The sequence below is a fragment of the Streptomyces sp. HUAS CB01 genome (assembly GCF_030406905.1).
GTDB lineage: Bacteria > Actinomycetota > Actinomycetes > Streptomycetales > Streptomycetaceae > Streptomyces > Streptomyces chengbuensis.
On the sequence record NZ_CP129137.1, the window covers coordinates 1,225,344 to 1,282,464 of the forward strand.

The window sequence follows — 57,121 nt, forward strand, 5'->3', positions numbered from 1 at the left end:
TCGGGGCGCTCCTTGGCGATGATCTTCTCGACGAACTCCGGCGTGATCGGCTCCACGTACGTGGCGTCGGCGATCTCCGGGTCGGTCATGATCGTCGCCGGGTTGGAGTTCACCAGGACGACGCGCAGGCCCTCGGACTTGAGGACCCGGCAGGCCTGGGTGCCGGAGTAGTCGAACTCGGCTGCCTGACCGATGACGATCGGGCCGGAGCCGATGACCAGGACGGACTGGATATCGGTGCGCTTAGGCACGCTGGCCCTCCATCAGGGAGACGAAGCGGTCGAACAGGTACGCGGCATCGTGCGGGCCCGCGGCCGCTTCGGGGTGGTACTGGACGCTGAAGGCCGGCCGGTCGAGCAGCTGGAGGCCCTCCACCACGTCGTCGTTGAGGCAGACGTGGGAGACCTCGGCGCGGCCGTAGGGGGTCTCGGAGACCTTGTCGAGAGGGGCGTCCACGGCGAAGCCGTGGTTGTGCGCGGTGACCTCGACCTTGCCGGTCGTGCGGTCCTGCACGGGCTGGTTGATGCCGCGGTGGCCGTACTTGAGCTTGTACGTGCCGAAGCCGAGCGCGCGGCCCAGGATCTGGTTGCCGAAGCAGATGCCGAAGAGCGGGGTCCTGCGCTCCAGCACGCCCCGCATGACGGAGACGGCGTGGTCGGCGGTGGCCGGGTCACCGGGGCCGTTGGAGAAGAACACGCCGTCGGGGGCGACCGCGTACACGTCCTCGACCGTGGCGGTGGCGGGCAGTACGTGCACCTCGATGCCGCGTTCGGCCATGCGGTGCGGGGTCATGCCCTTGATGCCGAGGTCGACGGCGGCGACGGTGAACCTCGCCGTGCCGACCGGTACGGCTTCGCCGTCGGGTCCGAGCGCGGGGACGACGTACGCCTCCTTCGTGGCGACCTCCGCCGAGAGGTCGGCGCCCTTCATCTCCGGCGCCTGGCGGACCTCGGCGAGCATCGTGCCCTCGTCGGGCAGCGCGTTGCCGGAGAAGATGCCGACGCGCATCGCGCCGCGCTCCCGCAGATGGCGGGTGAGGGCGCGGGTGTCGACGCCGCTGATGCCGACCACGCCCTGGGCCGCGAGCTCCTCGTCGAGGGAGCGGCGGGAGCGCCAGTTGGAGGGGACGCGGGCGGGGTCGCGGACGACGTAGCCGGACACCCAGATGCGCGCCGACTCGGGGTCCTCGTCGTTGACGCCGGTGTTGCCGACGTGCGGGGCGGTCATCACGACGACCTGGCGGTGGTACGACGGGTCGGTGAGGGTCTCCTGGTAGCCGGTCATGCCGGTGGAGAACACCGCCTCGCCGAAGGTCACCCCCATGGCCCCGTAGGCGCGGCCGCGGAACGTGCGGCCGTCCTCCAGGACGAGTACGGCGGGAACTCGGGTTCCCCTGGTGGAGGTCGTCATCGTGCGGCGCCTTCCGTCGTGTCGTTCTTGGTCATGGAGTTGAGGGCCTCGACCCAGGCCGAGTGCCCGGCGGCACGGTCCGAGCGGAAGCCGGAGTCGATCAGCCGGTCGCCGTGCTCCCAGGTGACGACCAGCAGACCGCCCTCGGTGAGGACCTTCCCGGCGATGCCCTTGTCGAGGCGGGCCCCGCGCAGGGCCGCGGCCGGGATGAAGAAGTCGGCGGCGCCCGGGCGCACGACGTCGATCCCGGCGTCGCCGAGCGTCAGCTCGACGCGGCTGCGGTTGCCCAGACCGCGGGCCACGATCCGGTCGAGCCACTGCCCGGCGGTCGTGGAGCCGTGGTAGCGGCCGCTGAGCCGGAGCTTCGCCTCACCGGCGTCCTCGGGGGCGGTCGGGAGCTCGGGCAGGCCCGACTGGAGTTCGCCCCGCCACTTCCAGCCCTGGCGCATCAGCCAGTAGACGAGGGCGATGAAGAGCAGCAGTCCGGCGACCCAGCCGAGCCGTGCGGCCCAGTCGGTCACCTCCGCCGACTTCCGCTCGACCTCTTCGGCCGCCTGAATGATGAGTGGTGTCGTCACGCCAGCTTCCCGTCCATGAGCGTCGCGCGGCCCCGCAGAAACGTGTGGGTGACGCGCCCCGGCAGCTCACGGCCCTCGTAGGGGGTGTTGCGGCTGCGGGAGGCGAAGCCCGCGGGGTCCACGGTTCCACGGTATGCCGGATCGAGCAGGGTGAGGTTGGCGGGCTCACCTGCCGAGACGGGCCGGCCGTGGCCCTCCGCGCGGCCGATCCGGGCGGGCTTGAACGACATCCGGTCGGCGACGCCCTCCCAGGTCAGCAGCCCGGTGTCGACCATCGTGTGCTGGACGACGGAGAGCGCGGTCTCGAGGCCGACCATGCCCATCGCGGCCGCGGCCCACTCGCAGTCCTTGTCCTCGTGCGGGTGCGGGGCGTGGTCCGTGGCGACGATGTCGATCGTGCCGTCGGCCAGGGCCTCGCGCAGCGCCATCACGTCCCGCTCGGTGCGCAGGGGCGGGTTGACCTTGTAGACCGGGTTGTACGTGCGGACCAGCTCGTCGGTGAGGAGCAGGTGGTGCGGGGTGACCTCGGCGGTGACGTCGATGCCGCGGGACTTGGCCCAGCGGACGATCGCGACGGAACCGGCGGTCGACAGATGGCAGATGTGGACGCGGGAGCCGACGTGCTCGGCCAGCAGCACGTCCCGGGCGATGATCGACTCCTCGGCGACGGCCGGCCAGCCGCCCAGGCCCAGCTCGGCGGAGACGACGCCCTCGTTCATCTGGGCGCCCTCGGTGAGCCGCGGCTCCTGGGCGTGCTGGGCGACGACGCCGCCGAAGGCCTTCACGTACTCCAGGGCCCGGCGCATGATCACGGCGTCGTCGACGCACTTGCCGTCGTCGGAGAAGACGGTGACGGCGGCGGCGGAGTCGTGCATGGCGCCGAGTTCGGCGAGCTTCTTGCCCTCCAGGCCGACGGTGACGGCGCCGATGGGCTGGACGTCGCAGTAGCCGTGCTCCTTGCCGAGCCGCCACACCTGCTCGACGACGCCCGCGGTGTCGGCGACGGGGAAGGTGTTGGCCATGGCGAACACGGCCGTGAAGCCGCCGCTCGCGGCCGCGCGGGTGCCGGTGAGGACGGTCTCGGAGTCCTCACGGCCGGGCTCGCGCAGATGGGTGTGGAGATCGACCAGGCCTGGCAGCAGGATCCTGCCCTCGGCCTCGACGACGGTGGCGTCGCCGGCCGCGATCCCGGTGCCGACCTCGGCGATGGTCTCGCCGTCGATCAGGACGTCCTGCGCCTCGCCGCCGAGCACCTTCGCGCCACGGATAAGGATCTTGCTCATGGGTTACTTCGTCTCCTCGGTACGGGCGTGGGTGACGGCGGGCTCGTTGCCGCCGAGAAGCAGGTAGAGGACCGCCATACGGGTGTGCACACCGTTGGCCACCTGCTCGATGGCGGTGCAGCGGTCGGAGTCGGCGACCTCGGCGGTGATCTCCATGCCGCGCACCATGGGGCCGGGGTGCATCACGATGGCGTGCTCGGGCATCTTGGCCATGCGGTCGCCGTCGAGGCCGTAGCGCCGCGAGTACTCGCGCTCGGTCGGGAAGAAGGCCGCGTTCATGCGCTCGCGCTGCACCCGCAGCATCATCACCGCGTCGCTCTTCGGCAGCGTGCTGTCCAGGTCGTACGAGACCTCGCAGGGCCAGTGGCCGACGCCGACGGGCAGCAGGGTGGGCGGGGCGACCAGGGTGACCTCGGCGCCGAGCGTGTGCAGCAGGTCCACGTTGGAGCGGGCGACGCGGCTGTGCAGGATGTCGCCGACGATCGTGATCCGCTTGCCCGCGAGGTCCTGCCCGAGGCCGGCGTCCCGGCCCACGAGGCGGCGGCGCATGGTGAAGGCGTCGAGCAGCGACTGGGTGGGGTGCTGGTGGGTGCCGTCACCGGCGTTGATGACCGCGGCGTCGATCCAGCCGGAGGTCGCGAGCCGGTAGGGGGCGCCGGAGGCACCGTGCCGGATGACGACGGCGTCGACGCCCATCGCCTCCAGCGTCTGTGCGGTGTCCTTGAGCGACTCGCCCTTGGAGACGGACGAGCCCTTGGCGGCGAAGTTGATGACGTCCGCGGACAGCCGCTTCTCGGCCGCCTCGAAGGAGATCCGGGTCCGGGTCGAGTCCTCGAAGAAGAGGTTGACGACGGTCCGGCCGCGCAGGGTGGGCAGCTTCTTGATCGGCCGGTCGGCGACCCGGGCCATCTCCTCGGCGGTGTCGAGGATCAGGACGGCGTCGTCACGGGTGAGGTCGGCGGCCGAGATGAGGTGACGCTTCATCTTGGTGTGCTCCAGGGTGTGGAGATGTGCGGGCATGCGGGCGCGCGAGCGCTGCCCGTAGGGCGGAACGGGGGCCGTACGGGGGTGCTACTGCTCGCCGGACGGGGCGGTCTCCCGCACGCCCAGGAGCACGGTGTCGCGACCGTCCTCCTCGGAGAGCTGGACCTTGACCGTCTCCCGCAGCGACGTCGGGAGGTTCTTGCCGACGTAGTCGGCGCGGATGGGCAGCTCGCGGTGGCCCCGGTCCACCAGGACCGCGAGCTGGACGGCGCGCGGACGGCCGATGTCGTTCAGCGCGTCGAGGGCGGCGCGGATGGTGCGCCCGGAGAAGAGCACGTCGTCGACGAGGACGACCAGGCGGCCGTCGATCCCGTCGGCCGGGATGTCCGTGCGGGCGAGGGCACGGGCGGGACGGAGCCGCAGGTCGTCGCGGTACATGGTGATGTCGAGCGAGCCGACGGGGATGGTGCGGCCGGTGATCCCGGCGAGCTTGGCGGCGAGCCGGTCGGCCAGGAAGACGCCGCGCGTCGGGATGCCGAGGAGCACCACGTCGTCGGCGCCCTTGGCGCGCTCGACGATCTCGTGGGCGATGCGGGTCAGTACCCGCGCGATGTCGGGGCCCTCGAGGACGGGGCGCGCGGCATCGGAAGTGTGTGCGTCCATACGAAACGGACCTCCTTCTCCGCCTCACGGGACGGACCTTAAAGGACGTCGGATTTGCGCCGTCCACGGTACCAGGGCCCGCGGGAGGCTCCCGACCACCCCCTCGGGAGGAGCGTACGGACCATTCGGCTTGACGTGGCCAAGTAACGCTGCGTAACCTTCACAGTGAGTGACCAGCCGCGCGGCCGAGCCGCACGTGATACAGCGTCCGGGGAGCTATATGTCCAGCGAATACGCAAAACAGCTCGGGGCCAAGCTCCGCGCCATCCGTACCCAGCAGGGGCTCTCGCTCCACGGGGTGGAGGAGAAGTCCCAGGGCCGCTGGAAGGCCGTCGTCGTCGGGTCGTACGAGCGCGGGGACCGCGCCGTGACCGTTCAGCGCCTGGCCGAGCTGGCGGACTTCTACGGTGTACCGGTGCAGGAGCTCCTTCCAGGCACCACGCCGGGTGGCGCCGCCGAGCCGCCGCCGAAGCTCGTGCTCGACCTCGAGCGTCTTGCCCACGTCCCCGCCGAGAAGGCCGGACCGCTGCAGCGTTACGCGGCGACCATCCAGAGCCAGCGCGGTGACTACAACGGCAAGGTGCTCTCGATCCGGCAGGACGACCTGCGCACGCTTGCCGTCATCTACGACCAGTCGCCGTCGGTGCTCACCGAGCAGCTGATCAGCTGGGGCGTGCTGGACGCCGACGCGCGTCGCGCGGTCGCCCACGAAGAGGGCTGACGCCACAACAGCAGAAACGTTGCCGCCGGGCCGTGGGAGGGGCTGCCTCCCACGGCCCGGCGGCGTTCTGCGGGGACCCGGGTCGCCGGGCGGTCCGCCGGCGCCTCTCCCGGGAAGCACCCGTGGAACGGGCTGCGGCTTCGCCGGGGGCGTGCGTGCCGTTCGCCCACGCCCCGGCCCGCCGCGGCGGGCCGGGCGGCGCGGTGAGCGCCTCCGGCGACGGTCATGGGCGGCACGTCCCGGCACGCCCGGCCCGCGGGCTCCTCCGGCTACGCCGAAGGCCCGCAGCACACCGTGCTGCGGGCCTTCGTGGCTCCGCCTGGCCCCAGCCGTGGCCTACGCGTCGCGGAGGGTCGGCTTCAGGTCCTTGAAACGCCCCAGCAGGCCGTTCACGAAGGACGGCGAGTCGTCGGTCGAGAACTCCTTGGCGAGCTGTACCGCCTCGTCGATCACCACGGCGTCCGGGGTGCCGTCCACCCACACCAGCTCGTACGCACCGAGGCGCAGGATGTTGCGGTCCACGACGGGCATCCGGTCGAGCGTCCAGCCGACCGCGTGCGTGGCGATCAGCTCGTCGATCCGGTCCGCGTGCTCCGCGTACCCCTCGACCAGCTCCATCGTGTACTCGCCGACCGGCGGCTGGCGGTCGTCGGACCGCGAGTGCCGGATCCAGTCCGCGAGGACCTCCTGCACGGAGGCACCGCGCTGGTCGGCCTCGAAGAGGATCTGGAAAGCGCGCTTGCGGGCCTTGTTGCGGGCAGCCACGGTTAGCTGTTCACCCGGCCGAGGTAGTCGCCGGAACGGGTGTCGACCTTGATCTTCTCACCGGTGGTGATGAAGAGCGGGACCTGGATGGTGTAGCCGGTCTCCAGGGTGGCGGGCTTGGTGCCGCCCGTGGAGCGGTCGCCCTGGACGCCCGGCTCGGTCTCCTGGATGACGAGCTCGACGGCGGCCGGCAGCTCGACGTAGAGCACCTCGCCCTCGTGCGTCGCGACGGTGGCGGTGAAGCCCTCGATGAGGAAGTTGGCGGCGTCGCCGACGGCGTTGCGGGCGACGTGCAGCTGGTCGTACGTCTGCATGTCCATGAACACGAAGTACTCGCCGTCCATGTACGAGAACTGCATGTCGCGGCGGTCGACGGTGGCCGTCTCGACCTTCACGCCGGCGTTGAAGGTCTTGTCGACGATCTTGCCGGAGAGCACGTTCTTGAGCTTGGTGCGCACGAAGGCCGGGCCCTTGCCGGGCTTGACGTGCTGGAACTCGACGACGGACCAGAGCTGGTCGTTGTCGAGCTTGAGCACCATGCCGTTCTTGAGGTCGTTCGTGGTGGCCACGGTTGCGGAATCTCCTGGACTGACGCTGGTGGACGACCGGGGAGAAGCGAAGGTGCACGCTGCCAGCGAAGCTAGAGCGCGAGCAGCTCCTTGGTCGTGATGGTGAGTAGCTCGGGTCCGCCGTCCGCCTCCTGGCGCACGACGAGCGTGTCATCGATCCGGACTCCGCCCCGGCCCGGGAGGTGGACCCCCGGTTCGACGGTGACCGGCACACAAGCGTCCAGTTTACCCATGGCCGCAGGTGCCAGCTGCGGGTCCTCGTCGATTTCCAGTCCCACACCGTGGCCGGTGAGGGGCGCGAGACCCTCGCCGTACCCCGCCGAGTCGAGGAGGTGACGGGCCGCGCGGTCCACGTCCCGGTACCCGGCGCCGGGCACCAGCGCCTCGCGACCGGCCCTCTGAGCGGCGAAGACGACGTCGTACAGGTCGATCTGCCAGTCCGCGGGAGTGGTGCCGATGACGAACGTGCGGCCGATCTCGCAGCGGTAGCCGCGATAGTTGGCGCCGAGGCAGACGGAGAGGAAATCGCCCTCCTCGACGCGCCGGTCCGAGGGCCGGTGGCGGCGGCGTCCGGCGTTCGGCCCCGTGGCGACCGACGTGGGGAAGGCCGGACCGTCGGCGCCGTGGTCGACGAGCCGGCGTTCGAGCTCGAGGGCGAGATGGCGCTCGGTGCGGCCGACGAGGATGGACTCCAGCAGTTCGCCGAGGGCCTGGTCGGTGATCTCGGCGGCGATCCGCAGACAGGCGATCTCGTCCTCGTCCTTCACCATCCGCTGCTGCTCGACGGCGCCGTCCAGGTCGGTCAGCCGCAGGCCCGGCGCCACGGTGCCGAGGGCACGGTGGCGGGCGACGGTGAGGTGGTTCTCCTCGACGGCGAGCGCCTCGGCCCCGGACGCCGCGGCGTTCTCCGCGGCGGCCACGGCGGGGTCGTGTCCGTGCGCCGGGAGGACGGTCAGCCGGAGCTGCTCGTCCAGACGCCCGTCGACGGGGTCGCCGGTGGGCGCGGTGGGGCACAGCAGTTCGTCGGCCGACTCCCCCGCGGGGCCCAGGAGCAGTACGGCGCCGGGCGGGGCGCCGCCTGCGAGGTAACGGACGTTGGCGGGCCGGGAGATCAGCGCCGCGGCGCTCCCGGCCGCGACACACCGGTCGCGCAGCCGGCTGCGGCGGACAGCGAACACCTCGGACATGTGACGAGCCTAAGAGCGCGGAGCGGATCCGGCTGGTTGAAAGCGTCCGTGCGGGGCTCGGCGGGGTCGCGCCAGGCATGCGGGGCCGGTGACGGGTACGCGTCGATGCGGCCGGTGCGCTTGTCGGAGCGCGGCCATGCGCTGCGGCGTGCGCGTCGCGCTTCGGCCCGGGACCGTGGCGCCGTGACTCGGCGTCGTACCACAGCGCGGGACGCGGGTGCCGGCGTGCCACCGACCCCCGTGCGGGGCGGGCGCTCCGTACGGGCGGCGGCGCGCTCGTCGAGGACGAGCACCCGTGGGTCGGACGACGCGGGTGGTGGAGCGGTCCGCTCGCCGGCCGACGGAGCGGCCCGCGTGCGGCCGCGGTCAGGGACGCCGCGGCGCGCGCCTACCAGGCGGGCGGGCTCTTCAGCGCGCGGGCCAGCACGTCGTCCAGGATGCGCGCGGTGGTCTCGACGTCGCACTGGGAGTTGTCGATGATCGGCAGGCCCGAGCCGTACCAGCCGGCCATGCGGCCGTGGATGCCGGCGACCTCCTCGTCCGAGAGGCGGCGGTTGCCGCTGCGCTCGGCGTTGCGCTCCAGGACGATCTCCAGGCCGGGCAGCAGCACCACGGGCAGCAGCCCGGGTCCGACATGGCGCTTCCATCCGCCGAGCCCGACGACGGGGCGGTCGGGGAAGACGGCGTCGTCGAGGATGCAGGAGATGCCGTTGGCCAGGAAGTTGCGGGCGGCGAAGCCGCAGGTGCGGCGGGCCAGGCGGTACTGGGCCTCGGACTGGTCGTTCCAGCCGGTCTGGGGGTCGGCGAAGCCGGAGCAGACCCATTCGCGGACGTCGTCGAGGCTGATGTGCGCGGTGGGGACGCGGCGGTGCTGCGCCCAGTGCCGCGCGACGGTCGTCTTGCCCGCGCCCGCGGGGCCGATGAGCAGGACCGCGAGCGTGGCGGTGCCGGTGCCGCAGTCGGCGGGCGGTGAGGGTATCGGAACCGGTCCGCCCGGTGGGAGGGAGACGTGTCCCGTGGTCTCCGGGGAGGGCGGCACCGGCGCCTGCTGCGCCGCCGGGCCGCTCCAGCCCTGGGCGGGCGGCATCCGCGGCGGGGGGCTCTGCGGTGGCGGGGGGCCGGGGTGCTGGGCCTGGTGCTCCCATCCGGCCGCCGGGGCGTGCCCGGGCACGGGTCCCGGGACGTGTCCCGGCCCGTGGGGAGGCAGCGGAGCTCCCACTGCGTGCTGCATCCGGTGCCACTCCGTCTCGTACGACTTCACGCTGGTCGGACGGGAGTTGGCCCGTCCGTACGGAACGGTACCCTCCCCGGTCGCTCCTGTGGGAACGGCCGGGGCCGGTACGAAGTGCCCGTGACGGACGGGTTCAGCCGTCGAGTTCCTCGGCCAGCGCGTGCAGGGCCAGCCGGTACGAGCCGATCCCGAAGCCGGCGACGGTTCCGGAGGCGACCGCCGCGATCACCGAAGTGTGGCGGAATTCCTCGCGTGCGTACGGGTTCGAGATGTGCACCTCGATGAGCGGGGCGGTCCGCTGGGCGGCCGCGTCGCGCATGCCGTACGAGTAGTGCGTGAAGGCACCGGGGTTGATGACGACCGGGATCGAGCCGTCGGCGGCCTCGTGCAGCCAGCGGATCATCTCGCCCTCGTCGTTGGTCTCCCGGACGTCGACGTCGAAGCCGAGCTCCTTGCCCAGGGTCCGGCAGGCGTCGACCAGGCCCGCGTACGAGGTGGAGCCGTACACGTCCGGTTCCCGGGAGCCGAGGCGTCCGAGGTTCGGGCCGTTCAGCACGAGGACGCGGCGGCTCACGCGGACACCTCACCGAACGCGGCGAGCAGCACGGCCGGGTCCGGGCCCTCCAGCACCGTGGGCTTGGCGAGACCGTCGAGCACGATGAAGCGCAGCAGATCGCCGCGGGACTTCTTGTCGACCTTCATGGTCTCCAGCAGCCTGGGCCACTGGTCGCCCCGGTAGGTGAGCGGCAGGCCGACCGATTCCAGCACGGTCCGGTGCCGGTCGGCGGTCGCGTCGTCGAGCCGGCCGGCGAGCCGGCCGAGCTCGGCGGCGAAGACCATGCCGACGGAGACGGCGGCGCCGTGCCGCCACTTGTACCGCTCGTTCTTCTCGATGGCGTGCGCCAGCGTGTGGCCGTAGTTGAGGATCTCCCGGAGGCCGGACTCCTTGAGGTCGCTGGAGACGACGTCCGCCTTGACCCGGATCGAGCGCTCGATCAGCTCCGCGGTGTGCGGTCCGGCGGGGGTGCGGGCGCTCTCCGGGTCCCCCTCGATCAGGTCGAGGATGGCGGGGTCCGCGATGAAGCCGGCCTTGATGATCTCGGCCAGGCCGCTGACGTAGTCGTGGACGGGCAGGGAGTCCAGCGCACCGAGGTCGCAGATCACTCCGGCGGGCGGGTGGAAGGCGCCCACGAGGTTCTTGCCCTCTGCGGTGTTGATGCCGGTCTTGCCGCCGACGGCCGCGTCCACCATGGCGAGGACGGTGGTGGGCACGGCGATCCAGCGCACCCCTCGGAGCCAGCTCGCGGCGACGAACCCGGCGAGGTCGGTCGTGGCGCCGCCGCCGACGCCGACGATGACGTCGGTACGGGTGAAGCCCGTCTGGCCGAGGGCCTTCCAGCAGTACGCCGCGACCTCGACGGTCTTCGCCTCCTCGGCGTTGGGCACCTGGATGGCGACGGCCTCGTAGCCCTGGTCGGCGAGGTCCTGGCGGATCGCCTCACCGGTCTCGGCGAGGGCCTCGGGGTGGACGACGGCGACGCGCTTGGCCCGGGGCCCGATCAGTCCCGGGAGCTCGCCCAGCAGCCGCCGGCCGACGAGCACCTCGTACGGTTCGGAGCCCGCGGTGCCGCCGACCTGGATGCGGGTGACTGCCTGCTCGGTCATGCGTCCTTCCATTCGAGTGCGTCGAGGACCGCCTGGGCGACCTCTTCGGGCGTGCGGTCGTCGGTGGCGACGACGACCCGGGCGACTTCGGTGTAGAGGTGCCGGCGGGCCTCCATCAGCTCACGCCACTGGCGGCGCGGGTTGACGGCGAGCAGCGGGCGGGCGGCGTTCAGCCCGACGCGGCGCACGGCTTCCTCGACGTCCATCGAGAGATACGCGACGGGCAGCCCGGACAACAGTTCACGGGTGCCCCGGTCGAGGATCGCGCCGCCTCCGAGGGCGAGTACGCCCGTGTGCTCGGCGACGGCGGTGCGGACCGCCGCGCTCTCCAGCTCGCGGAAGTGCGGTTCGCCGTCCTCGATGAAGATGTCCGAGATCTCGCGGCCCTCGGCCGCCACGATGTCGGCGTCGGTGTCGCGGTAGCCGGTGCCGAGGCGCTCGGCCAGCAGGGCGCCGACCGTGGACTTGCCGACGCCCATCGGCCCGATCAGTACGACCTTCGGGCCGCCCGCGCCGGGCCGCGGGGGCGCGGCCTCGTGCGGGCTCACCGGACGGCCAGGTTCTCGAGGTACGAGCGCACGTTGCGGCGGGTCTCGGGAACGCTGTCACCGCCGAACTTCTCCGCGACGGCGTCCGCCAGCACCAGCGCCACCATCGCCTCGGCCACGATCCCCGCCGCCGGCACAGCACACACATCCGAGCGCTGGTGGTGGGCCGCGGCGGACTCGCCGGTCACCACGTCCACCGTCCTGAGCGCACGCGGCACGGTCGCGATCGGCTTCATCGCCGCACGCACCCGCAGCAGCTCCCCCGTGCTCAGACCACCCTCGGTACCGCCGGAGCGGCCGGAGGAGCGACGGATGCCGTCCTCGGTGGAGACGATCTCGTCATGGGCCCGGGAACCGGGCACCCGGGCCAGCTCGAAACCGTCACCGACCTCCACACCCTTGATCGCCTGGATGCCCATCAGCGCCGCGGCCAGACGCGCATCGAGCCGGCGGTCCCAGTGCACGTGCGAACCCAGACCCACCGGCACCCCGTAGGCAAGCACCTCCACCACACCACCGAGCGTGTCACCGTCCTTGTGCGCCTGATCGATCTCCGCGACCATCGCCTTCGACGCGTCCGCGTCCAGGCAGCGCACCGGGTCGGCGTCGAGCCTCTCCACATCCGCCGGCGTCGGGTACACCCCGCGGGGAGCCCTGGCCGCGGCAAGCTCGACCACATGCGAGACGATCTCGACGCCCGCCGTCTCCCTCAGATAGGAGCGGGCGACGGCGCCCAGAGCGACACGCGCCGCGGTCTCCCGGGCACTCGCACGCTCCAGCACCGGCCGGGCCTCGTCGAAGCCGTACTTCTGCATCCCCGCAAGATCCGCATGACCAGGCCGGGGCCGGGTCAACGGCGCGTTACGAGCCAACTCGGCCAGCTCGGCCGGATCGACCGGATCGGCCGCCATCACCTTCTCCCACTTGGGCCACTCCGTGTTGCCCACCATGACCGCGACCGGAGAACCCAGCGTGAGCCCGTGCCGCACCCCACCGAGGAAGGTCACCTCGTCCCGCTCGAACTTCATCCGCGCACCACGTCCATAACCCAGGCGCCGCCGTGCCAGATGGTCCGCCACCATCCCCGTGGTGACCGGGACGCCGGCGGGAAGACCCTCCAACGTCGCCACCAGCGCGGGTCCGTGCGACTCCCCCGCGGTCAGCCAACGCAACCTGCTCAACGGTGCTCCTCATGCTCGCGCCTGGAACTGCGACGGCGCGGCCTCGGGGCACTCCTCCAGCGGCTGGAGACACCCCCGGCCTGTGGTGGCCGGGAGCGGCGCGGCCCGGGCCCGCCTCCCCCGATCCTCCCACGTCCGGGCCGCGCACCCGGCCGTGGTCCAGCAGACGGACGGGCGGACGGGACACGACCGGCGTGATCCGGAGCCGCTGAGGGCCCTGGTGTCAGCGCCCTGCGAGGGCCTCCTCGCCGGCCGCGCGCATCGCGGCCAGCGGGGCCGGGGAGCGTCCGGTCATCTGCTCGACCTGGAACACGGCCTGGTGCACCAGCAGGTCGAGACCGCCGACGACGGAGCCGCCCTGCTCGGCCCAGACCGCGGCGAGCGGTGTGGGCCACGGGTCGTAGAGCACGTCGAACAGGGTGCCGGGGCCTTCCGGGACGTACGGGACGAGGGTGTCCGTCGCCCCGGCCGGGGTGGTGGCGACGACCAGCGGGGCGTCGAAGGCGTGCGCCGCCTCCGCCCAGTCGGCCGTGTGCACCTCGACGCCGAGTCGCGCGCCCCACCCGCGCATCTCCTCGGCCCGGGCCCGGCTGCGCACATAGGCGGTGACCGGCCCCGTGCAGATCCGGCCGAGCGCGGCGAGCGCGGAGGAGGCGGTCGCCCCGGCGCCCAGGACGGCCGCGTGGTCGACCTTCTCCACGCCGCGCTCGCGCAGGGCGGCGACCATGCCGGGGATGTCGGTGTTGTCGCCGGTGCGCCGGCCGTCCTCGCCGAGGACGACCGTGTTGACCGCCTCGACGGCGGCGGCGGTGGCGCTGATCTCGTCGAGCAGCGGGATGACCGCGCGCTTCAGCGGCATGGTGAGCGACAGCCCGGCCCAGCTCGCGTCCAGTCCGAGGAGGAAGCCCTCCAGGTCCCCCTCGGTCACCTCGAACCGGTCGTAGGACCAGCCGATGAGGCCGAGCGCCTTGTAGGCGGCGCGGTGCAGCACCGGGGAGAGCGAGTGGGCGATCGGCGACCCGAGGACCGCGGCCCGGCGTGTGTCAGTCGCTGCCGCGCGTGTCATTGAACTTTTCCTTGAGCTTCTCGAAGTCCGCGTGGTTCGTGGCGTATTCGGTCTTGTGCTTGCCGTCGGTCGCCACGAAGTACAGCCAGCCGTTCGAGGTCGGGTTGATCGAGGCGTTCAGTGCCGTCAGATCGGGGTTGCCGATGGGCCCGGGCGGCAGCCCCTTCTGGGTGTACGTGTTGTACGGGTCCTGATTGCTGTTGATCTCCCGCTCGCTGATGTCGATCTTGCTCTGGCCCTTGAGGTAGTTGAAGGCCGAGTCGAACTGCAGCAGCTGGTTGGTCTCGGTGTTGGTGGGCTTCAGGCGGTTGTAGATGACCTCGGCCATCTTCCTGTAGTCGTCCTCGTTCTTGCCCTCGGCCTGCACGAGGCTGGCCACGGTGATCAGTTCCCAGGCGTTGTTCAGCTTGAGCTGCTTCGCCTTGGCCTCGAGGTCGACCTTCCCGTACTCCTGGTTGGCCCGGGCGACCATGGCCTTCAGGATCGTCTCCGGCTTGGAGCCCGGCGCGACCGGATACGTGGACGGGTAGAGGAATCCTTCCAGCGGGTCCTTGACCTCCTTGTGGTTCTGGGCCCACACGGGGAGTCCGAGGTTCTTCGCCTCCTTCAGGGCGACGGCCTTCGTCGTGCCGGGGTCGAGCTCGAGGCGTTTGTCGATCAGCTGGTAGATCGCCGCGTTCCGGGCGCCCTCGGCGATGCTGAGGGCGTTGCGGTTGTTCGGGTCGAGCATCGCCTTGACGGCGTCCTCGGCCGACATCCCCTTCTTCAGGGTGTAGACACCGTCCTGGATGCTCGTGCCGCGGGGGTTGTCGTTCTGCGCGGCGACGAAGGCGTCGACGCTCTTGACGACGCCGGCCTTCTTGAGCGCGTTGCCGATGTCCGTGCCGCTGGCGCCCAGGGCGATCTCCACCTGCACGCTTCCGCTGCCGGGGCCGTCGAAGTCGGGTGCTTCACCGAACTGCCCCTGCCAGAACTGGTAACCGACATAGCCGGCACCGCCGGCGCCGCCGACGAGGACCAGGGCGACGAACAGACAGGCGAAGCCGTTGCGGCCCTTCTTCTTTTTCTTGGCCGGGCCGCGACCGTCACCGCCGCGGCGGGTCGTCTCGCCGGGCTCGTCGTCTTCGTCGTCGCGGCCGCGGTCGTCACCCGTGAAGAACGGGTGGTCCTCCTCCTGCCGGTCGGACCCCCAGTCGTCGTCCGCCGGAGGCGGCTGCTGCCCCTGGGGCGGCGGGGCGGTGCGACGCCCGGGAGGCTGCGGCGGCGGGTAGGCGTCGGGCGTGCCGTAGTAGTCGGCGCCACCGGTGTAGGGGACGGCTCCCGCGTTCGGGTCGTACTGCGTCTGCGGGCCGGTGTCCCAACCGCCGCCGTACTGCCCGGTGGCGTACTGACCGGTGTCGTACTGCCCTGTGTCGTGCCGGCCCGTGCTGTACTGGCCGGTGGCGTACTGCCCCGTGTCGTACTGCTGCTGACCGTACTGTCCCGTGTCGTACTGGCCCGTGTCGTACTGCTGCTGACCGTACTGGCCCGTGTCGTACTGCTGCCCGTACTGCTGAGGATGGCCCGTCCGGTACTCCCCGCCCCCGTAGTGGGCGGGGTCCTGCGGCTCCTGCGGGTACTGCTGCTGCGGCTGGCCGCCGTAGGACGCAGGGCCGGCGCCACCCTGCTGTCCTCTCCGCCCCTGGTCCCCGTACAAAGGATCCTCGGGGTGCCACGGTTCGGAGCCGGGGCCCCGGCCATAATCAGTCATCGATCCCCTAGAGCCGCGAGACGAGCGACGAACGCTCCGCCTCTACGTTGTGCGGCGGTTGTTCGAACACCGCCGCATCGCGCGGAACGTTACCGTATCGCGATCAGATGACCACTTCGACGCCCTCGCCCGGGGGACCTCCCGAGGTCCGTTCGGCCTCCAAAGCGTTCTGAAGGATGACAACTGCCGCGACCTGGTCGATGACAGACCGGCCCTTTTTGGACTTCACACCCGAAGCGCGCAGCCCCTGACTGGCCGTCACTGTGGTCATCCTCTCGTCGACCAGTCGCACCGGAACCGGGTGGACACCGTGGGCGAGTTCCTGGGCGAAGGCGCGGACCTTGGCCGCCGCCGGGCCCTCGCCGCCGCTCAGTGAACGGGGCAGGCCCACGACCACCTCGATCGGCTCGTACTCCTCGACCAGCTGCCTCAGCCGCCGGTGGGCGGCCGGGACGTCACGTCCCGGCACGGTCTCCACCGGGGTGGCGAGGACCCCGTCGGGGTCGCACGAGGCGACCCCGATCCGGGCGTCCCCGACATCGATCGAGAGACGACGTCCTCTGCGCATCAGGCCGTCTCGGCGACCAGGCGCTCGACGGCGGCGATGGCGTCGCCGACGGCCTCCGGGTTCTGCCCGCCGCCCTGGGCGACGTCCGGCTTGCCGCCACCGCCGCCGCCGAGGGTCTTGGCGGCGGCACGGACCAGCTCGCCGGCCTTGAGCCCGCGCTCACGGGCGGCCTCGTTGGTGGCGATGACGGTCAGCGGACGCCCGTTGGCCGTGGTGAACAGCGCCACGACGGCCGGACGGTCGCCGGCCCCCGACTGCTGCTGGAGCCGGCCGCGGACGTCGAGGACCAGCTTGCGCAGGTCGTCGGCAGAGGTGCCGTCCGGGACCTGGCCGGTGACCAGCGCCGTGCCGCGGATGTCCCGGGCGTTCTCGGCGAGACCGGCGGCGGCCTGGAGGACCTTCTCCGCCCGGAACTTCTCGATCTCCTTCTCGGCGTCCTTCAGCTTGCCGAGCATGCCGGCGATCTTCTCCGGAAGCTCCTCCGGACGCCCCTTGACCAGCTCCTGGAGCTGGGCGACGACCGTGTGCTCCTTGGCGAGGAAGTGGTAGGCGTCGACGCCGACGAGGGCCTCGATACGGCGCACGCCCGAACCGATCGACGACTCTCCCAGCAGCTTCACCAGACCCAGCTGGGAGGTGTTGTGCACGTGCGTGCCACCGCACAGCTCCTTGGAGAAGTCGCCGATGGTGACGACGCGGACCCGCTCCCCGTACTTCTCGCCGAACTCGGCGATGGCGCCCTGCTTCTTGGCCTCGTCGATGCTCATGACCTCGGCCTGGACGTCGAGCTCACGGGCCAGGACCTCGTTGATCTTCTGCTCGACGTCGGTCAGGACCGTGCCGGGGACGGCGGCCGGGGAACCGAAGTCGAAGCGGAAGCGGCCCGGCGAGTTCTCGGAACCGGCCTGAGCGGCCGTCGGGCCGAGGGCGTCGCGAAGCGCCTGGTGGGTGAGGTGCGTGGCGCTGTGGGCGCGGGCGATGGCGCGCCGGCGCCTGACGTCGATGGCGGCGTAGGCGGAGGCGCCCACGGTCACCTCGCCGACCTGTACGGAACCCTTGTGCACCGAAACGCCCGGGACGGGCTGCTGCACGTCACGGACCTCGATGACGGCACCCGAGTCGAGCTTGATCCGGCCCTGGTCGGCGAGCTGACCGCCGCCCTCGGCGTAGAACGGGGTGCGGTCGAGGACGACCTCGACCTGGTCGCCCTCGGTGGCGGCCGGCGAGGGCACGCCGTCGACCAGCAGGCCGACGATGGTCGACTCGCCCTCGGTCTGCGAGTAGCCGGTGAACTCGGTCGAGCCGGAGGCGTCGGCGACCTCGCGGTAGGAGGACAGATCGGCGTGGCCGGTCTTCTTGGCCTTGGCGTCGGCCTTGGCGCGCTCCCGCTGCTCCTTCATCAGACGGCGGAAGCCGTCCTCGTCCACGGTCAGGCCCTGTTCGGCGGCCATCTCGAGGGTGAGGTCGATCGGGAAGCCCCAGGTGTCGTGGAGCAGGAAGGCCTTGTCGCCGGAGAGGACGGTCGAGCCGGCGTCGCGGGCCTCGGTGACGGCGCCGTCCAGCACGTTCGTACCGGCGTTCAGCGTCTTGAGGAAGCGGGCCTCCTCGGCGAGCGCGACGGTCTCGACGCGCTTGCGGTCGGTCTCCAGCTCCGGGTACTGCTGCCCCATGGTCTTGATCACCACGTCGACCAGCGCGGAGACGACGGGACCGGTGGCGCCGAGGAGGCGCATGTTGCGGATGGCGCGGCGCATGATGCGGCGAAGGACGTAGCCGCGGCCCTCGTTGCCGGGGGTCACACCGTCGCCGATGAGCATCACGGACGTACGGATGTGGTCGGCGACGACGCGGAGGGACACGTCCGACTCGTGGCTGTCGCCGTAGCGGACGCCGGTGAGTTCCGTGGCCTTGTCGATGACGACGCGCAGGGTGTCCGTCTCGTACATGTTCTGCACGCCCTGAAGGATCATGGCGAGACGCTCGAGTCCGAGACCGGTGTCGATGTTCTTGCTCGGCAGGTCCCCGACGATCTCGAAGTCCTCCTTGCCGGAGCCCTCGCCGCGCTCGTACTGCATGAAGACCAGGTTCCAGATCTCCACGTAGCGCTCGTCGTTGACGGCCGGGCCGCCCTCGGGGCCGAACTCGGGGCCGCGGTCGTAGTTGATCTCCGAGCAGGGGCCGCACGGTCCGGGGACGCCCATGGACCAGAAGTTGTCCTTCTTGCCCAGGCGCTGGATGCGCTCGGCGGGGACGCCGACGACCTCGCGCCAGATGCGCTCGGCCTCGTCGTCGTCGAGGTAGACCGTGATCCAGAGCTTCTCGGGCTCGAGGCCGTAACCGCCCTTGTCCTGGGGCGAGGTCAGCAGCTCCCAGGCGTACTTGATGGCCCCTTCCTTGAAGTAGTCGCCGAAGGAGAAGTTGCCGCACATCTGGAAGAACGTGCCGTGGCGGGTGGTTTTGCCGACCTCTTCGATGTCGGGCGTGCGCACGCACTTCTGCACACTGGTGGCGCGCGGGGCGGGCGGCTTGGTCTCGCCCAGGAAGTACGGCTTGAAGGGGACCATGCCTGCGTTGACCAGGAGCAGAGTCGGGTCGTCCGCGATGAGCGACGCCGAAGGCACGACGGTGTGCCCGCGCTCCTCGAAGAAGCTCAGCCAGCGGCGGCGGATTTCAGCCGACTCCATCAGTGGTCCTCATTCCGGTTGTACGAGCGCTTCTCGTCAAGCATCTCGTAGTGCTTCTTGTCGTGCTTGTGGTTTTCCAGGGCGGCCCGTCGGCGCTGTGCGGGCAGTGCCCGGTTGTCCACGGGAGCCTCGATGCCCAGCGCCTCGCCGAGCTCGGCCTCGCGCTGGGCCATCCCGGCCCGGACGTCCAGGGCGAAGTCCTTGAGCCGGTGTCCGGTCTCGACCGCCTTGTTCGCCGCCTGGGCGGCGAGGCTCTCCGGAGTCAGCTGCCTGAGTTTGCGGTTGACCTTGGTGGTGGCCCACACGCCTGCGGCGGCGCCGGCGGTGAACCAGAACGCACGACGGAACATCGGGTCTCAGTCCTTCTGCTTCCGGCGCCTCGCGGCCGGTACGGTGCGGCCGACGACGACCGTGCGCCGCGTCTGCGCGGGCGGTGCGCCGTCCTTGGTGCGGCTCATCGCGCGGCGCACGCCGTAGCCGAACGCGGCGACCTTCACGAGCGGGCCACCGAACGTCGAGGCGACGGTGGTGGAGAGCGCCGACGCGTTCGAGGTGACCTCCTGGACGTCGGAGGCGATGGCGTCGACCCGGTCGAGCTGGGTCTGCGCGGAGCGGACGGTGGCCGAGGCGTCGGCCAGCAACGGCACCGCCTGTTCGGTCACCTCCGCCACCAGCTTGGTGGTCGCCCTGAGCGTCTGGGCCAGCCTCACCAGCACCACGGCGAGGAAGGAGACCAGGATCGCCCAGAAGACGGCCACCAGGATCCCGGCAACCTCTCCACCGGTCACGCTGCACCGCTCTCTGCTCGTCGAGGGCCACTTCGAAAGTCTTTGTCCGACCCTATCGCGCCCGGGGTCGGACCCCGTAACGGATCAGTGACCGCAGCACGGGAGTTGCGGGGATTCCACGGGCCGTTCCCGGCCGCACACGCTCCGTGCCCACGGTCGGCTCAGCCCCCTCCGTCCCGGTCGGGCGGAACGCGAGAGCCCGCCGCTCCCCCGCCGGTGAGGGCGGGGAGGCGGCGGGCCGGGGCGCTGAGGCCGGTGGTACTGCCGCCGGCTCAGCGGGCGTAGTACTCGACGACCAGCTGCTCGTCGCAGATCACCGGGATCTCCTTGCGGTTCGGCTCCCGGTCCAGGCGGAAGGCGAGCGCCTTGAGGTTGACCTGCAGGTAACGCGGGGTCTCACCGTCGGGCGCGTAGCCACCCTCACGGGCGACCTGGAACGGGTGCTTCTCGCGCGAGCGCTCACGGACCGTGATGACGTCGTCCGGGCGGACACGGAAGGACGGCTTGTCGACCTTGCCGCCGTTGACCTCGATGTGGCCGTGGACGACCATCTGACGGGCCTGGTAGATCGTCCGGGCGATGCCGGAGCGGAGCACCAGGGCGTCGAGACGGCGCTCGAGCTCGATGATCAGGGCCTCACCGGTCTTGCCCTGCACCTTGCTGGCGCGCTCGTAGGCGCGGACCAGCTGACGCTCCGAGACGTCGTACTGCGCACGAAGACGCTGCTTCTCGAGCAGACGGACCTTGTAGTCCGAGTTCTGCTTGCGGCCGCGGCCGTGCTCACCCGGCGGGTAGGGGCGAGCCTCGAAGTACTTGACGGCCTTCGGCGTCAGGGCGATGCCGAGAGCACGCGACTTCTTGACCTTGGGTCGCGACTGGTTCACGGGGAACCTACCTCCATGTAAGTTAGGTGAGCCTTACCTTATTCGAGGAGGACGTAATGTCTCGACCGCATGGGATCCCCCTGCCCAGTGCGCATCGCAGTTCGGACGACTCGACAGAATCGATGTCCGCTTGCGACGACGATGAACAAGGTCAGCCGCGTCCCAGGGAAGGCGCCCGGCAGCCCACCGAAGCCGAGCGCGTACGAACCCTCGTTGAGAACAACGCCTCAGTATCCCTCACGCTGCCGGGTGCTCGCGACCACGGTCCCGGATACTGGGAACCCGCCGCACGCACCGTCACTCCCGAGGGGGACGTCGTTCTCCTTGTGCCATGGGATTCTCCCACGGCACGGGCGGCCGCCTACGCCCAGGACGACGACCTCACCTGCGTGATGGAGATCACCGATGTCGCCCCCGTCGCGGTGCGGCAGCGGATCCGGGGCAGGGCCTGGCTGGCGGGCTGGCTCACCGCCGTGCGCAACGAGGACCGCGCCCGCTGCGAACGGCTGCTCGCCGAGCGGCATCCCGAACACGCCCCCTCGTACACCGACGCGGACCATCCGGCCTGGATGCTCGTGCGGCTGGAGACCGGCGAGATCTCGCTCGACGACCTGTGGGGCGCGGGCCGTGTGGATCCCGCGGACCTCGGCGCGACCGAGCCCGATCCCGTCGCACCGCACGAGGCGGACCTGCTGCAGCATCTGCACTCGGCGCACGGCGAGCAGGTGCGGGGGCTGGCCGGTCTGCTCGGTGAGCGTGCCGGCGAAGCGGGCGCCGCGGTACGGGACGTGGTGCCGCTGGCCCTCGACCGCTTCGGCCTGCGGCTGCGCTGCACCACCGCGGAGGGCCGTACGTTCGACGCCCGCTTCGACTTCCCCGAGCCCGTGCAGGACACCGGAGCGCTCCGGCACGCGATGCACACCCTCTTCGCCGCTGCCACGGGGTGACCGGGCGCCGCTGCCGGGCGGGCCCGGTCAGGACCCCGGCGGGGTCTCGCCGCGCAGCCGCTCGCGCACCTTCTCGACCACGTCCGCGTAGCGCGCTTCCGCTCCGTACCGCGTCGGTTCGTAGTAGCGCTTGCCGTGGACGGCGTCCGGCGCGTACTGCTGCGGGGCGATCCCGCCCGGGACGTCGTGCGGATACACGTACCCCTGGGCGTGGCCGAGCTTCGCCGCGCCCTTGTAGTGGCCGTCGCGCAGATGCCGCGGGACGGGTCCCGCCAGCCCGTTGCGCACGTCGGCCAGCGCGGCGCCTATCGCCGTCGTGGCGGCGTTGGACTTGGGCGCCAGGGCCAGCGCGATGGTGGCGTGGCTCAGGGTGAGCGCCGCCTCCGGGAAACCGATCATGGCCACGGCCTGGGCGGCCGCGACGGCGGTCGGCAGGGCCGTCGGATCGGCGAGCCCGATGTCCTCGCTGGCCGAGATCATCAGCCGCCGGGCGATGAAGCGCGGGTCCTCCCCGGCCTCGATCATCCGGGCCAGGTAGTGCAGCGCGGCGTCCACGTCCGAGCCCCGGATGGACTTGATGAGCGCACTCGCCACGTCGTAGTGCTGGTCGCCGTCCCGGTCGTACTTCACCGCCGCACGGTCGACCGTCTCCTCCACGGTCTGGAGGAGGATCTCCGACTCGCCCTTGGCCAGCGCGGCGCCCGCCGCGGCCTCCAGTGCGGTCAGGGCGCGTCTCGCGTCGCCCCCGGCGATCCGCAGCAGATGCGCCTCGGAGTCGTCCGGCAGCGTCACGGCGCCGTCGAGACCGCGCTCGTCGGTCAGCGCCCGGCGCAGCAGACCGCGCACGTCGTCGTCGGTGAGCGGCTCCAGCGTGAGCAGCAGGGAGCGGGACAGCAGCGGGGAGATCACCGAGAAGTACGGGTTCTCCGTGGTCGCGGCGATCAGCGTCACCCAGCGGTTCTCCACGGCGGGGAGCAGGGAGTCCTGCTGGGCCTTGCTGAAGCGGTGGATCTCGTCGAGGAAGAGGACGGTCTCCTTGCCGAAGCCGCCCGCGGCACGGCGGGCCCCGTCGATGACGGCCCGGACCTCCTTGACTCCGGCGGTGATCGCGGAGAGTTCGACGAAGCGCTTGTTGGTCGCCTTGGAGACGACGTACGCCAGGGTCGTCTTGCCCGTGCCGGGCGGGCCCCAGAGGATCACCGAGGAGGCTCCCGCGGGCCCGCCGGAGCCCTCGCCGACGAGCCGGCGCAGCGGGGACCCCGGCTTGAGCAGATGCTGCTGGCCCACGACCTCGTCGAGGGTGCGGGGACGCATGCGGACGGCCAGCGGGCTCGCCGACGGATCCTTCTCCTGGCGTTCCTCGGCGGCGGCGGTGAAAAGATCGGGCTCCACGTGATGAAGCCTAAGTGAGGGGACTGACAGCCCCCGCCGCGGTGCCTCGGGAGCCCTCCGGACCCCTCTCCGGCCACCGGCGGTGCCCCGTCCGGCGCCCGCGGCTCAGCCGAGCCAGAAGTCCCACCAGCGCGTCAGGATCAGCATGCCGATGACACCGGTGTGCAGCACCGGCAGGACCCACGTGAACTCGGCGAGGAAGCCCTTCGCCCAGGCCGGGGCGGGCAGCAGTCCGTTGCGGATGTTGTGCGAGGTGACGTACCAGAACATGAAGATCGTGGCGACCCACGCCAGGCAGCACCAGAGGCACAGTGCGTTGATGCTGTACAGCGACTGGTACTGGAGCCAGGTGCAGAACGCGACGCCGAAGAGGGTGCCCGCGTTGAACGTCAGCCAGTACCAGCGGCGGAAGCGCGCGCCGGCGAGGAGGCTCATGCCGACGCCGATCACGATCGCGTAGGTGACGAGGCCGAGCATGGGGTTCGGGAAGCCGAACGCCGAGGCCTGTTCGCTCTCCATCACGCTGCCGCAGGAGACGATCGGGTTCAGGCTGCAGCCGGGGGTGAACGTCGTCCCGGCGATCTTGGCCTCGAGGATCTTGAACTTGTCGATCGTGATGATCCACGCGGCCAGCAGCCCGGCCGCTCCGGTGATCACCAGCAGCCATGCGAACGCACGGCTGCCGCCGACGGCGCCGCGCGTCCGCTCCGCTTCCCGGCCGGAGGACACGCCGTCAACCGCTGCAGTCGTCATATCGTCGTTTCCATCGCTCGGTCACTGCTCTGGCATGGTCATTCTGCCGCACTCACGCCCCTGTCCACCGTTCGATGGACATAAGGACTCCCGCCCCGCCCCGCCGCGAGGACGGGAACGCGAAGGCCCGGCCCCCACGGGCCGGGCCTTCGGACGCACGTCCCGGTCAGACGAGCTTCGCCCGGATCTCCTCGACCACCGCGTCGAGGGCGATCGGCGCCTGCTCGCCGGTCTCCATGTCCTTGAGCTGGACCACTCCGTCCGCGAGGTCCCGCTCGCCGGCGACGATCGCGTAGCGGGCCCCGCTGCGGTTGGCGTTCTTCATGGCCCCCTTGAGGCCCTTGCCGCCGTAGGAGAAGTCGGCGGCGACCCCCGCCCTGCGCAGCCCGGTGACGACGCCGAAGAGCACGCGGCGCGCCTCCTCGCCCAGCGGCACCGCGAACACACTGGTGGACGCGGGCAGTTCGAGCTCGATGCCCTCGGCCTCCAGCGCGAGGACCGTGCGGTCCACGCCGAGCGCCCAGCCCACCGACGGCAGCGCCGGGCCGCCGATCATCTCGGACAGCCCGTCGTAGCGGCCTCCGCCGCCCACCGCGGACTGCGAGCCGAGTCCGTCGTGGACGAACTCGAACGTGGTGCGCGTGTAGTAGTCCAGCCCGCGCACCAGCTTCTCGTCGTCCTCGTAGGCCACGCCGGCCGCCGTCAGCAGCTCGCGGACCTCCTCGTGGTACGCCTTGCACGCGTCGCACAGGTAGTCGCGCAGCATGGGCGCTCCCACGAGCTGCCTCTGGACCGCGTCGCGCTTGTCGTCCAGCACCCGCAGCGGGTTGATGTCGACGCGGCGGCGGGTGTCCTCGTCCAGGTCCAGCCCGCGCAGGAAGCCCTGGAGCGCGTCCCGGTAGACCGGACGGCACTCCTTGTCGCCGAGCGAGTTCAGCAGGATCCGGAAGTCGCTCAGGCCCAGCGAGCGGTACGCCTGGTCGGCGAGGATGATGAGCTCGGCGTCGAGCGCCGGGTCCTCGGCGCCGATCGCCTCGGCGCCGACCTGGGAGAAGTGCCGGTAACGGCCCTTCTGGGGGCGCTCGTAGCGGTAGTACGAACCCGAGTACCAGAGCTTCACCGGCAGGTTGCCGGACTTGTGGAGGTTGGCCTCCAGCGCCGCGCGCAGCACGGACGCGGTGCCTTCGGGCCGCAGGGCCAGCTTGTCGCCGCCCTTGGTCTCGAAGGCGTACATCTCCTTGGTCACGATGTCGGTGGACTCACCGACCCCGCGCGCGAACAGCTCCACGTTCTCGAAGCCGGGCGTCTCGATGTAGCCGTAGCCCGAGTTCCGCAGCGGCGCGGCGATCGCCTCGCGCACCGCCAGGTACTTCGCGGAGTCCGGCGGGATCAGGTCGTACGTGCCCTTGGGGGCCTGGAAGGTGGTCACGGAAGGTCTCGTCACATTCCTCGTCGGGGAGCGGCGGTGCCGCCGTCTCCCTGGCCGGCGGCCACCTCCCGCAGATACGGGTTGGTGGCGCGCTCGCGGCCGATGGTCGTCTGGGGGCCGTGGCCGGACAGCACCACGGTCGAGTCGTCGAGCGGCAGGCACACGCGGGCCAGCGAGTCGAGCATCTCGGCCATGTCACCGCCGGGCAGGTCGGTGCGTCCGATGGAGCCGGCGAAGAGCAGGTCGCCCGAGAAGAAGACCGGCGGGATGTCCGCGGCCTCGGGCAGTCCGAAGGTCACCGACCCCTTGGTATGGCCGGGCGCGTGCCGCACGGTCATCTCCAGACCCGCCAGCTTCAGCGCGGCACCGTCCGTCAGCTCGTGGACGTCGTCGGGCTCCCCCACGGTCAGCTCGCCCATGAGCGGCATGCCGATGGAGCGGCCGAGGGCCTTCTCCGGGTCGCTCATCATGTACCGGTCGGCGGGGTGGATCCACGCCGGTACGTCATGGGCTCCGCACACCGGGACGACCGAGGCGACGTGGTCGATGTGGCCGTGGGTGAGCACCACGGCGACGGGCTTGAGCCGATGCTTCCTGAGCGTCTCCTCGACTCCCTCGGCGGCCTGGTGGCCCGGGTCGATGATCACGCACTCCTCGCCTGCGGCCGGGGCGACCAGGTAGCAGTTGGTCCCCCAGGCCCCTGCGGGGAACCCGGCAATAAGCACGATCGTCCTCAGTGTGTCGTCCGACGGGGATATTGCTTCACGGATTGCAACAGGTCAGAGCCTACCGGCGCTGCTCATTTCACAGCCAACCCGTATACGGTACGGGCACACCCGTGCCCCACGGATCACATCATCACCAAGGAGAAGACCCGGTGGTCACCAGCGATCAGCGGCGGCGGCAGCTCGCCAGGGAGAAGTACGAGCGGCAGCAGCGGCGCCGCGAGGAGGCCCGCAGGAAGGCCAAGCGCCGCAACGCGGTCATCGCGGCCGGACTCGCCGTCGTGGTGGCGGCCGGCGGTGCCGCGTACCTCTCGGTGGGTCTCGCGAACGGCGACTCGGGGGACGACACGTCGCAGCAGGCCGCCCCGACGCCCACGGAGAGCGAGAGCTCCGCGCCCGAGCCGAAGATGGCCATCGACGCCAAGGGCACCTACACGATGTCGCTGGACACCAGCCAGGGCGCCGTCGCGTTCACGATGGACGCCGCGAAGACGCCGCGCACGGTGAACTCGTTCAAGCACCTCGCGGACAAGGGCTTCTTCGACGGCACCACGTGCCACCGGCTGACGACGGAGGGCATCTTCGTGCTCCAGTGCGGGGACCCGAAGGGCGACGGCACGGGCGGCCCGGGCTACACGATCCCGGACGAGAACCTGACGGCCCTCGGCAAGCCGGCCGCGGACGGCAAGGTCACGTACCCGGCGGGCACGGTGGCCATGGCGAACACGGGCCAGCCGAACAGCGGCGGCAGCCAGTTCTTCCTGGTCTACAAGGACAGCGAACTGCCGCCGTCGTACACGCCGTTCGGCAAGATCGACGAGGCCGGTCTGTCCGTGGTCAAGGCCGTCGGGGCGGGCGGCGTCGTGGGCGGGGCCAAGGACGGTGCCCCCGCGAAGACCGTCACGGTGAAGAAGGCGGCGGTCAGCAAGGGGTGACCCGGCGAATTCGGCGGCGCCGAGTGCGGACAGCCGGGCGGCCGGTCGCCTAGATTGGCGTTGTGCAGCGCGGGCTGGGTCCGTGTTGCGGGAGGCGGGCGATGCCCGTCCAGGAAACTGTGGACGATGCCCGGGGGCCCGAGCCCCTCAGGGGCATCATGTGGAGGAGGCGCTGTGAGCAGCGACCCGTGGGGCCGCGTCGACGAGACGGGCACCGTGTACGTGCGGACTTCCGACGGTGAGAAGGTCGTCGGATCGTGGCAGGCCGGCTCTCCCGAGGAGGCCCTGGCCTACTTCGAGCGCAAGTACGAGGGCTTGGTGGTCGAGATCGGCCTCCTCGAGAAGCGGGTGAAGACCACCGATCTGTCGGCGAAAGACGCGATGACCGCGATCGATCACATTCGCGGGCAGATCGACGAGCACCACGCGGTCGGCGACCTCGAGGCGCTGGGCAAGCGGCTGGACGCGCTCGTGACGTCGGTCGAGGCGCGTCGCGAGGAGCGCAAGGCCCAGAAGGCGAAGCAGACCGACGAGGCCAGGCACGCCAAGGAGGCGCTGGTCGTCGAGGCCGAGGAGCTGGCGCAGAGCGAGCAGTGGCGGGCGGCCGGCGAGCGGCTGCGGGCTCTGGTGGACACCTGGAAGGGCCTGCCGCGGCTCGACCGGAAGTCGGACGACGAGCTGTGGCACCGCTTCTCCCACGCGCGGTCGGCGTTCTCCAAGCGCCGCAAGGCGCACTTCGCGGCGCTGGACGCGCAGCGGGAGGTGGCCCGGCAGACGAAGGAGCGGCTGGTCGCCGAGGCCGAGTCGCTGTCCGGTTCGACCGACTGGGGTCCCACGGCCGCGCGCTACCGGGAGCTCATGGCGGAGTGGAAGGCCGCGGGCCGCGCGCAGCGCGAGCACGAGGAGGACCTGTGGAACCGCTTCCGCGGCGCCCAGGACATCTTCTTCGCCGCCCGCAGCGGGGTGTTCGCGGAGCGGGACGCCGAGCAGACCGAGAACCTGAAGCTCAAGGAGGAGCTGGCGGTCGAGGCCGAGAAGCTGGTGCCGGTGACGGATCTGAAGGCCGCGCGTGGCGCCTTCCGCTCCATCAACGAACGCTGGGAGGCCATCGGCCACGTCCCGCGTGACGCCCGCCCGAAGGTCGAGGGCCGGATGCACGCGGTGGAGCGGGCCATCCAGGAGGCCGAGGAGGCCGAGTGGCGCCGCACCAACCCGGAGGCGCGGGCGCGTGCCGAGGGACTGACGGGTCAGCTGCAGGCCGCGGTCGACAAGCTGCGCACGCAGATCGACGCGGCCCGTGCGGCCGGCAACAACGCGAAGGCCGACAAGCTGTCGCGTGAGCTCGAGGGACGTCAGGCGCTGCTGGACCAGGCGCTGAAGGGCCTGGAGGAGTTCGGCGGCTGACACCGCGGACATGGTGACGGGGAAGGGCCCGGCAGCAGCTGCTGCCGGGCCCTTCCCCGTCCGTGGAGCCGCGTCACTCCGCCCTCCTCCGCGCCGGGAGGCGGAGGGCGGCCGGCCGGACGGTGTCGCCGTACCGCCGGGCCGAAGCCCTCGGGCCGCTACGGGCGCCGTGCCGACGTCACTCGGTAGACGTCGTAGACGCCCTCGACGCCCCGGACCGCCTTCAGGACGTGGCCCAGGTGCTTCGGGTCGCCGCCGGGAGGCGGAGGGCGGCCGGCCGGACGGTGTCGCCGTACCGCCGGGCCGAAGCCCTCGGGCCGCTACGGGCGCCGTGCCGACGTCACTCGGTAGACGTCGTAGACGCCCTCGACGCCCCGGACCGCCTTCAGGACGTGGCCCAGGTGCTTCGGGTCGCCCATCTCGAACGTGAAGCGCGAGGTGGCGACGCGGTCACGGGAGGTCTGGACGGCCGCGGACAGGATGTTGACGTGCTGGTCGGACAGGACGCGCGTGACGTCCGACAGCAGCCGGGAGCGGTCCAGCGCCTCGACCTGGATGGCGACGAGGAAGACCGACGACTGCGTCGGCGCCCACTCGACATCGAGCATGCGTTCGGGTTGTTGCGACAGCGAGTCCACGTTGACGCAGTCCGCCCGGTGCACGGAGACGCCGCTGCCGCGGGTGACGAACCCGATGATCGGGTCTCCGGGCACGGGCGTACAGCAGCGGGCGAGCTTCACCCAGACGTCGTCGACGCCCTTGACGACCACGCCCGGGTCGGCGTTGGCACGGCGCTTGCGGCCGCGGCTCCGGGACGGCGGAGTCGACTCGGCGATGTCCTCGCTGGCCGCCTCCTCCCCGCCGAGCGCCTGCACCAGCTTCTGGACGACGCCCTGGGCGGCGACATGCCCCTCGCCGATCGCCGCGTACAGCGACGAGATGTCGGGGTAGCGCATCTCGTGCGCGAGCGTGACCAGGGAGTCGCCGGTGAGGATGCGCTGGATCGGCAGGTTCTGCTTGCGCATCGCCCGCACGATGGCGTCCTTGCCCTGCTCGATCGCCTCGTCACGGCGCTCCTTCGAGAACCATGCGCGGATCTTGTTCCTGGCCCGGGGCGACTTGACGAAGCCCAGCCAGTCGCGCGAGGGACCCGCCCCGGTCGCCTTGGACGTGAAGACCTCGACCAGGTCGCCGTTGTCCAGCGTCGACTCGAGGGGGACCAGCCGGCCGTTGACGCGCGCGCCTATCGTGCGGTGGCCGACCTCGGTGTGCACGGCGTACGCGAAGTCGACGGGGGTGGCGCCCGCGGGGAGCGCTATGACGTCGCCCTTCGGCGTGAAGACGAAGACCTCGTTGCGGGAGAGGTCGAAGCGCAGCGACTCCAGGAACTCGCCCGGGTCCTCGGTCTCCTTCTGCCAGTCGAGCAGCTGCCGCAGCCACGCCATGTCGTTGATGGCGTCCTTGTCCTTGCCCGAGCCCTTGGGGACGTCGGTGCGGATCTTGGACGCGCCGGCGACGGCCTCCTGCTTGTACTTCCAGTGCGCGGCGATGCCGTACTCGGCCCGGCGGTGCATGTCGAACGTACGGATCTGGAGTTCGACCGGCTTGCCGTTGGGCCCGATGACCGTCGTGTGCAGCGACTGGTACATGTTGAACTTCGGCATCGCGATGTAGTCCTTGAACCGCCCCGGAACGGGGTTCCAGCGGGCGTGGACGGTGCCGAGCGCCGCGTAGCAGTCGCGGACGGTGTCGACGAGGACGCGGATGCCGACCAGGTCGTAGATCTCCGCGAAGTCCCGGCCGCGGACGATCATCTTCTGGTAGACGCTGTAGTAGTGCTTGGGGCGGCCGGTGACGGTGGCCTTGATACGGGCGGCGCGCAGATCGGACTGCACCTCGTCCGTCACTATCGCCAGGTACTCGTCGCGCTTGGGGGCACGCTCGGCGACGAGACGGACGATCTCGTCGTACATCTTCGGGTAGAGGATCGCGAAGGCGAGGTCCTCGAGCTCCCACTTGATGGTGTTCATGCCCAGCCGATGGGCCAGCGGGGCGTAGATCTCCAGCGTCTCGCGGGCCTTCTTCTCCTGCTTCTCCCGCTTGAGGTAGCGCATCGTGCGCATGTTGTGCAGGCGGTCGGCGAGCTTGATGACCAGGACGCGCGGGTCCTTGGCCATGGCGACGACCATCTTGCGCACGGTCTCGGCCTGGGCGGCCTCGCCGAACTTGACCTTGTCCAGCTTGGTGACGCCGTCCACGAGGAGGGCCACCTGGTCGCCGAAGTCACGGCGCAGGGTGTCCAGCCCGTACTCGGTGTCCTCGACCGTGTCGTGCAGCAGCCCGGCCATGAGCGTGGCCGGGTCCATGCCGAGCTCGGCGAGGATGGTCGTGACGGCGAGCGGATGCGTGATGTACGGATCGCCGCTCTTGCGCTTCTGGCCGCGGTGCCACCGCTCGGCGACCTGGTAGGCGCGCTCGATCTGGCGCAGCGTGGCGGTCTCGATCTTCGGGTCGTTGCTGCGGACGATCCGCAGCAGCGGCTCGAGCACCGGGTTGTACGGGCTGGAGCGCTGGACCCCGAGCCGGGCCAACCGGGCGCGCACCCGGTTGGAGGAGCCGCCGGAGCGCGCGGGAGCCGGGGCGGGCGGCGCGGGCTTGGGAGCCGTCACGGGAACGGAGGCCGGACCGCTCGCACTCCCCGGAGCTGCCGCGGCGCGCTCCGCGGGCTTCTTCTCGGGCGTGGCAGGGGCCGCCACAGCCTTCTCGGCCTGCTGGTCGGGCTGCGCGGTGGCGGGACGGGCCTCGTCTGGCAAGAGCGCTCCTCGTGCGGATCCGGGTCCCCCGGTCAGGCCCGGAAAGGCCATGGTATCGACCCCTGGCGTTCGCCTCGCCCCGGGACGGGGACTGTGGACAACGCGGAACGGGCACCCGGTGTTCCCCGGGTGCCCGTTCCGCGTGCCTGAACGGCGGTGCTGCGCAGGTCAGACCGTGAGCAGCGCCTCCAGCGGTGCGCCCTGCAGCGCGGGCTCCAGACGGGCCCGCCCGCCGAGGAAGCCCAGCTCCATGAGGATCGCGACGCCCGCGACCTCGGCGCCGGCCCGGCGGATCAGCTCCAGCGAGGCCTCGGCCGTGCCACCGGTGGCGAGGACGTCGTCGATCACCATGACCCGGTCGTCGCCGCCGAGGTCCTCCGCGTGGATCTCGATCTCGGCCGTGCCGTACTCCAGCTCGTACGCCTGCGACAGCGTCGCTCCGGGGAGCTTGCCCGCCTTGCGCACGGGGATGAAGCCGAGGCCCGCCCGGACCGCGACCGGGGCCGCGAGGATGAAGCCCCGGGCCTCCAGGCCGACGACCTTCGTCGCGCCGTGGCGGGCGCACACGTCGGCGAGGGCGTCGGTGAGGGCCGTGAAGGCCGCGGGGTCCGCCAGCAGCGGCGTGATGTCCTTGAACATCACGCCCGGCTTCGGGTAGTCGGAGACGTCCCGGATCCGGCTGAGCAGGAGCTCCCGCATGTCCGCGGTCATCGGCGCCGGCCCGAGGGGCGGCCGCGGCCGCGCTGGCCGACGACGGCTCCGGCCGGCGCCGCTCCGCCCGGCAGGGCGTCCTGGGGCTCGCCGTGGGACTCCGCGTCGCCGTCGTCGCCGGACTCGCCCTTGGCCGCGGCGGCCGCACGCTTGGCCAGGACCCGCTTCTTCAGCGCCTTCATGGCCGGCTCGCGCTCCTTGAGGTCGGCGACCAGCGGGGTGGCGATGAAGATCGACGAGTAGGCACCGGCGGCAAGACCCACGAACAGCGACAGCGAGATGTCGTTGAGCATGCCCGCGCCGAGGAAGCCACCGCCGATGAAGAGCAGACCGGCGACCGGCAGCAGCGCCACGACGGTGGTGTTGATGGAACGGACGAGGGTGCTGTTGATCGACCGGTTGGCGATCTCGCTGTACGTCCAGCGGGTCTGCTTGGTGATGTCCTTCGTGCCTTCCTTGAGGCTGTCGAAGACCACCACCGTGTCGTACAGCGAGTAACCGAGGATCGTCAGCAGACCGATCACCGTGCCCGGCGTCACCTCGAACCCGACGAGCGCGTAGATGCCCACCGTGATCGTGATGTCGTGGATCAGCGCCACGAGGGCGGCGAGCGCCATGCGCCACTCGAAGGCGATGGCCAGGTAGATCACCACGAGGATCATGAACACGCCGAGGCCGGTCCACGCCTTGTTGGCGATCTGCTCGCCCCAGCTCGGACCGACCAGCTCTGCGTTGATCTGCCCCGCCGGGATCTTCAGGTCCTCGGAGAGCTGCTTGCCGACCTGGTTGGCCTCTTCGGTGTCCAGCTCGCTGACCTGGATGCGCAGGGTGTCGTTGCCGAGCTTCTGGACGATCGCCGGGTGGCCGGAGGCCTCCTGCGCGAACTCCTGGGCCTGGGTGACGGAGACGCTCGTCTTCGGGGTGGTGAAGACGGCACCGCCCTTGAACTCGATGCCCATGTTCAGACCCCGCACCGCCAGACCGACGATGGCCGTGATGGTGATCAGGATCGAGATTCCGTACCAGATCTTCCGCTTGCCGACGAAGTCGTAGCCGACCTCACCGCGGTAGAGCCTGGCGCCAAGGGTGCCGAGACGCGACATCTCACGCCTCCTTCGGGTCGACGGGGGCGGAGACACGGCGCGAGCGGCGCAGCGGCGGCTTGGCGCCGAGACGCTTCGGGTCCAGTCCGGACCAGGGGTGTCCGCTCGCGAAGAACTTCGTGCGGGCGAGGAGCGTCATCAGCGGCTTGGTGAAGAAGAACACCACGACGACGTCGAGCAGGGTGGTCAGGCCGAGCGTGAACGCGAAGCCCTGGACCTTGCCGACGGTCACGATGAAGAGCACCGCGGCGGCGAGGAACGACACGAAGTCGGAGACCAGGATCGTGCGCCGGGCGCGCGGCCAGGCACGCTCCACGGCGGGGCGCAACGTGCGGCCCTCGCGGATCTCGTCCCGGATGCGCTCGAAGTACACGATGAACGAGTCGGCGGTGATACCGATGGCGACGATGGCGCCGCAGACGGCCGGCAGGTTCAGCGCGAAGCCGATGGCCGGGCCGAGCAGGGACATCAGGGCGTAGGTCAGGATCGCCGAGGCCAGCAGGCTGAGCAGGGCCACGAGCGACAGACCGCGGTAGTAGACCACCAGGTAGACCACGACGAGCGCGAGACCGATGGCGCCCGCGATCAGACCGGCCTTGAGCTGCTCGCCACCGAGCGCGGCGGTGACGGTGGTGACGCTCTGCTGGTCGAAGCTCAGCGGCAGCGCACCGTAGGACAGGATGTTGCCCAGGTCCTGGGCCGACTGCTGGTCGAAGCTGCCGGAGATCTCGGCGCTGGCGCTGAGGGTCTGGTTGACCTGCGGAGCGGAGACGACCTCGCCGTCCAGCACGATCGCGAACTGGTTCATCGGCGACGGCTGCTGCGAGAGCTTGCCGGTGATCTTCGCGAACTTCTTGGAGCCGGCGCCCGTGAAGTCCATCTGCACGATCCAGATGCCGCGCTGCGGGTCCAGCACGCCCTTGGCGTCGTCGACGTCCTTGCCGTCGACCTCGGCCGGGCCGAGCAGGTACTTCTCCCAGCCGCCGACGCTGTTCTTGCCGCAGGCGACGGTGGCCTGCTCGGGCTTGGCGGCCTGGCCGGCGTTGGCGCGGGCCTTCGGGTCGAGGCAGTTCAGGGCGGCGAACTGCTTCTCCAGCTCCGGGTCCCCGGCGGCGCCGCTGGGCGTGGGCGCGGGGTTCGGGCTCTCAGGGGCCTTCGGCTGGTCCGAGGCGGCACCGCTCGGCGTCGGCGAGGGCGCCTTCAGCGCGTCGGTGACGGCACGGCCCTGCGCGGTCGGGCTGCTGCTCGGCGCGGTGGCCTTGTCCTTGCCGTCGGTGGCCTTGTCACCGGGCTTGCCGGACGGCGAGGCGCTCGGGCTTCCGGTGGGCTCGGGATTCGCCGGGCCGGCGGGCACCACGTTGAGCACGGGGCGGAAGAACAGCTGGGCCGTCGTGCCCACCTGCTTCTGGGCCTGCTCCGAGTCCGTCCCCTTGGGGATGTTGACGATGATGTTCTCTTTGCCCTGGGTCTGGACCTCGGCCTCGGAGACACCCAGACCGTTGACACGACGCTCGATGATGCCGACCGCCGTGGCCATGTTGGTCTCGTTGACCGCGCTCTCCTTGCCGGGCTCCGCCTCGGCCTTGAGCGTGATCGTCGTGCCGCCCGCGAGGTCGATACCGAGTCGCGGCGTGGTCTCCCCGGACCAGAACATCCCGCCGACGAGACCGGCCATGACGATCAGCATCAGCGCGAGGGTGCGCCCCGGCTTCCCCTGACCCCCCGGAGCCTTTCGGCCCTTCTTCGGTGCTGCCACCTTGTCGTTTCTCCCTGTCCAACCGCCCCGCGCCGGGTATGCGACGGGTCGGCCACGATGTGTTGTGGGGACCTGCCCCCGCGGAAGAAGTGGGCACGCACCGGGGACCGCGTGCGCCGGTGGGCGCGCCGCGGTCCCCGGTCGCGGCTACTTCGCGTCGGTGTCGCCGCCGCTCTTGTCGTCGCCCTTGGCGTCCTTGGCCTCGGGCGCCGACTCGGCGTCGTCCGCCTCGTCCTTCTTGCCGAGGTCGATCTTGGCATCCTTGGCGGCGTCGCCGTCACCCGCGTCGGTCAGCGAGGAGGCGTCGTCCGGCACGATCGGCGTGTCGCTCTTCAGGTCGGCGTCCCCGTCACCGTGCACGATCCGGTTGTACTCGGCGTCCTCCAGCACGGCCCCGATGGCGTTCTTGGCGAACACGAGGTGGACACCGGGCGCGGCTTCGAGGAGGACCGTGTCGTCGTTGACCTCCTTGACCGTGGCGTACAGGCCGCCGATGGTCCGGACGCCGGTGCCGGGCTGCATCTGGTTCCGCATGTTCACCGCCGCCTGCTGCTTCTTCTTGGCGGAGCGGGTCATCAGGAACATGGCCCCGATGAGCACGATGAACGGGAGGAGGGTCACGATATCCACGGGACGGAATTCCTTCGCACGACCGCGGTGAGGAGCGGCCTGGTCTACGGGGGTGGGTACGCCGACCATCACGGGCGGCATCGGCGGAGTCTAAGCGAGTCCGCATCGATGGAACAACGCCCAGCATCGCACCCCGGTTCCCACCCGGGCGACCCTCCGCGCCGTCACGTCCCGAACAGACCCTGTTGTCCGCTTGCGCCAAGACCCTGCTGCGGCGGGACCAGTCCGAGATGCGCCCATGCCGCGGGCGTCGCCACCCGGCCCCGCGGGGTACGGGCCAGCAGTCCCTCCCGGACCAGGAAGGGCTCGGCGACCTCCTCGACGGTCTCCCGCTCCTCCCCCACGGCCACGGCCAGGGTGGACAGGCCGACCGGGCCGCCGGCGAACAGCTTGAGAAGCGCCTGGAGCACCGCGCGGTCGAGCCGGTCGAGGCCGCGGCCGTCCACCTCGTAGACCCCGAGGGCCACCGCGGCGATCTCACGGGTGATCCGGCCGTCCGCCTTGACCTGGGCGTAGTCGCGGACGCGGCGCAGCAGCCGGTTGGCGATGCGGGGCGTGCCCCGGGACCGTCCCGCGATCTCCGCCGCCCCGTCGCCGTCGATGGACACGTCGAGCAGCTGGGCCGAGCGGTGGATGACGCGCTCCAGCTCGGCGGGGGCGTAGAACTCCATGTGCGCGGTGAAGCCGAAACGGTCCCTCAGCGGCGGGGGCAGCAGGCCGGCCCGCGTGGTGGCGCCGACCAGGGTGAACGGAGGCAGCTCCAGCGGGATGGCGGTGGCGCCGGGGCCCTTGCCGACGATCACGTCGACGCGGAAGTCCTCCATCGCCATGTACAGCATCTCCTCGGCGGGCCGGGACATCCGGTGGATCTCGTCGAGGAACAGCACCTCGCCCTCCTGGAGGGAGGACAGGATGGCGGCGAGGTCCCCCGCGTGCTGGATGGCCGGGCCGCTGGTGATCCTGATCGGGGCGCCCATCTCCGCCGCGATGATCATGGAGAGCGTGGTCTTGCCGAGTCCGGGCGCCCCGGAGAGCAGGACGTGGTCGGCGGTGGCACCGCGGGCGAGCGCCGCCTTCAGGACGAGGTCGAGTTGTTCGCGTACACGCTCCTGGCCGACGAACTCGTCCAGCGACTTCGGCCGCAGGGCCGCCTCCACGGCCTGGTCCTCGCCGTCGGCGGAGGCCCCGACGAGCCTGCCGTCGGCGGCGGCGTCGTCGGTCGGCGGTGCGGTGTCGTCCCAGTTCACAGTGGATTGCCTCGCGTGGGTGGGCGGGTGCGGTTCGGGGTCAGCGGGTGCGGTTCAGCGTCTGGAGGGCGGACTTGAGCAGCAGGCCGATCTGGGGCTCGCCGGTCGCCGCCTCCGCCTGCGGGGTCACGGCGGTGACCGCCTCGTCGGCCTCGCGGGTGGCGTAGCCGAGTCCGATCAGCGCGGCGTGCAGCTGGTCCCGCCAGGACTGGGTGACGGGAGCGCCGACGGCACGGCCCGGCGACCCGAGGGGCTCGCCGAGGCGGTCCTTCAGCTCCAGCAGCAGCTTCTGTGCGCCCTTCTTCCCGATGCCGGGGACGGCGGTGAGCGCCTTCTCGTCGCCCGTGGCCACGGCGCGCCGCAGCGCGTCCGGCCGGTGGACCGCGAGCATGGCCTGTGCCAGCCGAGGGCCGACGCCGCTCGCGGTCTGGAGCAGCTCGAAGACCTGCCGCTCGTCGTCGTCGGCGAAGCCGTACAGCGTCAGCGAGTCCTCGCGGACCACCAACGACGTGGCGAGCCGGGCCTCCTGACCCACTCTCAGCTCCGAGAGCGTGTCGGGCGTGCACTGGACGGCCATCCCGACGCCGCCGACCTCGATCACGGCGGTGGTCGGGGCGAGGGCGGCGACCGGGCCGCTCACAAAGGCGATCATGCGGTACGGCCTTTCGTCGCGTGATGGGCGGCGACCGCCCGCTGCAGACGGTTCTGCGCGGGCGCGCGCCAGATGTGGCAGATGGCGAGGGCCAGGGCGTCGGCGGCGTCGGCCGGCTTCGGCGGGGCGTCCAGCCGCAGCAGCCGGGTCACCATCGCGCCCACCTGCGCCTTGTCGGCACGGCCGCTTCCGGTGACGGCCGCTTTGACCTCGCTCGGGGTGTGCAGGGCCACGGGCAGTCCGCGCCTGGCCGCGCACAGCATGGCGACGGCACTGGCCTGGGCCGTGCCCATCACCGTCCGGACATTGTGCTGGCTGAACACCCGCTCCACGGCGACCAGTTCGGGCCGGTGCGCGTCCAGCCACTCCTCGATGCCGCGCTCGACGGCGACGAGCCGGTCGCCGATCTCCGCGTCAGCGGCGGTGCGGACGACCCCGACGCCGAGCATGGTCAGCGGACGGCCCGCGACGCCCTCGACGACGCCGATGCCGCATCGCGTCAGCCCCGGGTCCACCCCCAGCACACGCACACGCCCACCCCTGTCCTCGCCGTCCCCCGGCCACCGCCGGGAGGTGTCCCGTACGTTTGTGCAGGCTATCGGCTCCCGCTGACAACCGCCGACAACGCGACGGGCCGACGGGGCGGTCTCCCCGTCGGCCCGTCGCCACGAAGCGGGATCAGGCGTCGACCTTCTCCATGACGTCGTCCGAGACGTCGAAGTTGGCGAAGACGTTCTGCACGTCGTCGCTGTCCTCCAGCGCGTCGATCAGCTTGAAGATCTTGCGCGCGCCCTCCTCGTCGAGCTCGACCTGCATGGTCGGGACGAAGTTGGCCTCGGCCGAGTCGTAGTCGATACCGGCGTCCTGGAGGGCGGTGCGGACCGCGACCAGGTCGGTGGCCTCGCTGATGACCTCGAAGTTCTCACCGAGGTCGTTGACCTCTTCGGCACCGGCGTCCAGCACCGCGCCGAGCACGTCGTCCTCGGAGAGCTCGCCCTTCGGGAGCACGACGACGCCCTTGCGGTTGAACAGGTAGGACACCGAGCCGGGGTCGGCCATCGAACCGCCGTTGCGGGTCATGGCGACACGCACGTCGGACGCGGCGCGGTTGCGGTTGTCGGTGAGGCACTCGATGAGCACCGCGACACCGTTCGGGCCGTAGCCCTCGTACATGATCGTCTCGTAGTCGGCGCCACCGGCCTCGAGGCCGGCGCCGCGCTTGACGGCCGAGTCGATGTTCTTGTTGGGGACCGACTGCTTCTTCGCCTTCTGGATGGCGTCGAAGAGGGTCGGGTTCCCGTCGACGTCGGCGCCGCCGGTACGGGCCGCGACCTCGATGTTCTTGATCAGCTTCGCGAAGAGCTTGCCGCGCTTGGCGTCGATCACGGCCTTCTTGTGCTTCGTCGTGGCCCATTTAGAGTGGCCGGACATCTGCCTGTCTCCTTCGCGTAACCAATCTCTGCTGCGTTCGCCTGTGATCCTACCGGGATCCGGTCACTGCGCGGCGCGCACCATGTCGACGAACAGGGCGTGCACACGGTGGTCCCCGGTCAGCTCCGGGTGGAACGACGTGGCCAGCGCGTTGCCCTGGCGGACCGCGACGATGTGGCCTTCGTGCTCGGCGAGCACCTCGACCTCGGCGCCGACGGACTCGACCCACGGGGCGCGGATGAAGACGCCCTCCACAGGGTCGCCCGCGACGCCCGTGACCGCGACCGCCGACTCGAAGGACTCGTTCTGGCGGCCGAAGGCGTTGCGTCGCACGATCATGTCGATGCCGCCGATGGTCTCCTGTCCCGAACGGGGGTCGAGGATCTTCTCGGCGAGCATGATCAGGCCCGCGCAGGTGCCGTAGACGGGCATCCCGGCGCGCACGCGCTCACGCAGCGGCTCCATCAGCCCGAAGAGATGGGCCAGCTTGGAGATGGTGGTGGACTCGCCGCCGGGGACGACCAGGCCGTCGACCTCGGCGAGTTCCTCGGGCCGCCGGACCGGCCTGGCCACGGCGTCCGCCGCGGCCAGGGCGATCAGGTGCTCCCGTACGTCGCCCTGCAGAGCCAGTACTCCGATAACAGGGGTGCCGGGTGTGCTCATGGTCGATTACCAGCCGCGGTTGGCGTAGCGCTCGGCCTCGGGCAGGGTGTCGCAGTTGATGCCGACCATGGCCTCGCCCAGGTTGCGGGAGGCGTCCGCGATGATCTTCGGGTCGTCGTAGAAGGTGGTGGCCTTCACGATGGCCGCGGCGCGCTTGGCCGGGTCGCCCGACTTGAAGATGCCGGAGCCGACGAAGACGCCCTCGGCGCCGAGCTGGCGCATCAGCGCGGCGTCGGCGGGGGTGGCGACACCACCGGCGGAGAAGAGCACGACCGGCAGCTTGCCGAGCTGGGCGACCTCGGCGACGAGCTCGTACGGGGCGCGCAGCTCCTTGGCGGCGGCGTACAGCTCGTTGTTGTCGAAGCCGCGCAGCCGGGCGATCTCGTTCTTGATCTGGCGCAGGTGGCGGACGGCCTCGACGACGTTGCCGGTGCCGGCCTCGCCCTTGGAGCGGATCATGGCCGCGCCCTCGGCGATCCGGCGCAGGGCCTCGCCCAGGTTTGTGGCACCGCAGACGAAGGGGGTCGTGAACGCCCACTTGTCGGAGTGGTTGACCTCGTCGGCCGGGGTGAGGACCTCGGACTCGTCGATGTAGTCCACGCCGAGCGACTGCAGGACCTGGGCCTCGACGAAGTGGCCGATGCGGGACTTGGCCATCACCGGGATCGAGACGGCGTCGATGATGCCCTCGATCATGTCCGGGTCGGACATCCGGGCCACGCCGCCGTCCTTGCGGATGTCGGCGGGGACGCGCTCCAGGGCCATGACGGCCACGGCGCCCGCGTCCTCGGCGATCTTCGCCTGCTCCGGCGTGACGACGTCCATGATCACGCCGCCCTTGAGCTGCTCGGCCATGCCTCGCTTGACGCGCGCGGTACCGGTCTCGGGAGCCTGCGGGGAGTTGGAGAACGTGCTGGACACGATCGACCTCATTCGGTGACGACAAACGGTGCTCCGACGAGGAAACAGTCCGGTGCCAGGCCACTGCAAGGGCCAATGGTGACCCTGTGGATCGTTTTGGTGGTTCGGGCCGGCGGGGGAAGTCCGCGGGGGCCGGCCACGGGCGGTGCCGGGGCGTCCCCGGGCGGCCGCGGGTCCGGCGTCCGTTACGGCCGGTCCGCCAGGGCCACGGGGGGCTCGTCGTCCATCTCGAAGGCCATCGGGAACGGGGCGTGCCCGGCGAGGCGGAACCAGCGGACCTTGCGGTGCCTGCGTAGCGCCCGTGCCGCCCGCACGGCGTCGTTGTGGAACCGGCGCGCCATCGGAACGCGCCGGACGGCCGCGGCGAGTTCATTGGCGGCCTCGTCACCGCCGGGCGCCTCCCGTACGGCCTCCACCTGCTCCGTCTCGCCGAACACCGCCCGCAGCGCCTGGCTCAGATCGCTCTCGGCCACCTCGCGGTGCTCCTCGTCCGCCTGACGGGCCGCGTGCGCGGCCTCGTAGAGCACGATCGAGGCGGCGGGGTCCAGCACGCCGGAGGTGGCGAGCTCCTGGGTGACCGAGGCGCGGCGCAGGAGCTGGGCGTCGAGTGCCGCCCGGGCGGCGTCGATCCGGGCGTGCAGGCGGTCGAGCCGGCCGGCGGTCCAGCTGAGGTAGAGGCCGATGGCGACGAGCGCGACGAGGATCCAGATCAGGGTTGCGGTCACGCCGGGTCAATCTACCGGGGCGCCCGTGCGCGGCTCCGCCCCCGGGCCCTCACGGGCGGCACCGGTGGACGACTCCCCGGCAGGTCGGGGCGAACTCGCGCGGACGGCCCCCTCCTGCCGCGGGTCGTCGCCGCTGGCCTCGGCCGGGCCGTGCAGCGTCCCGGCCGGCCCCGTGCCGAAGCCTGGCGACGGCCCCCTCGGCGGGGCCGGGTCCTCCGTGCGCCCGGGGACGGCCCCGCGCGGGCCCGCACACCGGCCCGGCGGGTGAGTCCCCGCCACGGGTCTCCACGCCGAAGCGGACGAAGCGGACCGCGACTGCCCCACGGCACCCGCCTCCGCTCGGCTGCGTTGTCCCAAGGCGTCGCCCGGTGCACACGACGGGGACGGCCCCGCGCTGTCGGGCGTTTGCTCCAGCCCGACGCCCGGCCCTCACCGCCACCCGGCGGCTCAGTCGCGGGCCAGGCCGAAGCGGGCCCTCAGGCGGCCCGGACGTTCGTCCGCGGCCACCGAGGCCGCGCCGTCCGTCACCGTCTCGTACACCGCGAGGATGTCCGAGCCGACCGTGGACCAGTCGAACCGCCGCACATGGGCGCTTCCGCGAGCGCTGAGCTCGGCGCGCCGGGACGGCGAGCCGAGCAGCCGGATCGCGGCGTCGGCGAGGGCGTCGGCGTCCTCGTTGGCGAACAGCTCGCCCGCCGCGCCCTGGTCCAGTACCTGTGCGAACGCGTCGAGGTCCGAGGCCAGGACCGCCGCCCCCGCCGACAGCGCCTCGACCAGGATGATGCCGAAGCTCTCGCCGCCGGTGTTGGGCGCGACGTAGACGTCGACGCTGCGCAGCAGCCGGGCCTTGTCCTCGTCGCTGACCATGCCCAGGAACTCGACGCGCGCGCGCATCTCCTCGGGAAGGGACTCGACGGCCTCCTCCTCGTCCCCGCGCCCCGCGACGAGCAGCCGGGTGTCCGGCCGGGCCTCCAGGATCCTCGGCAGGGCCCTCATCAGGACGGGCAGGCCCTTGCGGGGCTCGTCGATGCGGCCGATGAAGCCGAGCGTCCCACCCTGCCACTCCGCCTTCGCCTCGGCCTTCGCGAAGAAGTCGACGTCGACGCCGTTCGGGATGACGACGGCGTCGCCGCCGAGGTGCTCCACGAGCGTGCGCCGGGCGTACTCGCTGACCGCGATCCGCGCGTTGATCTTCTCCAGCGCGGGCTGGAGGATCGGGTAGGCCGCGATCATCGCCCGCGAGCGCGGGTTGGAGGTGTGGAACGTCGCGACGATCGGCCCCTGGGCCGCCCAGCAGGACAGCAGTCCCAGCGACGGCGAGGCCGGCTCGTGGATGTGGATCACGTCGAACGTGCCGTCGTGCAGCCAGCGCCGCACGCGGGCCGCGGACAGGAAGCCGAAGTTGAGCCGGGCGACAGAGCCGTTGTACGGGACGGGCACGGCACGGCCCGCCGACACGACGTACGGCGGCAGCGGGGTCTCGTCGTCGGCCGGGGCGAGGACGGACACCTCGTGCCCGAGGCCGATCAGGTGCTCCGCGAGGTCGCGGATGTGGAACTGGACGCCGCCGGGGACGTCCCACGAGTAGGGGCAGACGATCCCGATCCTCACGTGCGGGACTCCCCCGTCTCGGCGCGGTGCTCCAGGTCCGAGAGCCACAACCGCTGCAGCATGTGCCAGTCCTCCGGGTGGTCCGCGATTCCGGTGGCGAAGGCATCGGCCAGCGCCTGTGTCATCACGGACGTCTTCTCGGCCCGGGTACCTGTCTCGGGGACGTCGACGGGCGGATGGACCCGGCCCTTCATGCCCGCCGTGGTCCCGTCGTACCAGAGGGTCACCGGCAGCAGCAGCGCGCCGGTCTGCTGGGCGAGCAGCGCGGGCCCCGCGGGCATCCTCGCCGTCTCGCCGAAGAACTTGACCTCGATGCCCGACTCGGACAGGTCGCGGTCGGCGACCAGGCAGACCAGGCCGCCTTCGCGCAGCCGCCGGGCCAGTGTGCCGAAGGCGGAGCCGCCGGTGTGCGGCAGCACCTCCATGCCGAGGGACTCGCGGTAGGCGACGAACCGGTCGTACAGCGTCTCCGGCTTCAGCCGCTCCGCGACGGTGGTGAACGGTATGCCGAGCGCCCGGGTGGCCCAGACACCCGCCAGGTCCCAGTTCGCCAGGTGCGGCAGCGCCATGATGACGCCCCGGCCGTCCGCCAAGCCGTCGTGCATGCGCTGGATGTTCTCGATGTCCACGCTCCGGCGCACCCGCTCCTCGTCCCAGGTCGGCAGCCGGAAGGACTCCATCCAGTAGCGCATGTACGAGCGCATCCCGGCCCTGGACAGCTCGGCGAGCCGCTCCGGACCCGCGTCGGGCACCACCCGGGCCAGGTTGGCCTCGAGCCGCAGGACGCCCTTGCCCCGCCGCTTCCAGGCGGTGTCGGCGATGGTGCGCCCGAGCCTGACAGCGACGGGTTCCGGGAGCCTCTTGACCGTCCCCCAGCCCAGCCCGTACAGCGCGTCCGCCAGCCGGTCCTGCATGTCGCTCATGCCTCACTCCCCTGCGAGGTGCCCTGGGTGCTCCCGTGTGAGGGCCCCTGCGGAGGGCCGTCGCCCGACGGGCCGGCGTCCGCCTCGGCCGCCTCGCGGCGCACCGTGACCACGCGCTGCGCCAGTGTCACCACCGATCCCGCGGCCACGATCCACAGGGCGACGGGGAGCAGTACCTCGACCCCGGGGACGCCGAACGCGTGGAGTCCGGCGAGCCCGGCCGCGACCAGCGAGACGACCAGCCGCTCGGCGCGCTCCACCAGCCCGTTCACGGCGACCGGCAGCCCGATCGACTCGCCCCGCGCCTTGGTGTACGAGACGACCTGACCGCTGGCGAGGCAGAAGATCGCCACCGCGCACAGCACGTTGTCGTCGCCCTTGCCCGCATACCAGAGGGCGAAGCCGCCGAAGATGGCACTGTCCGCGACCCGGTCCAGCGTGGAGTCCAGGAATGCGCCCCAGCGGCTGGAGACCCCGGCCTGACGTGCCATGTTGCCGTCGACGAGGTCGGAGAAGACGAACAGGGTGATGACGATCGTCCCCCAGAAGAACTCTCCGCGAGGGAAGAAGACCAGGGCGCCCGCGACCACTCCGGCCGTGCCCACGAGGGTCACCGCGTCGGGGCTCACCCCGCGGCGCAGCAGAAACGCGGCGAACGGTGTGAGAACACGCGTGAAGAACGCACGCGCGTACTTGTTCAGCATGGCCTTCCCGAGGGGTCGGTGTGCCGCGCGGCCCCTTCGGCCACCGGCGGGCCCATCGTAGCCACGCGCGCGGCGGCCCAGCGGCCTGGCCCGGTCGCGTACGACGTATGGACGCACCTTGACGGGAGTGGAAAGCTCGAAAGACAACCGCGGGCTTCGCCGGAGCATCCCCAAGGTTCCGGCCGGGGGTCTCCCCATCGCGCGCCCCCGGGTCCGCGCCCTCACCTCACCGTGCACCGAGTCGGGAGGAACGAATCATGGGCGACAAGGCGAATGCACAATCCGGAGCCGCCGGCAGGGCTACGACGGCCGACCGGCCGACATCCGTACGGAATGTGGTGCTGGTCGGCCACAGCGGATCGGGGAAGACGACCCTGGTGGAGGCCCTGGCCCTGACGGCGGGGGCGGTCAACCGGGCGGGACGCGTCGAGGACGGCGGGACGGTCTCGGACTACGACGAGATCGAGCACCGCCAGCAGCGTTCCGTACAGCTGAGTCTCGTCCCGGTCGAGTGGGGCGGGTACAAGATCAATCTGCTGGACACCCCCGGGTACGCCGACTTCGTGGGGGAGCTCAGGGCCGGTCTGCGAGCCGCGGACGCGGCCCTTTTCGTTGTCTCGGCGGCGCAGGAGGCCGACGCCGTGCCCGCCTCGACCCGCATGGTGTGGGAGGAGTGCGCGGCGGTCGGGATGCCCCGCGCCATCGTGGTCACCCACCTGGAGACGGCGCGCACAGGGTTCGACGAGCTCATCGAGGTGTGCGGGCAGTTGTTCGGCGGTGACGACCCGGACGCGGTGCTGCCGCTCTATCTGCCGCAGTACGGCCCCGAGGCCGCCGACGGGCACGCGCCCGTCACGGGACTGGTGGGGCTGTTGTCGCAGAAGCTGTTCGACTACTCGGGCGGCGAGCGCGTCGAGAAGGCGCCCGGGCCCGAGGAGGAGGCGATGCTGGAGCAGGCCAGGAACCGCCTGATCGAGGGGATCATCGCCGAGAGCGAGGACGAGACCCTCATGGACCGCTACCTGGGAGGCGAGGAGGTCGACCTCAAGACGCTGATCGACGACCTGGAGAAGGCCGTCGCACGGGGCGCGTTCCATCCGGTGCTGGCCGCGGCGCCGGCGACGAACGGGGCGAAGCAGGGGCTCGGGACGGTCGAGCTGCTGGAGCTGATCACCGGCGGGTTCCCGACCCCGCTGGAGCGCGAGGCCCCGGCGGTCACCACCCCGGAGGGCCGGCCCAGGCCCGCCGTCACCTGCGACCCGGACGGGCCGCTGGTCGCCGAGGTCGTCAGGACCGCGTCCGACCCGTACGTCGGCCGGCTGTCCCTGGTCAGGGTGTTCTCCGGCACGCTCCGCCCCGACGAGACGGTGCACGTGTCGGGGCACGGGCTGGCCGACCGCGGGCACGAGGACCACGACGTCGACGAGCGCGTCGGCGCCCTCTCCTCACCGTTCGGCAAACAGCAGCGCACCGTCGGGCGGTGCATCGCTGGCGATCTCGCCTGCGTCGCCAAGCTGGGACGGGCGGAGACCGGGGACACGATCTCCTCGACGTCGGACCCGCTGCTGATGGAGCCGTGGGCGATGCCGGACCCGCTGCTCCCGCTGGCCATCCAGGCCCACAGCAAGGCCGACGAGGACCGGCTCTCCCAGGGGTTGTCCCGGCTGGTCGCCGAGGACCCGACGATGCGTCTGGAGCAGAACCAGGACACCCACCAGGTGGTGCTGTGGTGCCTGGGCGAGGCCCACATGGACGTGGCGCTGGAGCGACTGCGCAGCAGGTACGGGGTCCAGGTCGACGTGGTCCCGCACAAGGTGTCGCTGCGGGAGACGTTCGGCGGGCCGTCGGCGGGGCGGGGCCGTCATGTGAAGCAGTCCGGCGGGCACGGCCAGTACGCGATCTGCGAGATCGAGGTCGAGCCGCTGCCGCCCGGCTCGGGCATCGAGTTCGTCGACAAGGTGGTCGGCGGCGCCGTCCCCCGCCAGTTCATCCCTTCGGTGGAGAAGGGCGTCCGGGCACAGGCGGCGAAGGGCCTCTCGGCCGGTCATCCGCTGGTCGACGTGCGGGTGACGCTGCTGGACGGCAAGGCGCACTCGGTGGACTCCTCCGACGCCGCGTTCCAGACGGCGGGCGCGCTGGCGCTGCGTGAGGCGGCGGCGCAGGCCCGGATCGACCTGCTGGAGCCGGTGGCGGAGGTGCAGGTGATGGTCCCGGACGAATACGTCGGCGCCGTCATGAGCGATCTGTCGGGCCGGCGCGGCCGGGTCGTCGGCACCGAGCAGGCGGGCACCGGCAGGACGGTCGTGCGCGCCGAGGTTCCGGAGATCGAGATCGGGCGTTACGCGGTGGACCTGCGGTCCATCTCGCACGGCACGGGCCGCTTCGACCGTTCGTACGCGCGGCACGAGGCGATGCCGCCGCAGATGGCGGCGAAGGTCCGCGAGGAGACCGCGGCCGCCGCTTAGGAGGCCGCCGCCCCGGAGACGGCCTCCGGGCCCGGCTCTCCCGGGCGCCTCGGGCCCGGTCCGGCGCGCCGCGGTGGGAGTGCCGCCCGCCGAACACCCCTTCGGCGGGCGGCACTCGCGCGCACGGGTCCGGTCGCCCCGGAGGGCCGAAAGGCGGTGCTGACGCCTGGGCCACCACCCCGATACGCTGTGTTGCGCAGCTCAGAAGGTGTGCGGGGCACGGTAGTTGGGAAGGCCGCAGTGCGGACGATGCGGCGATGGGGGCGGTAGTGGCGGACCAGGCATTCGATTTCTCTCCCGGGGCACAGATCCCGGTGCAGGGGGCGGCCGGCCAGACGGCGGCGACCCACGCCCTCGCCTCGGCCGCGTACCGCGACAGTCCGCTCGAGGAGATACTCAAGGCCAACAACGAGTGGCACCAGTCCAAGGTGAAGAAGGGCAAGTTCTCGCTCTTCGAGCCGAATCTGGGCGAGGCCTTCTCACGGGCGGTCCAGGTGCGGATGCTCGGCGGAGCCCGCAAACCGCTGATCCAGTCCTTCGGCGCGGAGCCGCAGGCCGTCGTGGAGCACGCGCTGGCGGCGAGCCGGATCCGCAAGCAGCGGGACGCCCGGCTGACGGCCGTCATGGCGGTGTTCGGACTGCTGTTCCTGCCCGGCGCCCTGCTGTGGATCGGCGTGTTCCAGCTGCGCCGTACGCTCGCGGGTTCGAAGGACAGGAGGACCGGAGCCATCGGGTCGGCGCTGCTGATCGCCGTGGGCGCCCTCGCGGTGGTGTTCCTGATCGCCCTGCCGTTCAGCGGGTTCTGGGGGTACTACCTGCGGGCCATGGTCGTCGCCCCGGTGATCGGCTGGCTGTTCGCCAAGCGGATCTGCGAGTCCACGGCGAAGGATCTGCGGGTCCGCTGGGACAGCCTCCTCTCCGGCGGCGGCATCGGGGCGAAGGTCCCGGAGGCCGTGCCGGGCAACCCGAACGAGACGGCGGCCGAGCAACTCCGCCAGGGCCTGGAGAAGCTCACCGCCGAGCAGCAGTCCAACTCCGTCTTCTACGCCGGCCCCAAGGGGATACTCGGCATGGGCACCCGCTGGGGCAGCTGGCAGCTCGCCGAGGAACTGGTGGCCAAGGAGCCGGGCAAGGAGTTCCACCAGTTCCGCAGCTGGGACGTCATCAAGGTCATCCACGACCAGCTGACCCTGCTCCAGCGCGGCCCGCTGAACACGGGCGGCTTCCCCAAGCCGTCGGTGAAGCACTGGATCGTGGTGCCGGTCGGGGAGGGTGCCGCCGAGGTGGCCCGCCCCGACGGCCAGGACGTGGACACCTTCCAGGTCAAGCGCCACGAGATACAGCGCATCTGCGACCACCAGCAGTTCGGCAGCGGCAACCGGCACTATCTGGGCGTCCAGTTCACCCTGTGGGACGGCCAGCTGGTCATCACCATGATGATCACGGTGACGGTGCTGTTCGAGACCCTGCGCATCGAAGTGACGGGACACGCTCTCGGCCCGGTGCACTCCCTCTTCACCAGCAAGCCCGCGCCCAAGACCGTCGAGGTGGCCAAGACGATCCGGTTCTGGGAGACCGTCGAGCGTCAGCTGCCGCTGGTGGAGACCCCCGAGGTGGTGCGGCAGATGGTCCGGGCACCGTTCACCTGGTACCCGCCGATGCTGGACTTCCTCGGCGGGAAACTGATCCTCCCCGAGCCGTTCGGGCTGCGGCACGCATGGGCTGAGCAGCCCTGGCGGCACCGCTTCATGGCGGACGACGCGATGCGGGCGGCGACGCCGGTGCTGCGGGTGGCCCACTCCGCCGCGATGCGGGTACTGGAGGAGAACGGCGTGGACACGGAGCGCTTCAGCACCCGCTCGTCGTTCCTCAGCACGGGTGTGCAGGACCCGATGCCGCGCAAGGCGGACGCGTACGACGCGTGACGGTGCGGCCCCGGAGCGTCCGCGGGACGGCCCGGGGCCGGGAGGGACAGCCGGTACCGGGGCGTGTCGCGGCGGCAGCTCCGTCGCCGGCAGGGCGGGGCCTGCGGCGTCCGGTGCGTGCGATCGCAGGACGGAGGATCATCCTCGTACTGGACGTACTCGGATCACTCCGACAACGCAGCGAGCGTGCGTGCCAGGCGTCGGGGGCCAGGGGACTCCCGTAACACGTCCTAAGCGGGCCAGGCGTCCGCGAGCATCTTCCGGGTGTCGGCGAGGAGTTGCGGCAGCACCTTGGTGTGGCCGATGACCGGCATGAAGTTGGTGTCACCGCCCCAGCGCGGCACCACGTGCTGATGCAGATGCGCGGCGATGCCGGCGCCGGCCACCGTGCCCTGGTTCATGCCGATGTTGAAGCCGTGTGCCCCGGACGCCGTCCGCAGCGCCGTCATGGCCCGCTTGGTGAACTCGGCGAGCTCGGTGGTCTCGGCCGCTTCGAGGTCCGTGTAGTCGGCGACGTGCCGGTACGGCACGACCATCAGGTGGCCGCCGTTGTAGGGGTACAGGTTGAGCACCGCGTACACGTTCTCACCGCGTGCGATGACGAGCCCGTCCTCGTCGGACTTGGCGGGGATGGAGCAGAAGGGGCAGCCGTCGTCGGCCCCGGGGCCGGTCGGCTTGTTCTCGCCCTGGATGTAGGCCATCCGGTGGGGTGTCCACAGCCGCTGGAAGGCGTCCTGGATGCCGACCCCGATCTGCTGCTCCGGCTCACTCGTCATGTGGTGCAGCATATGACTTCGCCCGTACGGAGCGTGTCGCCGGGGGCGGACGCAGGCGGCTCCCGGCGATGCTGGCCGCATGGACGTCCACGAGGCAGACACCCCGCTCGACCGCTGGGAGCAGCGGGCCGAGCTGCCGCTCTTCTACGCCTCACTGGTCTTCCTCGCCGCGTACTCGGTGCGGATCCTGGCCCATGACGTGGACGTGGTCTGGCTGGACACCGCCCTCGCCGCGATGCTGCTGATGTGGCTGGTGTTCCTGAGCGACTTCGTGGTGCGGCTGCGGCTCAGCGGTCAGCGGCTCCACCGCTTCCTGCGGACGCACTGGCTGGACGCCCTGGTGCTGCTCCTGCCGCTGCTGCGCCCGCTGCGGCTGGTCAAGCTGTACACGACGCTCCAGCGGCGGCGCGACCAGCCGGTCCTCAGCCTCTACGCACGGGTGATCGTCTACGCGGGCATGGGCGCGGTGCTGCTGGGCTGGGCCGGGGCGCTCGCCGTGTTCCACGCGGAGCGGACCGCCCCCGGGGCGACGATCCTCACCTTCGGCGACTCCGTGTGGTGGGTGTGCGCGACGCTGACCACCGTCGGGTACGGCGACGTCACCCCCGTGACCGCGTGGGGGAGGACCATCGCCGTCGGACTGATGATCTGCGGTCTCGCGCTGCTGGGCGCGGTGACCGGCTCGTTCTCGTCCTGGCTGATCCAGGTCTTCACACGCGAGGACGAGAGGAGGCCCCCGGAGGACCGACGTCCTCCGGGGGCCTCCTCCTGACGGTGCGGGGCGGCCGCGGGCCGGCCCGGTCCCGGCAGCCCGGCCGGCTCAGACCTGGGCGCGCTCCTCGACGATCTTCGCGATCTTGGCGATGGCCTCGTCGACCGGGATGCCGTTCTCCTGCGAACCGTCGCGGTAGCGGAACGACACCGCGCCGTGCTCCATGTCCTCGTCGCCCGCGATGACCATGAAGGGCACCTTCTGCTTCTGGGCGTTGCGGATCTTCTTCTGCATCCGGTCCGAGGAGGCGTCCACCTCCATGCGCAGCCCCTGCTTCCTCGCCTTGGCGGCGAACTCCTGCAGGTACGGGACGTGGGCGTCGCCGATCGGGATGCCCAGCGCCTGGACGGGGGCCAGCCAGGCCGGGAAGGCACCGGCGTAGTGCTCCAGCAGCACCGCGAAGAAGCGCTCGATGGAGCCGAACAGCGCCCGGTGGATCATGACGGGACGCTGCTTGGTGCCGTCCGGGCCGGTGTACTCCAGGTTGAAGCGCTCCGGCAGGTTGAAGTCGAGCTGGACCGTCGACATCTGCCAGGTCCGGCCGATCGCGTCCTTCGCCTGCACGGAGATCTTCGGGCCGTAGAAGGCCGCGCCGCCCGGGTCGGGGGTCAGCGGAAGGCCCTGCTTCTCGGCCACCTGCCGCAGGACCTCGGTGGCCTCGTCCCAGACCTCGTCGGAGCCCACGAACTTGTTCGGGTCCTTGGTGGACAGCTCCAGGTAGAAGTCGGTCAGACCGTAGTCGCGCAGCAGGTCCAGGACGAAGGTGAGGGTCTTGTCCAGCTCCTCCGCCATCTGCTCGCGGGTGCAGTAGATGTGCGCGTCGTCCTGGGTGAAGCCGCGGGCACGGGTCAGACCGTGCACGACGCCCGACTTCTCGTACCGGTACACGGTGCCGAACTCGAAGAGACGCAGCGGCAGTTCACGGTACGAGCGGCCGCGCGCGTCGAAGATCAGGTTGTGCATCGGGCAGTTCATGGGCTTGAGGTAGTAGTCCACGCCCTCGTCGAGCTGCATGGGCGGGTACATGCCCTCGGCGTACCAGTCCAGGTGGCCCGACTTCTCGAACAGCTTGCCCTTGGTGGCGTGCGGCGAGTACACGAACTCGTAGCCGTGCTCCTCGTGGCGCTTGCGCGAGTAGTCCTCCATGACCCGGCGGATCACACCGCCCTTGGGGTGGAAGACCGCGAGCCCGGAGCCGACCTCGTCCGGGAAGGAGAACAGGTCCAGCTCGTTGCCGAGCTTGCGGTGGTCGCGCTTCTCGGCCTCGGCGAGGAAGTCCAGGTGGGCCTTCAGCTCCTCCTTGGACGGCCAGGCGGTGCCGTAGATGCGCTGCAGCATCGGGTTCTTCTCGCTGCCGCGCCAGTACGCCGCGGCGTTGCGCATCAGCTTGAACGCGGGGATGTTGCGGGTGGTGGGCAGGTGGGGGCCCCGGCAGAGGTCCTTCCAGCACAGCTCGCCGGTCTTGGCGTCCAGGTTGTCGTAGATGGTCAGCTCGCCGCCGCCCACCTCGACGTCCGCGCCGTCGTCGTGCGACGCGGAACCCTTGATCCCGATGAGCTCCAGCTTGTACGGCTCGTCCGCGAGCTCCTCGCGCGCGGCCTCGTCGGTGACGACGCGGCGCGAGAAGCGCTGGCCGCGCTTCTGGATCTCCTGCATCTTCTTCTCGACGGCCTTGAGGTCCTCGGGGGTGAAGGGCTTCTCCACGTCGAAGTCGTAGTAGAAGCCGTCCCGGACCGGCGGGCCGATGCCGAGCTTGGCCTCGGGGAAGAGCTCCTGCACGGCCTGCGCCATGACGTGCGCGGTGGAGTGGCGCAGGATGTTCAGCCCGTCCTCGGAGGAGATCTCGACCGGCTCGACGGTCTCGCCGTCCTTCACCGCGTACGCGAGGTCCTTCAGCTCGCCGCCGACCCGCGCGGCGATCACGGTGCGCTCGCCGCCGAAGAGATCGGCCGCCGTGGTGCCCGTGGTCACCACGCGCTCTTCCCGCTCGGAATCGCGTTGGATGATCACACGGACGTCTGACACCGGTCTCTCCTGTCTGAAGGGGAAGCACGCGCCGAGGTATCGCGCGTGCACTACGTCATGCTACCGAGCGACGGATCGCCCCCGCGAAACGCGCTGCGCGCGTGCGCTGTGCCTGGCGGGCGGCCGGCGGCTCGCGCGGGGGCATCGCCCTCGCGGAGGGCCGGACCGTCCGGGGGCCTCGGGCGTCCTGCGTGACGGCCGGATCCGCGATCCGGCCGCGCCCGGCCCGGCACGGTGGTCGCGAGGGGCTCGGCACGCGTGGCGCACCGTACGGACGCGGCACGACCGACACGGGCACGACGGACGCGGTACCGACGCGGCACGACGGCACGGCACCAAACGAGACGCACCGGGGACGGGACGCGGTACCGACGAGGCGCACGCGCGACCCGACGCGACGAGCGCACCGTACAGACACGGCACGACGGGCACGGCACGACGGCGCGGCACCGACCACGGCGGACGCGGCACCGTCGACACCGCAAGGCGGGCGCACCGAACCGACACCGCGCGGCGGGCGCCGCCCGCGCGCCCGCCCACGACGCTCGTGAAGCCTCCCGCCCGCCCCGAGCGAGGCGGAACCGCTCAGTCCTCCCCGCCGCACGCCTCCTCGAAGAAGTCGAGATTCTCGTGCAGGGCCTTCATCAGCCGGTCCCGCTCCGCCTCGTCCACGTGCACCGGCACGACGTCGGTCGCGTCGCTGAGGCGCCGGAAGCCGCCGCGGCTCTCGAGGCGTCCGACGACGCGGATCGGGAGCCCGACGAGATGCGCGTGGCCCGCGGTCCGGTACGCCTCCTCGTCCAGGACCGCGCGGACGTGCGGCACCTCCGCCCCGGCGAGGACGCGCAGCCGCACCGTCCCCTCGCCGCGCGTGCCCGAGCGCCGCATCCGGACCACCGTCCCGGTCACCCGCACGGGGACGGACGGCTCGTCACGCAGATAGCGGGCACCGGCCGCGCGCAGGGCGGGCAGGTCGCCGGGCGAGAACTCCACCGGTTCGGGCCGGGCCGCACAGCCCGCGGGGACTCCCGCGGAGGGGGACCACGCCACCGCGACCCGTGCCCCCTCGGCACCGCGGACGAGTGCCACGAGAGCCTCGGTCAGCTCCCGGCTGACGCCCGCGGCGACCGCCGCGTCGAAGGCGTCCATCCCGCCGGTGGCGCGCTGGTAGTCGATGGCCTCGCGTGTCGCGTGCAGCGCGTGGTGCAGCCGGACGGCGACGGACCGGCCGCTGTCCACCGGTACGAAGGCGGTGAGCCCGCGCCCGCCGGGCGCCGGCCCCACCAGGACGCCCTCCAGTACGGCCTGTGCCTGCCGCCGGTGGCGCGCCCCGTGGTAGCCGGCGCGCCCGCGCACGGCGAGCGCCCCCGCGAGCAGCAGTTGCCGGGCGGCGGACCTCAGCTGCTCCTGCACGGTCCAGGACGCCGCGCCCGACGGACCGTGGGGCACGTCGCGCCACCACCGGATCTCGTCGCTCGGCACCGCGAGCCCCACCAGCACCTCGCGTGCCGAGGGCGCCGCCGATCTCGCGAGGGCGGTGAGCGCCTCGCCCAGCAGGTCCTCGCAGTCGGGGAACTCCCGGCTCTCGGGCACCAGCAGGCTCGTGCCGCCGGCGCCCGGCTCCGGCGGTGTCCAGCGGGCGTACCGGCCGGTCGCGCCGCCTCGCCTGCGCCAACCGTGCCGGTGCAGCAGCGCCCCCAGCACCAGGGGGTCGACGAGGGCGGGGTCGGGGGCTCCGCTGCCGTACCAGGGCGCGGGCACGCCGTCGGGGAACGGCAGGGGCACGGGACGGGCGTGCGGCACCGCGGGGGGGCCGGCCGGCCGCCGTGCGGGTTCGTCGATCGGGCGGTGCATCAGGGTCTCCCTCCCGTCCCGACCCGCGTCATGATCTCGCAGAGCGCCCGGTCGTCGAAGATGCGCGCGGTCGGGATCCGGACGGTGGTCCGCCGCCGGCCCGTCACCGGGTGGCCGGCCAGATTCGTCCAGTAGCAGCAGTGCCGCAGATCGAGCCGGTCGTGGCCGGCCCGCAGCCACTCGTCCCGGGTCCGCGGCACGATCATGACGACGAGGATCTTGTGCACCGACACGGGTGTACGGGCCAGCTTCACCAGGTGCTCGTTGTCGAGCGTGAAGGAGAACGCGGGGCCGGGCGGGTGGGGCGCGAGCTGGTAGGTGGCCTTCAACTGCACCTTGATGGTGACCTCGTCGTCGACGGTGTGTCCGGGAGCGCTGTGGCTGACGTGCCAGTCGATCCCGTTGTCGGGGAACGGCTGGGACAGCGAGCAGCCGGCGGCGGCCGCGACCGCGTGGAGGTACCCCACCTGGAGCGTCTCCATGCAGGCGGTGGTGGCGAGTGCTCCGCGCAGCGGTGCGGTCCGCTCGGGCAGCGCACCCGGTTCGGGCTGCGCGAGCGCCATGGCTCCGTCTGCCTTCCAGGGTGTGCCGATGCTTTGTCCTCACGACGGACCGTCAGCAGCGCGCCCCGTCAACTGTGTTGTCACCCGCCTGCGTAGTGCGCAAACGGTCCGGGTATCACCGATTCGGGCAGGGGATATCACCATCTGCCAGGCATGGGCGAGGAGTTCGGGGATGACGCGCTGGTACGAAGGGCCCCTGGCCGCATTTGACACCGAGACAACCGGGGTGGACGTCGAGCACGACCGGATCGTGTCGGCCGCGCTCGTGGTCCAGGATTCGCCGGGAGGACGCACACGCGTCACCGGCTGGCTGGTCAATCCGGGCGTGCCCGTACCGGCCGAGGCGACGGCCGTGCACGGTCTCACGGAGGAGCACCTCCAGCACAACGGCCGCTGGCCGGCGCCGGTGATGGAGGAGATAGGCAGGTCACTGGCCGAGCAGTGTGCGGCGGGCCGCCCGCTCGTGGTGATGAACGCGCCGTTCGATCTGACCCTGCTGGACCGCGAACTGCGCCGCCATCGGGCCTCGTCGCTGGCGCGCTATCTCGAGAACGTCCCGATGTGCGTACTGGACCCGCGGGTACTGGACAAGCATCTGGACCGCTACCGCAAGGGTCGCCGCACGCTGACCGATCTGTGCGAGCAGTACGGGGTCGAGCTGGACGGCGCCCATGACGCGGCGGCGGACGCCACGGCGGCGCTGGACGTCGTCCGGGCGGTCGGGCGGCGTTTCGCCGCGCGTCTGGAGCGGCTGTCGGCGGCGGAGCTGCACACGCTGCAGGCGGTGTGGCACGCGGCGCAGGCGCGCGGGCTGCAGGCGTGGTTCGCCCGGAACGGTTCGGAGGAGTCGGTGGATCCGGCATGGCCGCTGCGGCCCGAGATGCCGGCCCAGGCGGCGTGACCGGCGTTCACCGAGGGGGCGCGGGGCCGGACACGGGTACGGGTGCCCCGCCGCTTCGGGACACCCGTACGTTCCGTGGGGCCGGGCAACGGCCGCCGGTTCAGACCCTAGCCGGTCTCCCCCGCCCTGGCGCCGGTCCGTCGGCACCGGGATCGACGGGAGGGCCGGAGACGGGCCCGCACACCGGGGGCCGATTGGTCTGGACCTCTCTACGGCATTGAAGCCAACGTCCGGGATCGCGTCAAGGAGCAGGTGGGGGCCGGTGCCAACTCCCCCTCGGGGCAGTCCCGGTGACGGCGAATCAGTTCACGGGGCCGGGAACGCACGAGGCCGGTCCGTCGGATGACGGACCGGCCTCTGCCTGTGGGCGATACTGGGTTCGAACCAGTGACCTCTTCGGTGTGAACGAAGCGCTCTCCCGCTGAGCTAATCGCCCGGGAACGCACTGAACCATACAGGTACCGGCGGGTTTCCTTCAAACTCCGTTCCCGGCCGTCCACCGCCCCTCGGAGCCCGGCACCGGGCAGGTACGTACTCACCGGCGATCTGAGTACGCGCGCTCATTCCGGCTCCTTGTGTCCCGCGCCACACTCGCCGCCATGGAGAACGTACTGCCGCCCGCCGAGGAGCTCCGGCTCATCGATCGCGAGCTGGTCCAACTCGATGCCCGCAGGGCCCAGTTGATGCACCGCAGAGCCTGGCTGCTGACGGCCCTCCGGGCCGCCGGCGCCGGACCGGCGCCGGTTCCCGCCCGCTCCCCCGGGGCGGCCGCCGAGACGTCCCCGCCGAGCGCGCAGAACATCCTGCTCACCCTGGGCGGGATCCTGCTCACGATCGCCGCCGTCGCCTTCACCCTGGTCAGCTGGGGCCGCATGGGCATCGGCGGACGGGCGGTCGTGCTGGGCGCGGTGACCGTGACGGCCCTCGGGACACCGCTCCTGCTGCTGCGCCGGAGGCTCGTCTCCACCGCCGAGTCGGTGGCCGCGCTCGGACTCGTCCTCACGGTCCTCGACGCCTACGCGCTGAAGCGCGCGGTACTTCCGGGGACGGACGCCGTGGCCTACACGGCCGTGGCAGCCGGTGTGCTCGCCGCGGCCTGGGCGGCGTACGGGCGCGCCGTCGGCAGGCTGCGTCTGCCGCTGCCGGGCGCCGTGGTGGCGGGTCAGCTCCCGCTGCCGCTGTGGGCGCTGTCCGCGGGCGGCGGCCCGGAGGTCACCGCCTGGGCGACGCTGGCCACCGCCGGCCTCGACGTCGCGATCGCGCTCGTCGCGCGGGGGACCGCCGTCCGGGCGCTCGCGGTCACCGGCGCCGTGGTGACGGGCGGCTGGTCCCTGCTGACCGGCGTCTGGCTGTCCGTGTCCGCGGGCTCCCCGGCGGCCTCGGTGGTACCGGCCCTGCTGCTCCTGGCAACCGCTGCCGTGTCCCTGGGGACCGCATGGCGCGCACCGGCGGCTGCGGCGGCGACCGCGACCGTCGGCGGGCTCGCGACGGTCGCCGCCACCGGCGGCGTGCTGCGCACGCTCGTACCGGCGGACTGGGCCGTTCCCGCGTACCCGCTGTGCGCGGCGGCGCTGCTCGGGGCCGTGCGCGTCCGGGCGCCGCGGGGCGTGCTCACCGGGCTCGCGGCCGCCTCCGGCCTGGTCCAGCTGGCCTCGGCGCTGTGGGCCGCACCGGTCGTCCTGCTCGCGCTGACGGGACCGGCCGCCACGCTCGAGGACGTCTGGGGCGGTCCACCGGTCCAGGACGTCGTCCTCCCGGGCGCGGTCACCGCACCGGTCGTCCTGGCGGCCGTGGCCGTGGCGCTGTGGGCGGCACCCCGGCTCGTCCCCGCCGCCCCCCT

53 protein-coding genes and 1 tRNA gene (2 of these 54 only partly in view) are annotated in these 57,121 nt (G+C 71.6%); 9 read left to right on the top strand and 45 right to left on the bottom strand.

Annotated features, from left to right (window positions below; genetic code table 11):
• The 6 genes from carB to pyrR form a co-directional block, all read right to left on the bottom strand.
• Positions 1–251, bottom strand: partial view of a carbamoyl-phosphate synthase large subunit gene (gene carB / locus QRN89_RS05460; RefSeq protein ID WP_290348219.1) — the 5' portion only. The gene continues 3,058 nt to the left of window position 1, outside the view; only the first 251 of its 3,309 coding nucleotides appear in the window; the start codon lies at positions 249–251; the stop codon falls past the left edge of the window.
• Entirely contained in the window at positions 244–1,410 is a 1,167-nt protein-coding gene (gene carA, locus QRN89_RS05465; RefSeq protein WP_290348220.1) for a glutamine-hydrolyzing carbamoyl-phosphate synthase small subunit, read from the bottom strand. The genes carB and carA overlap by 8 nt, the downstream gene beginning before the upstream one ends.
• Positions 1,407–1,988, bottom strand: coding sequence for a PH-like domain-containing protein (locus tag QRN89_RS05470; protein ID WP_290348221.1), 582 nt, complete (start codon positions 1,986–1,988; stop codon positions 1,407–1,409). Before QRN89_RS05470 ends, carA begins: the two co-directional genes overlap by 4 nt.
• Positions 1,985–3,271, bottom strand: a complete 1,287-nt coding sequence (locus tag QRN89_RS05475; RefSeq protein ID WP_290348222.1) for a dihydroorotase — start codon at positions 3,269–3,271, stop codon at positions 1,985–1,987. The genes QRN89_RS05470 and QRN89_RS05475 overlap by 4 nt, the downstream gene beginning before the upstream one ends.
• Positions 3,272–3,274: 3 nt before the next feature.
• Positions 3,275–4,255, bottom strand: a complete 981-nt coding sequence (locus QRN89_RS05480; protein WP_290353573.1) for an aspartate carbamoyltransferase catalytic subunit — start codon at positions 4,253–4,255, stop codon at positions 3,275–3,277.
• A gap of 87 nt (positions 4,256–4,342) precedes the next feature.
• On the bottom strand, positions 4,343–4,918 hold the full coding sequence (gene pyrR, locus QRN89_RS05485) for a bifunctional pyr operon transcriptional regulator/uracil phosphoribosyltransferase PyrR (RefSeq protein WP_290348223.1): 576 nt from the start codon (positions 4,916–4,918) through the stop codon (positions 4,343–4,345).
• A 220-nt stretch (positions 4,919–5,138) separates the two neighbouring features.
• On the opposite strand from pyrR, the gene bldD reads away from it, so the two are divergent.
• A complete protein-coding gene (gene bldD / locus QRN89_RS05490) occupies positions 5,139–5,639 on the top strand; it encodes a transcriptional regulator BldD (RefSeq protein WP_017945577.1) in 501 nt (166 codons plus the stop codon).
• A 336-nt stretch (positions 5,640–5,975) separates the two neighbouring features.
• On the opposite strand, the gene nusB is transcribed toward bldD, so the two are convergent.
• The 15 genes from nusB to rpsD form a co-directional block, all read right to left on the bottom strand.
• The gene (nusB, locus tag QRN89_RS05495) at positions 5,976–6,404 is read right to left on the bottom strand and encodes a transcription antitermination factor NusB (protein ID WP_290348224.1); all 429 of its coding nucleotides are present in this window, start codon (positions 6,402–6,404) and stop codon (positions 5,976–5,978) included.
• A 2-nt stretch (positions 6,405–6,406) separates the two neighbouring features.
• A complete protein-coding gene (efp, locus tag QRN89_RS05500) occupies positions 6,407–6,973 on the bottom strand; it encodes an elongation factor P (protein ID WP_018892597.1) in 567 nt (188 codons plus the stop codon).
• Between the two features lie 71 nt (positions 6,974–7,044).
• Positions 7,045–8,160 carry an aminopeptidase P family protein gene (locus QRN89_RS05505; RefSeq protein WP_290348225.1) on the bottom strand — a complete coding sequence of 372 codons (1,116 nt, stop codon included), beginning with the start codon at positions 8,158–8,160 and terminating at the stop codon, positions 7,045–7,047.
• A 388-nt stretch (positions 8,161–8,548) separates the two neighbouring features.
• Positions 8,549–9,391 (bottom strand): Pro-rich N-terminal domain-containing protein, encoded by an 843-nt coding sequence (locus QRN89_RS05510; protein ID WP_290348226.1) that lies wholly within the window; start codon positions 9,389–9,391, stop codon positions 8,549–8,551.
• Between the two features lie 133 nt (positions 9,392–9,524).
• Complete coding sequence (aroQ, locus tag QRN89_RS05515) at positions 9,525–9,965, bottom strand: type II 3-dehydroquinate dehydratase (protein WP_290348227.1); 441 nt, start codon at positions 9,963–9,965, stop codon at positions 9,525–9,527.
• On the bottom strand, positions 9,962–11,056 hold the full coding sequence (gene aroB / locus QRN89_RS05520) for a 3-dehydroquinate synthase (RefSeq protein WP_290348228.1): 1,095 nt from the start codon (positions 11,054–11,056) through the stop codon (positions 9,962–9,964). The genes aroQ and aroB overlap by 4 nt, the downstream gene beginning before the upstream one ends.
• A complete protein-coding gene (locus QRN89_RS05525) occupies positions 11,053–11,535 on the bottom strand; it encodes a shikimate kinase (RefSeq protein ID WP_290353574.1) in 483 nt (160 codons plus the stop codon). The genes aroB and QRN89_RS05525 overlap by 4 nt, the downstream gene beginning before the upstream one ends.
• A 65-nt stretch (positions 11,536–11,600) precedes the next feature.
• A complete protein-coding gene (gene aroC, locus QRN89_RS05530) occupies positions 11,601–12,785 on the bottom strand; it encodes a chorismate synthase (RefSeq protein WP_290348229.1) in 1,185 nt (394 codons plus the stop codon).
• A 223-nt stretch (positions 12,786–13,008) separates the two neighbouring features.
• Positions 13,009–13,851, bottom strand: coding sequence for a shikimate dehydrogenase (locus QRN89_RS05535; protein WP_290348230.1), 843 nt, complete (start codon positions 13,849–13,851; stop codon positions 13,009–13,011).
• A complete protein-coding gene (gene mltG, locus QRN89_RS05540) occupies positions 13,829–15,601 on the bottom strand; it encodes an endolytic transglycosylase MltG (protein WP_290348231.1) in 1,773 nt (590 codons plus the stop codon). Before mltG ends, QRN89_RS05535 begins: the two co-directional genes overlap by 23 nt.
• A gap of 103 nt (positions 15,602–15,704) precedes the next feature.
• Positions 15,705–16,169, bottom strand: coding sequence for a Holliday junction resolvase RuvX (gene ruvX, locus QRN89_RS05545; protein WP_290348232.1), 465 nt, complete (start codon positions 16,167–16,169; stop codon positions 15,705–15,707).
• Positions 16,169–18,853, bottom strand: coding sequence for an alanine--tRNA ligase (gene alaS / locus QRN89_RS05550; RefSeq protein ID WP_290348233.1), 2,685 nt, complete (start codon positions 18,851–18,853; stop codon positions 16,169–16,171). Before alaS ends, ruvX begins: the two co-directional genes overlap by 1 nt.
• A complete protein-coding gene (locus QRN89_RS05555; RefSeq protein WP_290348234.1) occupies positions 18,853–19,203 on the bottom strand; it encodes a DUF6167 family protein in 351 nt (116 codons plus the stop codon). The genes alaS and QRN89_RS05555 overlap by 1 nt, the downstream gene beginning before the upstream one ends.
• A 6-nt stretch (positions 19,204–19,209) precedes the next feature.
• Entirely contained in the window at positions 19,210–19,641 is a 432-nt protein-coding gene (locus QRN89_RS05560) for a DUF948 domain-containing protein (protein ID WP_290348235.1), read from the bottom strand.
• Positions 19,642–19,913: 272 nt separating this feature from the next.
• Positions 19,914–20,525 (bottom strand): 30S ribosomal protein S4, encoded by a 612-nt coding sequence (gene rpsD, locus QRN89_RS05565; RefSeq protein ID WP_290348236.1) that lies wholly within the window; start codon positions 20,523–20,525, stop codon positions 19,914–19,916.
• A 326-nt stretch (positions 20,526–20,851) separates the two neighbouring features.
• On the opposite strand from rpsD, the gene QRN89_RS05570 reads away from it, so the two are divergent.
• On the top strand, positions 20,852–21,472 hold the full coding sequence (locus QRN89_RS05570; protein WP_356948608.1) for a DUF2470 domain-containing protein: 621 nt from the start codon (positions 20,852–20,854) through the stop codon (positions 21,470–21,472).
• A gap of 27 nt (positions 21,473–21,499) precedes the next feature.
• Here the strand turns inward: QRN89_RS05570 and QRN89_RS05575 are convergent, their stop codons facing one another.
• The 4 genes from QRN89_RS05575 to QRN89_RS05590 all read right to left on the bottom strand — a co-directional run bounded on the left by QRN89_RS05575 (position 21,500) and on the right by QRN89_RS05590 (position 25,771).
• Complete coding sequence (locus tag QRN89_RS05575) at positions 21,500–22,864, bottom strand: replication-associated recombination protein A (protein WP_290348238.1); 1,365 nt, start codon at positions 22,862–22,864, stop codon at positions 21,500–21,502.
• Between the two features lie 105 nt (positions 22,865–22,969).
• Positions 22,970–23,617 (bottom strand): vitamin K epoxide reductase family protein, encoded by a 648-nt coding sequence (locus tag QRN89_RS05580; RefSeq protein ID WP_290348239.1) that lies wholly within the window; start codon positions 23,615–23,617, stop codon positions 22,970–22,972.
• Between the two features lie 166 nt (positions 23,618–23,783).
• On the bottom strand, positions 23,784–25,046 hold the full coding sequence (gene hisS, locus QRN89_RS05585) for a histidine--tRNA ligase (RefSeq protein WP_290348240.1): 1,263 nt from the start codon (positions 25,044–25,046) through the stop codon (positions 23,784–23,786).
• Positions 25,047–25,057: 11 nt separating this feature from the next.
• Entirely contained in the window at positions 25,058–25,771 is a 714-nt protein-coding gene (locus QRN89_RS05590; protein ID WP_290348241.1) for an MBL fold metallo-hydrolase, read from the bottom strand.
• 152 nt (positions 25,772–25,923) lie between these two features.
• On the opposite strand from QRN89_RS05590, the gene QRN89_RS05595 reads away from it, so the two are divergent.
• The gene (locus QRN89_RS05595; RefSeq protein WP_290348242.1) at positions 25,924–26,706 is read left to right on the top strand and encodes a peptidylprolyl isomerase; all 783 of its coding nucleotides are present in this window, start codon (positions 25,924–25,926) and stop codon (positions 26,704–26,706) included.
• Between the two features lie 174 nt (positions 26,707–26,880).
• Positions 26,881–28,110: a DUF349 domain-containing protein gene (locus QRN89_RS05600; protein ID WP_290348243.1), complete on the top strand. Its 1,230-nt coding sequence runs from the start codon at positions 26,881–26,883 to the stop codon at positions 28,108–28,110.
• Between the two features lie 320 nt (positions 28,111–28,430).
• Here the strand turns inward: QRN89_RS05600 and QRN89_RS05605 are convergent, their stop codons facing one another.
• The 15 genes from QRN89_RS05605 to pgsA all read right to left on the bottom strand — a co-directional run bounded on the left by QRN89_RS05605 (position 28,431) and on the right by pgsA (position 44,000).
• Positions 28,431–30,923 carry a RelA/SpoT family protein gene (locus tag QRN89_RS05605; protein WP_290348244.1) on the bottom strand — a complete coding sequence of 831 codons (2,493 nt, stop codon included), beginning with the start codon at positions 30,921–30,923 and terminating at the stop codon, positions 28,431–28,433.
• 168 nt (positions 30,924–31,091) lie between these two features.
• A complete protein-coding gene (locus QRN89_RS05610) occupies positions 31,092–31,634 on the bottom strand; it encodes an adenine phosphoribosyltransferase (RefSeq protein ID WP_290348245.1) in 543 nt (180 codons plus the stop codon).
• Positions 31,631–32,737, bottom strand: a complete 1,107-nt coding sequence (secF, locus tag QRN89_RS05615; RefSeq protein ID WP_290348246.1) for a protein translocase subunit SecF — start codon at positions 32,735–32,737, stop codon at positions 31,631–31,633. The genes QRN89_RS05610 and secF overlap by 4 nt, the downstream gene beginning before the upstream one ends.
• 1 nt (position 32,738) lies before the next feature.
• Positions 32,739–34,493, bottom strand: a complete 1,755-nt coding sequence (gene secD / locus QRN89_RS05620; protein ID WP_290348247.1) for a protein translocase subunit SecD — start codon at positions 34,491–34,493, stop codon at positions 32,739–32,741.
• 147 nt (positions 34,494–34,640) lie between these two features.
• Complete coding sequence (gene yajC / locus QRN89_RS05625) at positions 34,641–35,123, bottom strand: preprotein translocase subunit YajC (protein WP_290348248.1); 483 nt, start codon at positions 35,121–35,123, stop codon at positions 34,641–34,643.
• Between the two features lie 164 nt (positions 35,124–35,287).
• Complete coding sequence (gene ruvB / locus QRN89_RS05630; protein WP_290348249.1) at positions 35,288–36,370, bottom strand: Holliday junction branch migration DNA helicase RuvB; 1,083 nt, start codon at positions 36,368–36,370, stop codon at positions 35,288–35,290.
• 40 nt (positions 36,371–36,410) lie between these two features.
• Entirely contained in the window at positions 36,411–37,022 is a 612-nt protein-coding gene (gene ruvA, locus QRN89_RS05635) for a Holliday junction branch migration protein RuvA (protein WP_290348250.1), read from the bottom strand.
• On the bottom strand, positions 37,019–37,552 hold the full coding sequence (gene ruvC, locus QRN89_RS05640; protein WP_290348251.1) for a crossover junction endodeoxyribonuclease RuvC: 534 nt from the start codon (positions 37,550–37,552) through the stop codon (positions 37,019–37,021). The genes ruvA and ruvC overlap by 4 nt, the downstream gene beginning before the upstream one ends.
• Before the next feature lie 148 nt (positions 37,553–37,700).
• Positions 37,701–38,453: a YebC/PmpR family DNA-binding transcriptional regulator gene (locus QRN89_RS05645; RefSeq protein WP_093658339.1), complete on the bottom strand. Its 753-nt coding sequence runs from the start codon at positions 38,451–38,453 to the stop codon at positions 37,701–37,703.
• Positions 38,454–38,516: 63 nt separating this feature from the next.
• Positions 38,517–39,116, bottom strand: coding sequence for a pyridoxal 5'-phosphate synthase glutaminase subunit PdxT (pdxT, locus tag QRN89_RS05650; RefSeq protein ID WP_290348252.1), 600 nt, complete (start codon positions 39,114–39,116; stop codon positions 38,517–38,519).
• A gap of 6 nt (positions 39,117–39,122) precedes the next feature.
• Positions 39,123–40,049 (bottom strand): pyridoxal 5'-phosphate synthase lyase subunit PdxS, encoded by a 927-nt coding sequence (gene pdxS / locus QRN89_RS05655; RefSeq protein WP_269731408.1) that lies wholly within the window; start codon positions 40,047–40,049, stop codon positions 39,123–39,125.
• 173 nt (positions 40,050–40,222) lie between these two features.
• Positions 40,223–40,762, bottom strand: coding sequence for a LemA family protein (locus QRN89_RS05660; protein ID WP_290348253.1), 540 nt, complete (start codon positions 40,760–40,762; stop codon positions 40,223–40,225).
• 447 nt (positions 40,763–41,209) lie between these two features.
• Positions 41,210–42,373, bottom strand: a complete 1,164-nt coding sequence (locus tag QRN89_RS05665) for a glycosyltransferase family 4 protein (RefSeq protein WP_290348254.1) — start codon at positions 42,371–42,373, stop codon at positions 41,210–41,212.
• Positions 42,370–43,287, bottom strand: a complete 918-nt coding sequence (locus tag QRN89_RS05670; protein WP_390702071.1) for a phosphatidylinositol mannoside acyltransferase — start codon at positions 43,285–43,287, stop codon at positions 42,370–42,372. Before QRN89_RS05670 ends, QRN89_RS05665 begins: the two co-directional genes overlap by 4 nt.
• A 5-nt stretch (positions 43,288–43,292) precedes the next feature.
• Positions 43,293–44,000, bottom strand: coding sequence for a phosphatidylinositol phosphate synthase (pgsA, locus tag QRN89_RS05675; protein ID WP_290348256.1), 708 nt, complete (start codon positions 43,998–44,000; stop codon positions 43,293–43,295).
• Positions 44,001–44,257: 257 nt separating this feature from the next.
• Between pgsA and QRN89_RS05680 the strand changes: the two genes are divergently transcribed.
• Both QRN89_RS05680 and QRN89_RS05685 read left to right on the top strand, forming a co-directional pair.
• Positions 44,258–46,465 carry an elongation factor G-like protein EF-G2 gene (locus tag QRN89_RS05680; protein ID WP_290348257.1) on the top strand — a complete coding sequence of 736 codons (2,208 nt, stop codon included), beginning with the start codon at positions 44,258–44,260 and terminating at the stop codon, positions 46,463–46,465.
• Between the two features lie 269 nt (positions 46,466–46,734).
• On the top strand, positions 46,735–48,390 hold the full coding sequence (locus QRN89_RS05685) for an AbeC-like domain-containing protein (protein WP_290353575.1): 1,656 nt from the start codon (positions 46,735–46,737) through the stop codon (positions 48,388–48,390).
• 230 nt (positions 48,391–48,620) lie between these two features.
• Here QRN89_RS05685 and QRN89_RS05690 read toward each other — a convergent pair whose 3' ends face one another.
• The gene (locus QRN89_RS05690; RefSeq protein WP_290348258.1) at positions 48,621–49,178 is read right to left on the bottom strand and encodes an HIT family protein; all 558 of its coding nucleotides are present in this window, start codon (positions 49,176–49,178) and stop codon (positions 48,621–48,623) included.
• A 67-nt stretch (positions 49,179–49,245) separates the two neighbouring features.
• Here QRN89_RS05690 and QRN89_RS05695 point away from each other — a divergent pair, with 67 nt between their 5' ends.
• Positions 49,246–49,938, top strand: a complete 693-nt coding sequence (locus QRN89_RS05695; protein WP_290348259.1) for a potassium channel family protein — start codon at positions 49,246–49,248, stop codon at positions 49,936–49,938.
• Positions 49,939–49,986: 48 nt separating this feature from the next.
• On the opposite strand, the gene thrS is transcribed toward QRN89_RS05695, so the two are convergent.
• From thrS to QRN89_RS05710, 3 genes are all read right to left on the bottom strand, one after another.
• Complete coding sequence (thrS, locus tag QRN89_RS05700; protein WP_290348260.1) at positions 49,987–51,963, bottom strand: threonine--tRNA ligase; 1,977 nt, start codon at positions 51,961–51,963, stop codon at positions 49,987–49,989.
• Between the two features lie 585 nt (positions 51,964–52,548).
• Positions 52,549–53,817, bottom strand: coding sequence for a serine/threonine-protein kinase (locus QRN89_RS05705; RefSeq protein WP_290348261.1), 1,269 nt, complete (start codon positions 53,815–53,817; stop codon positions 52,549–52,551).
• Entirely contained in the window at positions 53,817–54,380 is a 564-nt protein-coding gene (locus tag QRN89_RS05710; RefSeq protein ID WP_290348262.1) for a DUF4365 domain-containing protein, read from the bottom strand. Before QRN89_RS05710 ends, QRN89_RS05705 begins: the two co-directional genes overlap by 1 nt.
• Positions 54,381–54,552: 172 nt before the next feature.
• On the opposite strand from QRN89_RS05710, the gene QRN89_RS05715 reads away from it, so the two are divergent.
• Complete coding sequence (locus tag QRN89_RS05715; protein WP_290348263.1) at positions 54,553–55,281, top strand: 3'-5' exonuclease; 729 nt, start codon at positions 54,553–54,555, stop codon at positions 55,279–55,281.
• 364 nt (positions 55,282–55,645) lie between these two features.
• Here the strand turns inward: QRN89_RS05715 and QRN89_RS05720 are convergent.
• Positions 55,646–55,717 (bottom strand) — tRNA-Val (locus QRN89_RS05720).
• Between the two features lie 163 nt (positions 55,718–55,880).
• Here QRN89_RS05720 and QRN89_RS05725 point away from each other — a divergent pair.
• Positions 55,881–57,121, top strand: partial view of an SCO7613 C-terminal domain-containing membrane protein gene (locus QRN89_RS05725; RefSeq protein ID WP_290348264.1) — the 5' end (the start) only. It continues 1,324 nt past the right edge of the window; 1,241 of the gene's 2,565 nt are visible here — the first part of the coding sequence; it begins with the start codon at positions 55,881–55,883; its stop codon lies off the right edge, out of view.

Bases quoted from the DNA above. Each gene is read 5' to 3' on its own strand.
- pdxS (WP_269731408.1), bottom strand. From the start codon at position 40,049: ATGAGGTCGATCGTGTCCAGCACGTTCTCCAACTCCCCGCAGGCTCCC.
- alaS (WP_290348233.1), bottom strand. From the start codon at position 18,853: ATGGAGTCGGCTGAAATCCGCCGCCGCTGGCTGAGCTTCTTCGAGGAG.
- QRN89_RS05680 (WP_290348257.1), top strand. From the start codon at position 44,258: ATGGGCGACAAGGCGAATGCACAATCCGGAGCCGCCGGCAGGGCTACG.
- QRN89_RS05480 (WP_290353573.1), bottom strand. From the start codon at position 4,255: ATGAAGCGTCACCTCATCTCGGCCGCCGACCTCACCCGTGACGACGCC.
- QRN89_RS05695 (WP_290348259.1), top strand. From the start codon at position 49,246: ATGGACGTCCACGAGGCAGACACCCCGCTCGACCGCTGGGAGCAGCGG.
- secF (WP_290348246.1), bottom strand. From the start codon at position 32,737: ATGTCGCGTCTCGGCACCCTTGGCGCCAGGCTCTACCGCGGTGAGGTC.
- QRN89_RS05535 (WP_290348230.1), bottom strand. From the start codon at position 13,851: ATGACACGCGCGGCAGCGACTGACACACGCCGGGCCGCGGTCCTCGGG.
- aroB (WP_290348228.1), bottom strand. From the start codon at position 11,056: ATGACCGAGCAGGCAGTCACCCGCATCCAGGTCGGCGGCACCGCGGGC.
- pdxT (WP_290348252.1), bottom strand. From the start codon at position 39,116: ATGAGCACACCCGGCACCCCTGTTATCGGAGTACTGGCTCTGCAGGGC.
- QRN89_RS05580 (WP_290348239.1), bottom strand. From the start codon at position 23,617: ATGACGACTGCAGCGGTTGACGGCGTGTCCTCCGGCCGGGAAGCGGAG.
- QRN89_RS05670 (WP_390702071.1), bottom strand. From the start codon at position 43,287: ATGCAGGACCGGCTGGCGGACGCGCTGTACGGGCTGGGCTGGGGGACG.
- QRN89_RS05645 (WP_093658339.1), bottom strand. From the start codon at position 38,453: ATGTCCGGCCACTCTAAATGGGCCACGACGAAGCACAAGAAGGCCGTG.
- QRN89_RS05705 (WP_290348261.1), bottom strand. From the start codon at position 53,817: ATGCACCGCCCGATCGACGAACCCGCACGGCGGCCGGCCGGCCCCCCC.
- QRN89_RS05510 (WP_290348226.1), bottom strand. From the start codon at position 9,391: ATGCAGCACGCAGTGGGAGCTCCGCTGCCTCCCCACGGGCCGGGACAC.
- ruvA (WP_290348250.1), bottom strand. From the start codon at position 37,022: ATGATCGCCTTTGTGAGCGGCCCGGTCGCCGCCCTCGCCCCGACCACC.
- mltG (WP_290348231.1), bottom strand. From the start codon at position 15,601: ATGACTGATTATGGCCGGGGCCCCGGCTCCGAACCGTGGCACCCCGAG.
- pgsA (WP_290348256.1), bottom strand. From the start codon at position 44,000: ATGCTGAACAAGTACGCGCGTGCGTTCTTCACGCGTGTTCTCACACCG.
- pyrR (WP_290348223.1), bottom strand. From the start codon at position 4,918: ATGGACGCACACACTTCCGATGCCGCGCGCCCCGTCCTCGAGGGCCCC.
- carA (WP_290348220.1), bottom strand. From the start codon at position 1,410: ATGACGACCTCCACCAGGGGAACCCGAGTTCCCGCCGTACTCGTCCTG.
- QRN89_RS05505 (WP_290348225.1), bottom strand. From the start codon at position 8,160: ATGTCCGAGGTGTTCGCTGTCCGCCGCAGCCGGCTGCGCGACCGGTGT.
- QRN89_RS05475 (WP_290348222.1), bottom strand. From the start codon at position 3,271: ATGAGCAAGATCCTTATCCGTGGCGCGAAGGTGCTCGGCGGCGAGGCG.
- ruvX (WP_290348232.1), bottom strand. From the start codon at position 16,169: ATGCGCAGAGGACGTCGTCTCTCGATCGATGTCGGGGACGCCCGGATC.
- QRN89_RS05715 (WP_290348263.1), top strand. From the start codon at position 54,553: ATGACGCGCTGGTACGAAGGGCCCCTGGCCGCATTTGACACCGAGACA.
- bldD (WP_017945577.1), top strand. From the start codon at position 5,139: ATGTCCAGCGAATACGCAAAACAGCTCGGGGCCAAGCTCCGCGCCATC.
- QRN89_RS05710 (WP_290348262.1), bottom strand. From the start codon at position 54,380: ATGGCGCTCGCGCAGCCCGAACCGGGTGCGCTGCCCGAGCGGACCGCA.
- QRN89_RS05690 (WP_290348258.1), bottom strand. From the start codon at position 49,178: ATGCTGCACCACATGACGAGTGAGCCGGAGCAGCAGATCGGGGTCGGC.
- QRN89_RS05555 (WP_290348234.1), bottom strand. From the start codon at position 19,203: ATGTTCCGTCGTGCGTTCTGGTTCACCGCCGGCGCCGCCGCAGGCGTG.
- QRN89_RS05610 (WP_290348245.1), bottom strand. From the start codon at position 31,634: ATGACCGCGGACATGCGGGAGCTCCTGCTCAGCCGGATCCGGGACGTC.
- QRN89_RS05525 (WP_290353574.1), bottom strand. From the start codon at position 11,535: ATGGGCGTCGGCAAGTCCACGGTCGGCGCCCTGCTGGCCGAGCGCCTC.